This window comes from Streptomyces sp. MA5143a (assembly GCF_900290235.1).
GTDB lineage: Bacteria > Actinomycetota > Actinomycetes > Streptomycetales > Streptomycetaceae > Streptomyces.
This window is the reverse complement of sequence record NZ_OLMK01000028.1, coordinates 1-55,632: the sequence shown is the minus strand read 5'-3', so window position 1 is coordinate 55,632 and position 55,632 is coordinate 1. Positions and strand designations below refer to the sequence as shown.

The 55,632-nt window shown below is 70.8% G+C and carries 54 protein-coding genes, 2 tRNA genes, 1 pseudogene and 1 riboswitch (1 of these 58 only partly in view); of the genes and pseudogenes, 31 read left to right on the top strand and 26 right to left on the bottom strand.

Annotated elements, in window-relative coordinates:
* The 4 genes from SMA5143A_RS13895 to SMA5143A_RS13880 form a co-directional block, all read left to right on the top strand.
* Positions 1-1,067 carry the final stretch of a UPF0182 family membrane protein gene (locus SMA5143A_RS13895; protein WP_107463230.1) on the top strand. 1,897 nt of this gene lie to the left of the window's left edge, so the window shows 1,067 of its 2,964 coding nt (coding positions 1,898-2,964); its start codon lies beyond the left edge, outside the window; the stop codon is at positions 1,065-1,067.
* Between the two features lie 44 nt (positions 1,068-1,111).
* A tRNA-Met gene (locus tag SMA5143A_RS13890) sits at positions 1,112-1,185 on the top strand.
* Positions 1,186-1,356: 171 nt separating this feature from the next.
* Positions 1,357-3,510 carry a tetratricopeptide repeat protein gene (locus tag SMA5143A_RS13885; protein ID WP_181361841.1) on the top strand — a complete coding sequence of 718 codons (2,154 nt, stop codon included), beginning with the start codon at positions 1,357-1,359 and terminating at the stop codon, positions 3,508-3,510.
* 122 nt (positions 3,511-3,632) lie between these two features.
* Positions 3,633-3,706: transfer RNA gene (locus SMA5143A_RS13880), tRNA-Met, on the top strand.
* Positions 3,707-3,870: 164 nt separating this feature from the next.
* Here SMA5143A_RS13880 and SMA5143A_RS13875 read toward each other — a convergent pair.
* From SMA5143A_RS13875 to hisN, 3 genes are all read right to left on the bottom strand, one after another.
* Positions 3,871-4,287, bottom strand: coding sequence for a Fur family transcriptional regulator (locus SMA5143A_RS13875; protein ID WP_107463229.1), 417 nt, complete (start codon positions 4,285-4,287; stop codon positions 3,871-3,873).
* A gap of 268 nt (positions 4,288-4,555) precedes the next feature.
* A complete protein-coding gene (locus SMA5143A_RS13870; RefSeq protein ID WP_055515600.1) occupies positions 4,556-4,948 on the bottom strand; it encodes a CBS domain-containing protein in 393 nt (130 codons plus the stop codon).
* A gap of 192 nt (positions 4,949-5,140) precedes the next feature.
* Positions 5,141-5,941 (bottom strand): histidinol-phosphatase, encoded by an 801-nt coding sequence (gene hisN, locus SMA5143A_RS13865; protein WP_055539793.1) that lies wholly within the window; start codon positions 5,939-5,941, stop codon positions 5,141-5,143.
* A 261-nt stretch (positions 5,942-6,202) separates the two neighbouring features.
* Between hisN and SMA5143A_RS13860 the strand changes: the two genes are divergently transcribed.
* The gene (locus tag SMA5143A_RS13860) at positions 6,203-6,820 is read left to right on the top strand and encodes a TetR/AcrR family transcriptional regulator (RefSeq protein ID WP_107463362.1); all 618 of its coding nucleotides are present in this window, start codon (positions 6,203-6,205) and stop codon (positions 6,818-6,820) included.
* Here the strand turns inward: SMA5143A_RS13860 and SMA5143A_RS13855 are convergent.
* From SMA5143A_RS13855 to SMA5143A_RS13840, 4 genes are all read right to left on the bottom strand, one after another.
* On the bottom strand, positions 6,817-7,140 hold the full coding sequence (locus SMA5143A_RS13855; RefSeq protein WP_099967389.1) for a DMT family transporter: 324 nt from the start codon (positions 7,138-7,140) through the stop codon (positions 6,817-6,819). The genes SMA5143A_RS13860 and SMA5143A_RS13855 overlap by 4 nt on opposite strands.
* Positions 7,141-7,315: 175 nt before the next feature.
* On the bottom strand, positions 7,316-8,329 hold the full coding sequence (gene rsgA, locus SMA5143A_RS13850) for a ribosome small subunit-dependent GTPase A (protein WP_107463228.1): 1,014 nt from the start codon (positions 8,327-8,329) through the stop codon (positions 7,316-7,318).
* A 16-nt stretch (positions 8,330-8,345) separates the two neighbouring features.
* Complete coding sequence (aroA, locus tag SMA5143A_RS13845; RefSeq protein WP_107463227.1) at positions 8,346-9,683, bottom strand: 3-phosphoshikimate 1-carboxyvinyltransferase; 1,338 nt, start codon at positions 9,681-9,683, stop codon at positions 8,346-8,348.
* Positions 9,684-9,817: 134 nt separating this feature from the next.
* Entirely contained in the window at positions 9,818-10,540 is a 723-nt protein-coding gene (locus SMA5143A_RS13840; RefSeq protein ID WP_055717791.1) for a M50 family metallopeptidase, read from the bottom strand.
* A gap of 448 nt (positions 10,541-10,988) precedes the next feature.
* Here SMA5143A_RS13840 and SMA5143A_RS13835 point away from each other — a divergent pair, with 448 nt between their 5' ends.
* The 4 genes from SMA5143A_RS13835 to rsrA all read left to right on the top strand — a co-directional run bounded on the left by SMA5143A_RS13835 (position 10,989) and on the right by rsrA (position 13,831).
* A complete protein-coding gene (locus SMA5143A_RS13835) occupies positions 10,989-11,804 on the top strand; it encodes an SOS response-associated peptidase (protein ID WP_107463360.1) in 816 nt (271 codons plus the stop codon).
* 10 nt (positions 11,805-11,814) lie between these two features.
* Entirely contained in the window at positions 11,815-12,450 is a 636-nt protein-coding gene (locus SMA5143A_RS13830; RefSeq protein ID WP_107463361.1) for an alpha/beta hydrolase family protein, read from the top strand.
* A gap of 401 nt (positions 12,451-12,851) precedes the next feature.
* Positions 12,852-13,523, top strand: coding sequence for an RNA polymerase sigma factor SigR (gene sigR / locus SMA5143A_RS13825; protein WP_055523577.1), 672 nt, complete (start codon positions 12,852-12,854; stop codon positions 13,521-13,523).
* Positions 13,520-13,831, top strand: a complete 312-nt coding sequence (rsrA, locus tag SMA5143A_RS13820; protein ID WP_055523575.1) for a mycothiol system anti-sigma-R factor — start codon at positions 13,520-13,522, stop codon at positions 13,829-13,831. Before sigR ends, rsrA begins: the two co-directional genes overlap by 4 nt.
* A 100-nt stretch (positions 13,832-13,931) precedes the next feature.
* Here the strand turns inward: rsrA and SMA5143A_RS13815 are convergent, their stop codons facing one another.
* Positions 13,932-14,297 (bottom strand): hypothetical protein, encoded by a 366-nt coding sequence (locus tag SMA5143A_RS13815; protein ID WP_107463226.1) that lies wholly within the window; start codon positions 14,295-14,297, stop codon positions 13,932-13,934.
* A gap of 154 nt (positions 14,298-14,451) precedes the next feature.
* Here SMA5143A_RS13815 and SMA5143A_RS13810 point away from each other — a divergent pair, with 154 nt between their 5' ends.
* The 7 genes from SMA5143A_RS13810 (at position 14,452) to def (ending at position 21,425) form a co-directional block, all read left to right on the top strand.
* Complete coding sequence (locus SMA5143A_RS13810) at positions 14,452-14,826, top strand: hypothetical protein (RefSeq protein WP_258193514.1); 375 nt, start codon at positions 14,452-14,454, stop codon at positions 14,824-14,826.
* Positions 14,823-15,665 carry a DUF4388 domain-containing protein gene (locus tag SMA5143A_RS13805; protein ID WP_107463225.1) on the top strand — a complete coding sequence of 281 codons (843 nt, stop codon included), beginning with the start codon at positions 14,823-14,825 and terminating at the stop codon, positions 15,663-15,665. Before SMA5143A_RS13810 ends, SMA5143A_RS13805 begins: the two co-directional genes overlap by 4 nt.
* 556 nt (positions 15,666-16,221) lie before the next feature.
* Complete coding sequence (locus SMA5143A_RS13795; protein WP_099967396.1) at positions 16,222-16,611, top strand: roadblock/LC7 domain-containing protein; 390 nt, start codon at positions 16,222-16,224, stop codon at positions 16,609-16,611.
* Between the two features lie 185 nt (positions 16,612-16,796).
* Positions 16,797-18,107, top strand: a complete 1,311-nt coding sequence (locus SMA5143A_RS13790) for an HD-GYP domain-containing protein (RefSeq protein ID WP_107463223.1) — start codon at positions 16,797-16,799, stop codon at positions 18,105-18,107.
* 141 nt (positions 18,108-18,248) lie between these two features.
* A complete protein-coding gene (locus SMA5143A_RS13785; RefSeq protein ID WP_107463222.1) occupies positions 18,249-19,505 on the top strand; it encodes an HD-GYP domain-containing protein in 1,257 nt (418 codons plus the stop codon).
* A gap of 126 nt (positions 19,506-19,631) precedes the next feature.
* Positions 19,632-20,639, top strand: a complete 1,008-nt coding sequence (locus SMA5143A_RS13780; protein ID WP_055518996.1) for a tetratricopeptide repeat protein — start codon at positions 19,632-19,634, stop codon at positions 20,637-20,639.
* Positions 20,640-20,774: 135 nt separating this feature from the next.
* The gene (gene def / locus SMA5143A_RS13775; RefSeq protein WP_107463221.1) at positions 20,775-21,425 is read left to right on the top strand and encodes a peptide deformylase; all 651 of its coding nucleotides are present in this window, start codon (positions 20,775-20,777) and stop codon (positions 21,423-21,425) included.
* 73 nt (positions 21,426-21,498) lie between these two features.
* On the opposite strand, the gene SMA5143A_RS13770 is transcribed toward def, so the two are convergent.
* Entirely contained in the window at positions 21,499-22,464 is a 966-nt protein-coding gene (locus tag SMA5143A_RS13770; RefSeq protein ID WP_107463220.1) for a GlxA family transcriptional regulator, read from the bottom strand.
* Positions 22,465-22,557: 93 nt separating this feature from the next.
* On the opposite strand from SMA5143A_RS13770, the gene SMA5143A_RS13765 reads away from it, so the two are divergent.
* Positions 22,558-22,773 (top strand): hypothetical protein, encoded by a 216-nt coding sequence (locus SMA5143A_RS13765; RefSeq protein ID WP_107463358.1) that lies wholly within the window; start codon positions 22,558-22,560, stop codon positions 22,771-22,773.
* A 66-nt stretch (positions 22,774-22,839) separates the two neighbouring features.
* Positions 22,840-23,640, top strand: coding sequence for a hypothetical protein (locus tag SMA5143A_RS13760; protein WP_107463219.1), 801 nt, complete (start codon positions 22,840-22,842; stop codon positions 23,638-23,640).
* 59 nt (positions 23,641-23,699) lie between these two features.
* Here SMA5143A_RS13760 and SMA5143A_RS13755 read toward each other — a convergent pair whose 3' ends face one another.
* The 6 genes from SMA5143A_RS13755 to SMA5143A_RS13730 form a co-directional block, all read right to left on the bottom strand.
* Positions 23,700-24,710 (bottom strand): ribonucleotide-diphosphate reductase subunit beta, encoded by a 1,011-nt coding sequence (locus tag SMA5143A_RS13755; protein ID WP_107463218.1) that lies wholly within the window; start codon positions 24,708-24,710, stop codon positions 23,700-23,702.
* Positions 24,710-27,142: a ribonucleoside-diphosphate reductase subunit alpha gene (locus tag SMA5143A_RS13750; RefSeq protein WP_107463217.1), complete on the bottom strand. Its 2,433-nt coding sequence runs from the start codon at positions 27,140-27,142 to the stop codon at positions 24,710-24,712. Before SMA5143A_RS13750 ends, SMA5143A_RS13755 begins: the two co-directional genes overlap by 1 nt.
* Before the next feature lie 125 nt (positions 27,143-27,267).
* Positions 27,268-27,391: riboswitch (cobalamin riboswitch) on the bottom strand.
* A gap of 164 nt (positions 27,392-27,555) precedes the next feature.
* Entirely contained in the window at positions 27,556-28,545 is a 990-nt protein-coding gene (locus SMA5143A_RS13745; RefSeq protein ID WP_107463216.1) for a nucleoside hydrolase, read from the bottom strand.
* A gap of 248 nt (positions 28,546-28,793) precedes the next feature.
* A complete protein-coding gene (mctP, locus tag SMA5143A_RS13740; RefSeq protein ID WP_055713096.1) occupies positions 28,794-30,422 on the bottom strand; it encodes a monocarboxylate uptake permease MctP in 1,629 nt (542 codons plus the stop codon).
* Complete coding sequence (locus SMA5143A_RS13735; protein WP_107463215.1) at positions 30,419-30,700, bottom strand: DUF3311 domain-containing protein; 282 nt, start codon at positions 30,698-30,700, stop codon at positions 30,419-30,421. Before SMA5143A_RS13735 ends, mctP begins: the two co-directional genes overlap by 4 nt.
* Before the next feature lie 220 nt (positions 30,701-30,920).
* Entirely contained in the window at positions 30,921-31,685 is a 765-nt protein-coding gene (locus SMA5143A_RS13730) for a GntR family transcriptional regulator (protein ID WP_055518975.1), read from the bottom strand.
* Between the two features lie 368 nt (positions 31,686-32,053).
* Between SMA5143A_RS13730 and SMA5143A_RS13725 the strand changes: the two genes are divergently transcribed.
* The 4 genes from SMA5143A_RS13725 to SMA5143A_RS13710 all read left to right on the top strand — a co-directional run bounded on the left by SMA5143A_RS13725 (position 32,054) and on the right by SMA5143A_RS13710 (position 36,966).
* Complete coding sequence (locus SMA5143A_RS13725; RefSeq protein WP_107463214.1) at positions 32,054-33,331, top strand: extracellular solute-binding protein; 1,278 nt, start codon at positions 32,054-32,056, stop codon at positions 33,329-33,331.
* Between the two features lie 260 nt (positions 33,332-33,591).
* Entirely contained in the window at positions 33,592-34,587 is a 996-nt protein-coding gene (locus tag SMA5143A_RS13720) for a carbohydrate ABC transporter permease (protein WP_107463213.1), read from the top strand.
* Positions 34,584-35,426, top strand: a complete 843-nt coding sequence (locus SMA5143A_RS13715; protein ID WP_107463212.1) for a carbohydrate ABC transporter permease — start codon at positions 34,584-34,586, stop codon at positions 35,424-35,426. The genes SMA5143A_RS13720 and SMA5143A_RS13715 overlap by 4 nt, the downstream gene beginning before the upstream one ends.
* 7 nt (positions 35,427-35,433) lie before the next feature.
* Entirely contained in the window at positions 35,434-36,966 is a 1,533-nt protein-coding gene (locus SMA5143A_RS13710) for a glycoside hydrolase family 3 protein (protein WP_107463211.1), read from the top strand.
* A gap of 173 nt (positions 36,967-37,139) precedes the next feature.
* Here the strand turns inward: SMA5143A_RS13710 and nagB are convergent, their stop codons facing one another.
* Positions 37,140-37,925, bottom strand: a complete 786-nt coding sequence (nagB, locus tag SMA5143A_RS13705) for a glucosamine-6-phosphate deaminase (RefSeq protein ID WP_107463210.1) — start codon at positions 37,923-37,925, stop codon at positions 37,140-37,142.
* Between the two features lie 168 nt (positions 37,926-38,093).
* A pseudogene (locus SMA5143A_RS13700) lies at positions 38,094-38,842 on the bottom strand (SDR family oxidoreductase).
* Positions 38,843-38,938: 96 nt separating this feature from the next.
* On the opposite strand from SMA5143A_RS13700, the gene SMA5143A_RS13695 reads away from it, so the two are divergent.
* Entirely contained in the window at positions 38,939-39,571 is a 633-nt protein-coding gene (locus SMA5143A_RS13695; protein WP_107463209.1) for a TetR/AcrR family transcriptional regulator, read from the top strand.
* 575 nt (positions 39,572-40,146) lie between these two features.
* Positions 40,147-41,622 (top strand): sensor histidine kinase, encoded by a 1,476-nt coding sequence (locus SMA5143A_RS13690; RefSeq protein WP_181361840.1) that lies wholly within the window; start codon positions 40,147-40,149, stop codon positions 41,620-41,622.
* Between the two features lie 199 nt (positions 41,623-41,821).
* On the opposite strand, the gene SMA5143A_RS13685 is transcribed toward SMA5143A_RS13690, so the two are convergent.
* Entirely contained in the window at positions 41,822-42,079 is a 258-nt protein-coding gene (locus SMA5143A_RS13685) for a WhiB family transcriptional regulator (protein ID WP_003992873.1), read from the bottom strand.
* Between the two features lie 319 nt (positions 42,080-42,398).
* Positions 42,399-43,370, bottom strand: coding sequence for a diacylglycerol/lipid kinase family protein (locus SMA5143A_RS13680; protein WP_107463207.1), 972 nt, complete (start codon positions 43,368-43,370; stop codon positions 42,399-42,401).
* A 138-nt stretch (positions 43,371-43,508) separates the two neighbouring features.
* On the opposite strand from SMA5143A_RS13680, the gene SMA5143A_RS13675 reads away from it, so the two are divergent.
* A complete protein-coding gene (locus SMA5143A_RS13675) occupies positions 43,509-43,961 on the top strand; it encodes a hypothetical protein (protein ID WP_107463206.1) in 453 nt (150 codons plus the stop codon).
* Between the two features lie 96 nt (positions 43,962-44,057).
* Here SMA5143A_RS13675 and SMA5143A_RS13670 read toward each other — a convergent pair whose 3' ends face one another.
* From SMA5143A_RS13670 to SMA5143A_RS13660, 3 genes are all read right to left on the bottom strand, one after another.
* Positions 44,058-45,209: an RNA polymerase sigma factor SigF gene (locus SMA5143A_RS13670; RefSeq protein ID WP_107463205.1), complete on the bottom strand. Its 1,152-nt coding sequence runs from the start codon at positions 45,207-45,209 to the stop codon at positions 44,058-44,060.
* Positions 45,206-45,619, bottom strand: coding sequence for an anti-sigma regulatory factor (locus SMA5143A_RS13665; protein WP_033525425.1), 414 nt, complete (start codon positions 45,617-45,619; stop codon positions 45,206-45,208). The genes SMA5143A_RS13670 and SMA5143A_RS13665 overlap by 4 nt, the downstream gene beginning before the upstream one ends.
* Positions 45,620-45,962: 343 nt before the next feature.
* The gene (locus SMA5143A_RS13660; protein ID WP_099967418.1) at positions 45,963-46,223 is read right to left on the bottom strand and encodes a UBP-type zinc finger domain-containing protein; all 261 of its coding nucleotides are present in this window, start codon (positions 46,221-46,223) and stop codon (positions 45,963-45,965) included.
* A 61-nt stretch (positions 46,224-46,284) separates the two neighbouring features.
* Here SMA5143A_RS13660 and SMA5143A_RS13655 point away from each other — a divergent pair, with 61 nt between their 5' ends.
* Entirely contained in the window at positions 46,285-47,880 is a 1,596-nt protein-coding gene (locus tag SMA5143A_RS13655) for a Na+/H+ antiporter (RefSeq protein ID WP_107463204.1), read from the top strand.
* 31 nt (positions 47,881-47,911) lie between these two features.
* Here SMA5143A_RS13655 and SMA5143A_RS13650 read toward each other — a convergent pair whose 3' ends face one another.
* Together SMA5143A_RS13650 and SMA5143A_RS13645 are read right to left on the bottom strand one after the other, a co-directional pair.
* Positions 47,912-48,835, bottom strand: coding sequence for a 1-aminocyclopropane-1-carboxylate deaminase/D-cysteine desulfhydrase (locus tag SMA5143A_RS13650; protein WP_107463203.1), 924 nt, complete (start codon positions 48,833-48,835; stop codon positions 47,912-47,914).
* Between the two features lie 82 nt (positions 48,836-48,917).
* Positions 48,918-49,508, bottom strand: a complete 591-nt coding sequence (locus tag SMA5143A_RS13645; protein ID WP_107463202.1) for an N-acetylmuramoyl-L-alanine amidase — start codon at positions 49,506-49,508, stop codon at positions 48,918-48,920.
* Between the two features lie 283 nt (positions 49,509-49,791).
* Here SMA5143A_RS13645 and SMA5143A_RS13640 point away from each other — a divergent pair, with 283 nt between their 5' ends.
* The 5 genes from SMA5143A_RS13640 to SMA5143A_RS13620 all read left to right on the top strand — a co-directional run bounded on the left by SMA5143A_RS13640 (position 49,792) and on the right by SMA5143A_RS13620 (position 54,200).
* A complete protein-coding gene (locus tag SMA5143A_RS13640) occupies positions 49,792-51,198 on the top strand; it encodes a family 2B encapsulin nanocompartment shell protein (RefSeq protein ID WP_107463201.1) in 1,407 nt (468 codons plus the stop codon).
* A gap of 46 nt (positions 51,199-51,244) precedes the next feature.
* Positions 51,245-52,459 carry a family 2 encapsulin nanocompartment cargo protein polyprenyl transferase gene (locus tag SMA5143A_RS13635; protein ID WP_107463200.1) on the top strand — a complete coding sequence of 405 codons (1,215 nt, stop codon included), beginning with the start codon at positions 51,245-51,247 and terminating at the stop codon, positions 52,457-52,459.
* Positions 52,460-52,645: 186 nt separating this feature from the next.
* On the top strand, positions 52,646-53,230 hold the full coding sequence (locus tag SMA5143A_RS13630) for a dihydrofolate reductase family protein (protein WP_107463199.1): 585 nt from the start codon (positions 52,646-52,648) through the stop codon (positions 53,228-53,230).
* Positions 53,231-53,292: 62 nt separating this feature from the next.
* Positions 53,293-53,586 carry a hypothetical protein gene (locus SMA5143A_RS13625; RefSeq protein WP_107463198.1) on the top strand — a complete coding sequence of 98 codons (294 nt, stop codon included), beginning with the start codon at positions 53,293-53,295 and terminating at the stop codon, positions 53,584-53,586.
* 200 nt (positions 53,587-53,786) lie between these two features.
* Positions 53,787-54,200: a YciI family protein gene (locus SMA5143A_RS13620; protein ID WP_107463197.1), complete on the top strand. Its 414-nt coding sequence runs from the start codon at positions 53,787-53,789 to the stop codon at positions 54,198-54,200.
* A gap of 32 nt (positions 54,201-54,232) precedes the next feature.
* On the opposite strand, the gene SMA5143A_RS13615 is transcribed toward SMA5143A_RS13620, so the two are convergent.
* Both SMA5143A_RS13615 and SMA5143A_RS13610 read right to left on the bottom strand, forming a co-directional pair.
* Positions 54,233-55,015: a VOC family protein gene (locus tag SMA5143A_RS13615; protein WP_181361839.1), complete on the bottom strand. Its 783-nt coding sequence runs from the start codon at positions 55,013-55,015 to the stop codon at positions 54,233-54,235.
* A gap of 81 nt (positions 55,016-55,096) precedes the next feature.
* Entirely contained in the window at positions 55,097-55,573 is a 477-nt protein-coding gene (locus SMA5143A_RS13610; protein WP_107463195.1) for a VOC family protein, read from the bottom strand.
* Positions 55,574-55,632 lie beyond the last annotated feature (59 nt).

Genomic DNA, 55,632 nt, shown 5'->3' with positions numbered 1-55,632 from the left:
ACATCCGCAACTCGGTGAAGGCGACCGTCGACGCGTACACGGGCGAAGTCAAGCTCTACCAGTGGGACACCAAGGACCCGGTCCTGAAGACCTGGATGAAGGCGTTCCCGGACACGGTGGAGCCGAAGACGGCGATCTCCAAGGCGCTGGAGGCCCATCTGCGTTATCCGCAGGACCTGTTCAAGGTCCAGCGCGAGTTGCTGACCCGCTACCACGTCAAGGACGCCGACACCTTCCTCAGCGGTAGTGAGGTGTGGCAGGTGCCGGACGACCCGACCAACACCTCGGGCAGCGCGGTGCCGCCGTACTACCTGAGCATGAAGATGCCGGGGCAGCAGGAACAGGCTTTCTCGCTGACCACGACGTTCACGCCGAACGGCCGGGACAACCTCAGCGGCTTCATGGCGGTCAACGCCGAGGCGGGCACCAAGGATTACGGCAAGATCAGAATCCTGAAGGTGCCGACGAGTGAGGCGATCGACGGCCCCAAGCAGGTCCAGAGTCAGTTCAACTCCCAACAGGACATCGCCGAGACCATCAGCCTGCTCAAGCGCGGTGACTCGGAGGTCGAGTACGGCAACCTCCTGACGGTCCCGCTCGACGGCGGACTGCTCTACGTGGAACCCGTCTACGTGCGAGGCGGCGGCCTCAAGTACCCGCTGCTGCGCAAGGTTCTCGTCACCTACGGCGGCAACACGGCCTTCGAGGACACCCTCGACGCCGCGCTCAACAAGGTGTTCGATACGTCGGGTCCGACGCCCAAGCCCCCGGTGGACGACGGCGACGAAGGCACCGACGAGCCGCCGACGTCCGGGGACCCGACGGTCCAACAGGCGCTGCAGGACGCCCAGAAGGCGTTCGACGAGGGTCAGAAGGCCCTCAAGGACGGCGACTGGGAGGCGTACGGCCGCGCCCAGCAGGACCTCGAGGACGCGCTGAAGCGGGCCGAGGACGCGCAGTCCAAGGCCGACGGGGCCGGCGGCACCGGAGGCAGCGAGAACAACGACAAGGGCGACCAGGCCGACAAGAGCGACAAGGACGCCGACAAGGGCTCTGGGAGCGGGTGATTCAAGGCTCCACCCCGCGCCGTGATACGGTTGCCGAGCAACGGCGCGGGGTGGAGCAGCTCGGTAGCTCGCTGGGCTCATAACCCAGAGGTCGCAGGTTCAAATCCTGTCCCCGCTACTGAAGTTGAAGGCCCGGATCCTCCAAAGGATCCGGGCCTTCGACGTGTTGCCTGGGGACATGAGGGGATCTGTGTTTGACTTGTCGCTCTGTGGGCATGTCGACAAAACGCTGTAGTGACCTCAATGGCTGCGGTATACCAGGTGTACCCAGGTTGCAGGTGGTGCGACGATGGACGTTATGGGGGACAAGGCAACTCTGTTGGAGACAGGGCGGTTTGCGCAGTCTGTCGACTTTGCGCTGTCTGCCGACCTTGTGCTGCCCGCGGAGTCCGAGCCGTCGGGGGAGTCCGTCCTGACCACCGAGCCCGAGATGACCATCGGTCGTCCCCGTCCCGCGGGTGACTCCGCGCAGGCCGCGGACCCGGACGACGCCGGGGAAGCCGTCGAGGAGGCGCGTCAGCGGCTCGCCGCCGAAGCCGGTGACTCCGAGGCCATGAGCGTCCTCGGAGCGATGCTGCTGCGCCGCGGCGACCTCGACGGGGCCGAGCCGTACCTGCGCGCCGCCACCGCCGCCGGGGACCGGGCGGCCGCCAACAACCTGGGCGTCCTGCTCCACCAGAGGGGATACCCCGACGACGCCGCCGGATGGTGGCGGATCGCCGCCGTCGCCGGTTCCGCGGCCGCCGCCCACGCGCTCGGACGGCACCACCGTGAGCGCGGCGACGAGCCGGCCGCCGAGTACTGGCTGCGCCAGTCCGCCGAGCAGGGCCACGCGCTCGGCGCGTACGCCCTCGCCGACCTGCTGGAGCACCGCAGCGACGCCGCCTCCGAGAGGTGGATGCGCGTCGCCGCCGAACGCGGCCACCGCGAGGCCGCGTACCGTCTCGCCCGGACGCTCGACCATCGCGCCGAGCGCGAGGAGCGCGCGGCCGTCCGGGAGGGGCGCAGGATCGCCCGCGCCGCCCTGGAGATCGGCGGCGCGAGCCGCGAGGTCGTCCGGGACGCGCGGGACGGACGGGCCGCTCGGGACGCCAGGGAGGCCGTGCGGGACGGTCGCGACGGCGGACGGGGCGGCCGCGGCACCGCGGTCCGGGAAGGGCGGGACGGCGTACGAGAAGGTCGTGCTGCCGTGCGAGCGGGGGAGCCGGGGGCTGACAACGGTGTCGCGCCGACCGCCGCCGAGGAGGCCGAGCAGTGGTACCGCCAGGCCGCCGCGCGCGGCCACCGGCGGGCCGCGCTGCACCTCGGCGCGATCCTGGAGCGGCGCGGCGAGCTCAAGGAGGCCGGGCGCTGGTACCTGACCTCCGCCAAGGACGGCGAGCCCCGGGCCGCGTGCGCGCTGGGGTTCCTGCTGCGCGACGCGGGGGACACCGAGAGCGCGGCCGTGTGGTGGCTGCGGGCCGCCCAGGACGGCGACGGCAACGCCGCGAACGCCCTGGGGGCGCTGCACGCCGAGCGTGGCGAGACCCAGACCGCCGAGCGGTGGTACCGGGCCGCCATGGACGCCGGTGACGTGAACGGCGCGTACAACCTGGGGCTGCTCTGCGCCGAGCAGGGGCGGACCGCGCAGGCCGAGCAGTGGTACCGGCAGGCCGCCTACGCCGGGCACCGGGAGGCGGCCAACGCGCTGGCCATCCTGCTGCTTCAGGTCGGCGACGCGGCCGGTGCCGAACCGTGGTTCTCCAAGGCCGCGGAGGCCGGCAGTGTGGACGCCGCGTTCAACCTCGGGATCCTGCACGCCGGACGGGGCGACGACGTGACCGCGCTCGTCTGGTACGAGCGGGCGGCCGCCGCCGGGCACACCGAGGCGGCGCTCCAGGTCGCCATCGCGCGGCTGCGGGAAGGGGACGAGCGGGCCGCCGAGCGGCATCTGCGGTGTGCTGCCGGAGGGGGTAGCGCGGAGGCCGCGTACCGGCTCGCCGCCGTGCTGGACGCGCGCCGGCCGCCCGCGCCCGCGCATGAGCTGGGGGAGCCGGTGCGGGAGAAGAACGAGTGCGAGGAGTGGTACGAGAGGGCCGCGTCGCAGGGGCACCGGCGGGCGCAGGTGCGCGTCGGGATGCTGGCCGCGGGGCGGGGCGACGTCGTCGAGGCGGCGCGGTGGTACCGCATCGCCGCCGAGGCCGGTTCGCGGAACGGCGCGTTCAACCTGGGGCTGCTGCTGGCGCGTGAGGGGAGTGAGCCGGAGGCCGCCGTGTGGTGGGCCCGGGCCGCGGACGCGGGGCACGGGCGGGCGGCGCTGCGGCTCGCCCTCGTCTACGCGCGTCGGGGTGAGCTGGTCGAAGGGAAGCGGTGGGCCGACCGTGCGGTGGCGCTCGGGCCGGCCGAGGTCACGGAGCGGGCGGCGCGGCTGCGGGACGCACTGCGGCAGGAGCTGTCGGCGTAGGAGCCGGTGGTGGGGGCGGGGCACGGGCCGGACGCCGGAAGGGCGTGACGCCCGTGCCTCCGGTCTCGGCCCTCAAGCGATTTGCGCTGGTCGACGGGGCCACGTAAGGTTGCGTTTACCGACGCGGGGTGGAGCAGCTCGGTAGCTCGCTGGGCTCATAACCCAGAGGTCGCAGGTTCAAATCCTGTCCCCGCTACTGAAGGCCGAAGGCCCGGGACCGATGAGGTTCCGGGCCTTCGGTGTGTGTGGCCGGCCGAGCGCGAGGATCCCGCGGCCGAAGAACAGCGAAGCCCCCGGCAGGAGATCCCGCCCGGGGGCTGTCGTGTGGTGAGGCGTGCTGTGCGGGGGAGGGAGCGGGTCCTAGGCCGTCGCGCAGTTCGGGCAGACGCCTCGGTAGGTCACCTCGACGTCGGAGACGGTGAAGCCGAAGCGCTCCGTGGAAGGCAGGTCCGCGAGCGGGTTGCCGGTGGGGTGGACGTCACGGATCGTCCCGCACCGGGCGCACACCAGGTGGTGGTGCGGGCGGTGCGCGTTCGGGTCGTACCGCTTCGCGCGCTTGTCCGTGGCGACTTCGAGCACCTCACCCAGGGACACCAGCTCACCCAGCGTGTTGTAGACGGTCGCCCGGGAGATCTCCGGCAGCTTGGCCACAGCGCGCGCGTGTACCTCGTCGGCCGTCAGATGGACATGCTCGCCGTCGAGGACCTCGGCCACGACACGACGCTGCGCGGTCATACGCCATCCGCGTCCGCGCAGCCGTTCCAGAAGGTCACTCATACAGGTCAGCGTAACAGCAAGGGGGACAGATTCCGAACAGGTGTGACTTTGGAACAGGCATTGACTTGGACTTTGTCCAATGTAAGATTTGGCGCGTAAAGCGGTGCTGTCGGGCCGTGGGATTTCGGTCGGAGAGCGGCGGACGGCGCCGCCCGGACCTCGGCAAGCGCCTGGTGGGCCGCTGTCCAGGCTCTGTGCGGTCGACCAGGGTTGGACCGCTTGCCGTCGGGACGGGCCGGGACTTGTTCGGGTCCCGGCCCGATCGGGATCATGCTGGCGCGTGCTGTCGCGCCGGGGCCCAGCAGCGGATGATGTCGCGGACGGAGACGATGCCGACGGGTGCGGCCTCGTCGAGCACGATCAGATGCCGGAAGCCGCCGTGCGCCATGGCGCGGGCTGCGTCCTCCAGCGTCCAGGACGGCGCGGCGAACACGACGTCGTTGGTGGTGTGGGCGTGGGCGCGCTCGATGTCCGGGCTCTGGCCCAGACCGACGGAGTTGAGGACGTCGCGTTCGGTGAGGATGCCGAGTCCGCCGGCGTCGGGGTCGAGAACCACGGCCGCGCCCACGCGGCGGGCGGACATCAGGGCGGCGGCCTGGCGGAGCGTGTGATCGGGGCCGATGGTGAGAACCACCGTGCTCATGGCGTCGCGGACGAGCATGGAGTGCGGTCACCTCCTGGAGAACCACGGCAGTCGTCATGGCGGCGCACGACGCGCCTGTCGAGCACTGCACAAGTTCACAAGTGGGGGGACTGCCAGCTTCCCAGGCAAAGAGAGGGTCAACAAGGGGGCGCGCGTGGTCAGTTCAGGGGCGCCTCGGGATCACTCCGCAGCCGCACGCGCACCAGCGATTCAGTAGCGCTGGTTCAGGTATCCCAGAAGTTCGTCGTGGAGCAGGCCGTTCGAGGCTGCCGCGTTGCCGCTGTGCGGGCCGGGGCGGCCGTCGAGTCCGGTGAAGGTGCCGCCGGCCTCGGTGACGATGATCGCGTTGGCGGCCATGTCCCACAGCGACAGCTCGGGTTCGGCGCACAGGTCGATCGCGCCCTCGGCCACCAGCATGTACGGCCAGAAGTCGCCGTACGCGCGCGTGCGCCACACCTCGCGGGTCAGGTCCAGGAAGCCGTTCAGGCTGCCGCGGTCCTCCCAGCCGCTGAGCGAGGAGTACGCGAAGGACGCGTCCGACAGCTTCGAGACACGGGAGACGTGGAGGCGGGAGGACGAGCTGAGGCTGCGGCCGGTGAACGCGCCGTGGCCCTTCGCCGCCCACCAGCGGCGGCCGAGGGCGGGCGCGGACACCACGCCGACGACGGGCTGATAGCCACCCTCGCCCGCCTCCATCAGCGAGATCAGGGTGGCCCATACGGGCACGCCACGGACGTAGTTCTTGGTGCCGTCGATCGGGTCGACGACCCAGCGGCGGGGGCCGGTGCCCTCGACGCCGTACTCCTCGCCGAGGATCGCGTCCCGGGGGCGGGAGCGCTGGAGATGGCCGCGGATGAGTTCCTCGGCGGCCTTGTCGGCCTCACTCACCGGAGTCATGTCGGGCTTCGTCTCCACCTTGAGGTCGAGGGCCTTGAAGCGGGACATGGTGCTCGCGTCGGCGGCGTCCGCGAGGACGTGGGCGAAGCGGAGGTCGTCGAGGTAGTCGGCCATGGTGCGAACGGTATCCGCCGAGGTCGGTGCGGGGCCATAGGGGGCCCGGGGCAAGGGCGCCCGGGGGAGTTCGGGGCGCCCTTGGGGGTGCGGAGTGGCGCCCTGCGGGTACCTGACGCCGACGGGATCCTCCGGGCGTTCCGCCGGCCCGCGCATGTTGGCCGGAGTGCGCCCGTAGGCGCTCTCGCGAACCCTTGACAGGGGGTTGATGCGCGTCAAATCTGAGGGCCAGAGCCGCCCGCTCGTATCAGGGAGGCGATGATGCCTGCAGCGCGGGAATCCTTGTTGGACGCCGCTTACACGGCGCTGGTGCGCCGCCCGTGGTCCACCGTGCGGATGGTGGACGTGGCGGCGGTGGCCGGAGTGTCACGCCAGACGCTGTACAACGAGTTCGGCAGCAAGGAAGGGCTCGCCCGGGCCCTGGTCCGCAGGGAGGCCGACGGCTATCTCGCGGGGGTCGAACGGGCGTTGGCCACCCCCGTGGACAGCCGGGAGCGGCTCGCCGCGACCGCCGAGTGGACCGTGGCGGTCTCCCGGAGCAACCTGCTCGTACGGGCCATGCTGACCGGCTGCTGGAGCGAGCGCCTGCCGGCGCTCACGCTCTCGGCGGTGCCCTCGTCCTCCCTGGTGCCCGCGCAGCGCCGCGCGGACGGGCCGCTGCCCGCGCCCTCCGACTTCGTGGCGCTGGTGCGCGACCGGGCCGTCGCCGCACTGTCGCCGCCCGGCACCGCCAGGGCGGACACGGCGGAGCTGGCCCGTTCCTGCGAACTCGCCGTCCGGCTCGCCCTGTCCTGCGTCGCGGCGCCCCCGCGCGAGGGCGGGGTCACCGATCTGGTGCGGACCGCACTGCCACGGCAGCTGAGCAGGCCCCTTGTCTAGTGCGCCGAGCCCGAGAGCTGGAGCCCCACGACGCCCGCGATGACGAGGGTGATCGAGACGATCTTCAGAGTGGACACCACGTCGCCGAGGAAGATCATCCCGTAGATCGCCGTGCCGGCCGCGCCGATGCCCGTCCAGACCGCGTAGGCCGGGCCGACGTCGAGCTTCTTCAGGGAGAGGGTCAGCAGGCCGAAGCTGCCGAGGGCGAAGACGCAGAAGGCGACGGTGGGCCAGAGTCTGGTGAATCCGTGCGAGAGCTTCAGGCAGACGGCGAAGCCGGTCTCCAGCAGACCTGCCACGACCACCAGCAGCCACGCCATGTCTCGTCCTCCCGTGTCCCGACGTTCCGTGACCGCTTCGTCCGATCTCGCCTGATCTCTTCAGGTCTCATCTGGTCTGGATCAGACTTGGTGCGATTATGCACTTACCGGGTGGAGGGGGGCGCAAACAACGCGGAGGTCGGTCGCCTTCCCGACGGCGGGGTCAACGGCGGGGTCAGTCGCCCTCCCGGCGTTCGCGGGTCGAGAGCAGTCGGCGCAGGGAGTACAGCCGCGCCGGGTCCGCGTGCCCGTCGGCGACCCACTGGTCCAGCGCGCAGTCCTGCTCGTCGTGGCTGCACGCGCGCGGACAACCCTCGGTGCCCGCCTCCAGGTCGGGGAAGGCGTGGATGACCCGCGTCGGGTCGATGTGGGCGAGACCGAAGGAGCGGACGCCGGGGGTGTCCACCACCCAGCCGCCGTCGGAGTCCGCGAGGGGCAGCGCCAGCGCCGAGGTCGTGGTGTGCCGGCCGCGGCCCGTCACCGCGTTGACATGGCCGGTCGTCCGGCGCCGGTCCTCGGGGACGAGTGCGTTGACCAGGGTCGTCTTGCCCACGCCCGAGTGGCCCACGAACGCCGTGACCTTGCCGTCGAGGTGCGCGCGCACCCGGTCGGCCGCGGCACCCTGCTCCAGCTCCTCACGGCTCGTCACCACGAACGGGATGTCGAGGTCCCCGTACAGCTCCAGGAGCTTGTCGGGTGAGGCGAGGTCCGACTTGGTCAGGACGAGGAGGGGTTCGAGGCCGCCGTCGTACGCCGCGACCAGGCAGCGGTCGATCAGCCGGGGGCGGGGCTCGGGGTCGGCGAGGGCGGTGACGATGGCGAGCTGGTCGGCGTTGGCGACGACGACGCGCTCGTACGGATCGTCGTCGTCGGCGGTGCGGCGCAGCACCGACGAGCGGTCGGCGATGCGGACGATGCGGGCGAGGGTGTCCTTCTTGCCGGAGAGGTCCCCGACGAGGGCGACGGTGTCGCCGACGACCGCGGCCTTGCGACCCAGTTCACGGGCCTTCATCGCGATCACGATCCGGTCCTCGACGAGGCAGGTCAGCCGGCCCCGGTCGACGGTGAGGACCATGCCGTCGGCGGCGTCCTCGTGCTTCGGACGGATGTTCGTCCGGGGGCGGTTGCCCTTGCGGTTGGGACGGGTCCGGATGTCGTCCTCGTCGGTGTGCTTGCCGTAGCGGCGCATGATCGTCGTCCGCCCGTCAGTTCCCGAGCATCCCGGCCCACAGTTCGGGGAAGTCCGGCAGTGTCTTGGCTGTCGTCGCCACGTTCTCGATCCGCACGTCCTTCACCGCCAGGCCGATGATCGCACCGGCGGTGGCCATGCGGTGGTCGTCGTAGGTGTGGAAGACACCGCCGTGCAGGGGACGCGGGCGGATGTGGAGGCCGTCGGCGGTCTCGGTGACGTCGCCGCCGAGTTCGTTGATCTCCTTGGTGAGCGCGGCCAGCCGGTCCGTCTCGTGGAGGCGGAGGTGGGCGACGCCGCGCAGGGTCGACGGGGAGTCGGCGAGGGCGGCGACCGCCGCGATACCGGGGGTCAGCTCGCCCACCTCGCCGAGGTCCACGTCGATGCCGTGGATCGCTCCGGAGCCGGTGAACACCAGCCCGTACTCGGTGAGTTCGCAGGAACCGCCCATCTCGGTGAAGATCTCGCGGAGCTGGTCACCGGGCTGGGTGGTGCGCGTGGGCCAGTCGGGGACGACGACCTTGCCGCCGGTCACCAGGGCCGCCGCCAGGAACGGCTGGGCGTTGGAGAGGTCCGGCTCGATCGTCAGATCACGGCCGAGCAGCGCGCCCGGCGTGACCCGCCAGACGTTGGGCTCGCCGCCCGACTCCGGGGTGTCCACCTGGGCGCCCACCGAGCGCAGCATGTCGACCGTCATCCGGATGTGCGGCATGGAGGGCAGTGTCGAGCCGATGTGCCGGACCTCCACGCCCTGGTTGAAGCGCGGCGCGGACAGCAGGAGCGCGCTCACGAACTGCGAGGAGGAGGAGGCGTCGATCTCCACCGGGCCACCGTCGAGGGCCCCGCTGCCGTGGACGGTCAGCGGCAGGGCGCCGCGGCCGTCGTCGTCGATCCGGGCACCGAGGGCGCGCAGCCCGTCGATCACGCCGTTCAGGGGGCGCTCGTACGACCTGGGGTCGCCCTCGAAGCGGATGGGACCGTCGGCGAGGGCGGCCACCGGGGGCAGGAAGCGCATGACCGTGCCGGCGTTGCCGACGTCGACGGTGGCCGGGCCGCGCAGCCCCGCGGGCAGGACGCGCCACGCCTCGCCGGAGACGGCGGAGCCGCTCGTGGCCGAGGAACTGGACGACACCGTCTCCTCGATGCCGACGCCCATCGCCCGCAGGGCGGCCGCCATCAGGAGGGTGTCACGGGAGCGGAGGGGACGGCGCAGCCAGCCCGGCTCGCTGGCGAGGGAGGCCAGGACCAGGGCGCGGTTGGTGACGGACTTGGACCCGGGCACGTGGACCGTCGCGTCGACGGCTCCGCTCGCGTGCGGGGCGGGCCAGAGGGCGGGCTGTGCGTTCAGGGCCATGGGCCCACTTTAGTGGGGGTTCGCTCCGCCGGGCTCAGCCGGTTGACGTGCGTCGCTCGTCGCGTACGCGCCCGTTCGGGGCAGTTCGTGGCCGATCGTGCGGTGCCGGGTGGCACGGCCGTCGCAACTCACGGTCACAGCCTCAGGAGCCACCTTCCGCCGCCCAGCAGCGCGCATACGGACACCACGTGGAACATCAGCAGCCATACCGTCGCCGGCACATGGGTCAGACGGGAGAGCTGGTCCGCGTCGGAGTCGCCGGCTCCGCCCCGGCGGCGCTTGGCCTGGAGTTCGAAGGCGGGGCGCACACCGCCGAGGAGGAGGAACCACACCACCGCGTACGCGAAGGCCGCCTGGACCTGGGGGCCGGCGAGCCAGGAGACGACGACGAAGGTGCCGCCGGTGAGTACGACGGTGAGGGCGCCGTACGCGTTGCGGATCATGATCAGCATGGCCACCAGGAGGATCGTGGAGAGCCACAGGAGCAGCGTGATGCGGCCGGAGCCGAGGAGGGCGGCGCCGCCGAGGCCGAGCAGCGGGGGAGCGGTGTAGCCGGCGGCCGCGGTGAGGATCATGCCGAGGCCGGTGGGCTTGCCGCGGCTGACGGTGAGGCCGCTGGTGTCGGAGTGCAGGCGTATGCCGGTCAGGGTGCGGCCGGTGAGCAGGGCGACCAGGCCGTGGCCGCCCTCGTGCGCGATGGTGATCGCGTTGCGCGAGAGCCGCCAGACGCCGTGCGGGACGACCGCGGCGAGCGCGGCCACCGCGGTGGCGATGACGACCCAGGTGTCGGGGTCGGGCTGGGTGCCGAAGACCTCGTCCCACAGGCTGGCCAGCGAGGTGGCTGCGGTGCTTTCCATGGTCGGCGGTAGCTCCTCCGGGTCGCGTCGGATCTGGAAGTGTGGCACTCGGGGGCGGACGGTATGTGAGACGCCGGGGTGCCGGGGATCGTTCCTGCGGGGAAACCGGCTGGTCGGAGCGGTCGGAGCGGTCGGAGCGGTCGGAGTGGTCGGAGCGGTCGGAGCGGGGGTGCGGTCCGGGGATCGGCCCGACCGCGACGGACGTCGTGGCCCTACGCGGACGTCGTGGCCCTACGCGGACAACGGGGACGTCGGTGGCCGTACGCGGACGAGGACGGCAGCGGCGGGCGCGGACGAGAGAGGGGCTGGTGGGCGCACGCGGACGACGGGAGCACCGGCAGGGGCACCGGCGGACAGCTGTGCGCGCCGCCCTCCGTCGGCGGTCTGCCACCCTTGGACGTGTCCGGGTGGAGGACCCGGTGTGCGCGGGTCGGAGGGGTGGTTCGAGATGTGCGGGCGGTATGCGTCCAGTCGCAGGCCGGAGGATCTCGCGGGAGTCTTCGAGATCGAGAAGTGGGAGCCGGAGGAGACCCTGGAGCCCGACTACAACGTGGCCCCCACCAAGGAGGTCTACGCGGTTCTCGACCGCCCCCTCAAGGACACCGACGACAAGAGGCCGGTCCGCCAGCTGCGCAAGCTGAAGTGGGGGCTCGTCCCCTCCTGGTCCAAGAACCCCGAGGGCGCCGCCCGGATGATCAACGCCCGCGCGGAGACCGTCCACGAGAAGCCCTCGTACCGTCGCGCCTTCACGTCCCGGCGCTGCATCCTGCCCGCCGACGGCTACTACGAGTGGGTCACCGGCAAGCACGAGCGGGACCTGGAGGTCGAGGGCAGGAAGAAGCGGCCGCGCAAGCAGCCGTACTTCGTGCTCCCCGCCGACGGATCCGTGTTCGCCATGGCCGGGCTGTACGAGTTCTGGCGGGACAAGACCCTGCCGGACGACCATCCGCAGGCCTGGTGGGTCACCTGCTCGGTGATCACGACGGAGGCGGAGACGACCCCGCTGGCCGTGGCGCCCGCGGACGGCCCGTTCACGCTGGCCGAGATTCACCCCCGGATGCCGTTGATGCTGACGCCCGACCGGTGGGACAGCTGGCTTGACCCGGCCCGGACGGACCCCGACGAGCTGCGCGGTCTGCTGGAGCCGCCGCCCGCCGGCCTGATGCGCGCCTATCCCGTCTCCACGGCCGTCAGCAACGTCCGCAACAACGCCCCGGAGCTGCTGAAGGAGCTGGAGGGCCCCGAGGAGGGCACACTCTTCTGACGTGAACGGGATCAGAGAAGAGATCGACACCGAGGCGGGCACGGCCCGGGTCACCTGGCACGAGGCGCGGGACGCCCGCTGGGTGCTCGCCGTGAGCCATGGCGCGGGCGGCGGCGTCGAGGCACGCGATCTCCAGGCCCTCGCCGCCGTCCTCCCCGCGCACGGGGTGACCGTCGCGCTCGTCGAGCAGCCCTGGCGGGTGGCCGGCAAGAAGCTCGCACCCGCGCCGAAGACCCTGGACGTCGGCTGGCGGGGTCTGTGGCCCGCGCTGACAGGACCGGGGCTGCCTGTGGTCGCGGGCGGGCGCAGCGCCGGGGCCCGGGTGGCCTGCCGTACCGCGCGGGAACTGGGCGCGGCGGCCGTACTCGCGCTGAGCTTCCCGCTGCATCCGCCGGGCAAGCCGGAGAAGTCCCGCGCCGACGAACTGCTCGGCGCCGGGGTACCGACACTGGTCGTGCAGGGCGGGAACGACACGTTCGGGAGGCCGGAGGAGTTCCCGGAGGGCCCCCACGCGCTCGTGGAGGTGCCGTACGGAGACCACGGGTTCGCCGTGCCGAAGCGAGCGCCCCTCGATCAGGAGGCGGCGCTCAAGGTGATCACCGACGGTGTCGTGGAGTGGATCGCGTCGCTCGGCCGCCCGCGCTGAGGACGCCCGCCGGGCCGCGACGCCGAGGTCGTCCGCCGGGACGAGCGGAAGTCGTTCGCCGGGACGAGCGGAAGTCGTTCGCCGGGACGAGCGCAAGTCGGTTCGCCGGGACGAGTGGAATGAATCACTCGGTAAGGAGTCGGTGGGAAGGCGGGAATGTTGCGTGACGGTCCCCTGTTGTGCGGATCAGACAGCGCGAGACCGTGCTGACCGTCGTAGGAGAGGAAGTCCGCCGCATGGGTTCGACCATCTGCCCGACCCGCAGCAGCCGCGCTGACCTGGACTGGACGGTGCTGCACGCGGCGAAGAGCGCCCCTATTCGGGCGGCGGCGGGTGCGGATCGTCGTCTATCCTCCGAATCTGGTGGTACCGGTTTCGGTGCCGCACAGACACTGGAGGAGGTGGGTCCGGTCACTGGGACCGACGCAGGGACCGAACGGGGCCAGGCGGAGCAGCCCGAGGGCACGGAGACCGCCGCGGACCGCAACGCTCGTTTCGAGCGGGACGCGCTGGAGTTCCTCGACCAGATGTACTCGGCCGCGCTGCGCATGACGCGCAACCCCGCCGACGCCGAGGACCTGGTGCAGGAGACGTATGCCAAGGCGTACGCGTCCTTCCACCAGTTCCGCGAGGGCACCAACCTGAAGGCCTGGCTGTACCGCATCCTCACGAACACCTTCATCAACTCGTACCGCAAGAAGCAGCGCGAGCCCCAGCGCAGTGCGGCCGAAGAGATCGAGGACTGGCAGCTGGCGCGCGCCGAGTCGCACATGTCGACGGGTCTGCGCTCGGCCGAGTCGCAGGCGCTCGATCACCTGCCCGACTCGGACGTGAAGGAAGCGCTGCAGGCGATCCCCGAGGAATTCCGCATCGCCGTCTACCTCGCCGATGTCGAGGGCTTTGCGTACAAGGAGATCGCCGACATCATGGGGACACCCATCGGTACGGTGATGTCCCGGCTGCACCGGGGCCGCCGTCAACTGCGCGGCATGCTCGAGGACTACGCCCGTGACCGCGGGTTGGTCCCGGCCGGCGCCGGAGAGTCGAACGAAGCGAAAGGCTCGGGCTCATGAGCTGCGGAGAGCCGCACGAGACGGATTGCAGCGAGATCCTCGATCATCTCTACGAGTTCCTCGACCGTGAGATGCCCGACGCCGACTGCACCAAGTTCGAGCACCACTTCGAGGAGTGCTCGCCGTGCCTGGAGAAGTACGGTCTCGAACAGGCCGTCAAGAAGCTGGTCAAGCGGTGCTGCGGGCAGGACGACGTGCCGACCGACCTGCGGGCCAAGGTCATGGGGCGGATCGATCTGATCCGCTCCGGGCAGGCGGTCCCCGAGCACGAGGTGACGGCCTCGCCGGCGACACCGCAGGAGACCTGAGCACCCGCCCACCAGCGGTATGCCTGTACTGAGCCCGTTCCGGGCACGGCCGTCCGGCCGCCCTCGGAACGGGCTCAGTCGTGTCCGGTGCCGGAGGGGATCAGACCTCCAGGCCGGTCTCCACGCGCTTCAGGCTGTGGCGGGCCAGGGCCAGATTGCCGCGGGAGCGGTCGAGCGCCAGGTAGAGGAAGAGCGAGCCCTTGCTGCTGCTCAGCGGGCGGATCAGGTGGTACTGCGCGCCCAGCGTGATCAGGATGTCCTCGATCACGTCGTTCATGTCGAGCGAGGCCAGGGTGCGCATCTTGGAGCGCACGACCTCGGTGTTCCCGGCGGCCGCCAGTTCGAGGTCGAGGTGTTGTCCGCCGCCGAGGGTGCCGAGCGACATACCGCTCTCGTAGTCGACCAGCGCCACGCCGATCGCACCGTCGACCGTCATGGCTTCCTTGAGCGCGGTCTCGATGTTCATCTTGCTGCCCCAATTCCTCAGTGCTGCTGACCGGTCACTGTCCGGCCATCTACGATCGAACGCGAGCGATCCTTGGGTCGCAAACGTCAACTTTTTTGCGTGTTACGGAAGTTGATGCTCAAAGTACTGTGCGGCGCGTGAACGTGGAGGGCGAATGGGGGAAAGGGCGACCGCCCTCCAGGATTCCCTGGACCGGCTTCTCGACTCTCCGGGCGTCACCGGCGTCGCCCTGATCGACGCCGTCACCGGACTCACCTACGCAACCGCGGGCGACGCCGCCCTGGCCGGGACGGGGACGGAGATCTCCGACCTCGCCGCCCTCATCTCCGAGCGGCTCGGCGAGGCGGGGGCCGTGGGGGAGCTGGAGAGCGTGGTCATGACCAGCAGGAGACGCCATCAGGTGCTGCTCTCCGTGCCCCGGTCGGCCGGCGATCCGCTGCTGCTCGCGGCCGGCCTCGACCGGGACCGGGCCAATATGGCCCTGGCGCTGCGCAGCCTCGGTGACCGGGCCCGAGAGGTGCTGGCGTGAAGACACCCTCGGCACGCAATGTGCCGGCTCTGCTCCAGGCACTGCACCAGGAGGGCTTCACCGGTACGGTACGGGTCTCCGGCGCCCCTGGTGGCACGATTCATCTCCGTGACGGCCGGGTCGGCGCGATCGAAACACCGGGCGCGCCGACCGCGACGTCCACACTGCTCGCCTCCGGCCGGATCGACGACGACGCCTGGCTCGCCGCGTGCGCGGCCGAGCCCGACGCGGACCTGCTGGGCCGCCACCTGGAGGCCGCGGGTCTGATCGGTGCCGCCGAACTGGAGGTCGTCTGCGCGGCGGCCGTCTACGACGGGGCGTTCGCCATGGCGCTGAGCCCGCCGGGGGACTGGGAACTGACCGACCGTGAGCCCACCCTCCTGGCCCGGCCCGGAGTCGAACCCCGCCCGCTGGCCGAGGAGACGACTCGCCGTATCGCGCTGCTGTCCCGGCTCCGCGGACCCGCGGGCGATCTGGCCCGGGGCCGGCCCGCCCCGGTCGTCGACCACGCGCACCCCGCTTCCGGCGGCGGACTGACGCCACGTCATCGCGAACTCCTCAAGAGCGCCAACGGGCGTCGCACCCCGCGCGACATCGCCTTCGCCCGTGGGCGCGGACTCTACGCGGTGATGCTGGACCTGATCCGGCTGGAGGCGCTCGGCGCCGTCCACTGGGAGACCATGACCGTGCCCGAGGGGCGGCCCAGCACCGCACCCCGGGTGCCCCAGCGGGCCGCGACCTGGGCCGACGAACCGTCACCGAGGGCCGGTCCTCTGCCCAGACGCAGGCCGGGCGGGGGCTTTCCCGCCGGCGACTTCGGCGCGAAGGACGGGGAGTGAGCGCAGACCAGGACCCGGCCCGCAAGCGCCGCCGACGCACCAAGGCCGCCCGCCTCCGGCGGAGACAGGCCCCCAGAACCCCGCCGGGCCCCGACCACCCGGCCTCCACCACCCGTCCCGCGACTGCCTCCGAGACCGCGTCCAGCCAGGGCGCGTCCAGCCAGGCCACGTCCACCGAGCCCGATCCCGCCGCCCAACCGCCTTCCTCCGCTCACCCCGGCCCCAGCACCCCCACGCAGTCTTCGGCCGCAACGAGGGGCGCACCTGGGGAACCGCCCCCGTTACCCGTGCGCGGAGCCGCGCGCGGCACAGGGTCCGTGCCCGGGGCCGCCGCCGGGGGCGACGCGTCGGAGGCCCCCGTCGCACCGCCGCCCTTACCTCCCCTGTCCCTGCTGTCGCCCGAGGAACTCCTCGCCGACCAGCCTTCCCTCGACATGCTGCGGCGCGTCCGCCGCGGGCTTCGGGCTCTCCCCGAGTCGGACCGGAACCCGTCCGACTGAGCCCCTACGGACCCCCACTCCCCACCGCAGACATCCGGACCAAGGAGCACGTCCCCATGACCGCACACGCCTCGACCGAAACGCTCACCGGCATCCTGACCTCGCTGCGTGACCGGGTCCTGGGCGTCTCCGAGAGCGTCCTGTCCACCGTGGACGGGCTCCTCGTCGTCGCCGACGTCGACAAGGTGCACCCCGAGTCCGTCGCCGCGCTGGCCGCCGCGACGCTCGGTGTCAGCCGCCGCATGGCCGACCAGTCCGGCTCCGGCGCGCTCCGCGAGGTGGTCGTCCGCTGCGGAGCGGGCCACGTCATCGTCGTGGCCGTCGGCGAACGGACCCTGCTGACCGTCATGGGCGACGACGGCCTCGACATCGCCGCGTTCCAACGCGAGTCCCCGGCGACCGTGGAACAACTCACCAAGGCCCTCGCGGCGGACGTGGCGGGGTGAGACGGGCCGACGTGGCCGGTTGTACGCGCCTCCCCTCACACCCTCGCCCCCTCCCCGCCCTCCAGGCACCCATTTCACCCGAATGAGTTAATCCAGCCATCGCGGCTCAGGGGATTCACCCGTAGGCACTCCCACCCGGCCCGTGCCGCCCTACGCTCCGGAAGCTGAATCTCGGGAGGGGCGCCATGAGGTCGGTTCCGGCATGGGCACGGGCGTACGTCGCCTGCACCGTGCTCGCGGCCCTCGGCTGTCTCACCGGCCTTCCGGGCCCGCGGGCCCCCTGGTGGGCGGCGGCCCTGCTCGCCGCGCTGTACGCCGGGTGCGAGCAGATCACCCGGTGCCGTTTCGTCGGCCACCTCGCTCCCCGGGGCATGGGCACCTTCTTCCCGGTTCTTCTCGCCGGCGCCTTCCTGCTGCCGCCCCCCGTCGCCGCGCTGGTCGCGGTGCCGGGCGCGCTGATGTCCCGCGTCGACCAGCGGCCGCGCGGACTGCGGCGGGTCTGGCGTGCGGCACAACTGGTCCTCGCGGTCCGGGCCGCGTCCTGGACGCACGGGGCGCTCGGCGGCCGGGACGCGGTCGCCGGCCCCGACTTCCCCTACGCGCTGCTGCCCGCCGGGGCCGCGGCGCTGGCGTTCTGCGCCGTGCTCACCCTCCTCGACGGCGGCATCCTGGCGCTCGCCGAGCGGGTGCCGTGGCGCACCGCCTGGCGGGGGCTCCTCCTTCGGGCGTCGGCGCCGGTCGCCGCGCACGGACTCGCCGGGCTGATGATGGCCGTGCTCTGGCGCAGCCCGTACGGGCCCGTCGCCGCACTGCTGGTCCTGCTGCCGATGTACGTGTCCTGCTGGGTCTTCGCGCAGTACCACCGCGAGCGGGCGGCGCACCGGGCGACCATCCGGGCGCTCGTGCAGGCCGTCGACATCAAGGACGCCTATACGCGCGGCCACAGCGAACGGGTCGGGCACGCGTCCTTGATGATCGCCCGCGAGCTGGGCATGGACGACGAGCGCGCCGAGGTGCTGCGCTTCGCCGGGATCCTGCACGACGTGGGGAAACTGGGGGTGCCGACGCGGCTGCTGCGCAAGGACGGGCCGCTCACCCCCGAGGAGCGGCGGATCGTCGAACTGCATCCCGAGTACGGGCACGAGATGGTGCGCGGGATCTCCTTCCTCGGCGAGGCGCGGGCGGCGGTCCTGCACCACCACGAGCGGATGGACGGGAGCGGATACCCCTACGGGCTGGTCGGGAGCGAGATCCCGGAGTTCGCGCGGCTGGTGGCGGTGGCCGACGCGTTCGACGCGATGACCTCGACCCGGTCCTACCGGCGGGGCCGCCCGGTCGCCGCCGCGCTGGCGGAGCTGGAGCGCTGCGCCGGCACGCAGTTCGACCCCGTGATGGTGGGAGCGCTGGGCCGGGCACTGTCCCGCAGCGGCTGGGAGCCCCTGGTGACCACCGCCCCCCCGCGGAGACGTACCGGCGCCGGGGACACCTGCTGGTGAGCGTGGCGCGGGGGCAGCGGCTGCTCGGGGAGCGGCGGAACAGCGGGCGCACGAGCAGCGGGCGTCCGAGCGGGGAGTGGATGAGCGGGGAGTGGACGATCGGGGAGCTGTCGAGCGCGATGCCGCCGGGAGGCGGGGCCGGTGAGTTCCGCGCGGGTGCCTCCGGTTCCGCCCCTCCCCGTCCTTCTCCGCTGCCTCGCCGCCCTGCTCGTGCTCGCCGGGGTCGGGCACACCCTCCGGTACGGCCTCGACGAGCCCCTGATCGCACTCGTGTTCGGTGTGCTGGTGGGTGTGGGGGAGCTGTCCCGCTGGCGCGGGGCGGAGGGCAGGGAGCAGGCGCCGCTGGGCGCGGCCGGAGGGCTCGCGTACGCCCTGCTGGGGGAGTGCGCGGGGCGTTCGACGGCGCACGGCGTGCCGCAGGCCGTGGCCGTCGTCGCCGTAGGCGCGCTGTTCGGGTGCGCGCCCCACGCCGCGAGAGCGCGCGGGGCCACCGCCGACCACCTCACCCGGCGCGTCCTCACCGTCGCCTTCGCCGCCGTCTGCTTCCAGCCCCTGCACGACAGCGGACGGCTGCTGGGCTGGAGCGGGCACGCGCGCGTGCTGCTGCTCGTCGGGTTGCTCGTGGTGACCGCCCTGTGCGACGCCGTCCTGGCGGCTGCCCTGGCACGGGCCCGGACCCGATGGCCGTACGGGCCGCTGCTGCGGGACGAACTGCGGGGTCTCCTCGGGATCGGCTCGGCGGTGTGCGCGACCGGGGTCGTCATGGCCGTGGCGGTCGGGGTCGCCGGGCTGTGGGCGCTGCCGGTGTTCTCGCTTCCGCTGCTGCTCACCCAGGTGTCGTTCCGGCGGTACGCGGCCGTGCGGACCACGTACCGGCAGACCATCGCCTCGCTGGCCAGGGCCACGGAGATCGCCGGGTACACCCCGCCGGGCCATGCCCGCAGGGTCGCCGCCCTCAGCCGTGAGGTGGGGCGGGAGCTGGGGCTCGGCGAGCGGGAGCTGACCGTCCTGGAGTACGCGGCCCTCATGCACGACATCGGGCAGCTCAGCCTGGTCGACCCGGTGCCCGCCGGTGCCACCGCCGGCCTGCCGACGGCGGAGCAGCGCCGGATCGCGCTGCTGGGCGGCGCTGTCGTCCGGCAGACCGGGGTGGACACGGAGGTCGCCGTGGTGGTGGAGCGCCAGGCCGATCCCTACCGTGAGCAGCCGGTCGGCGCGCGGATCGTCCGGGCGGTGAACGCATACGAGGAGAAGACCCGGGAAGCAGGGCCCTCAGGGCCGCTCAGGGCACTGGAGGAACTGCGGCTCGCGACAGCACACGACTATCAGCCAGAGGTGGTCGAATCGCTTGCCAGGGTGGTCGCACGAGACGGTCTGACCTTGCGCGTGGTGGGGTAACCCATGGGTAATGAGCGGCTCTCCTTCCGTCCGTGGTTGGATGCGAGGGAGAGGGTGTACCGGGGGCGACGGCCGGCCCACTCCACGGAAACGGCAGGCGGGAACCGTAACTGGCAGGCGGGAATCGTGAGGATCTTCGGCAAGGGACGGCATCGGCCCTCCGCCTCGTGGCGGCAGGCCACCGACCGGGCGTTCACGCTCATCGGCGACGGTCGTTACGAGGACGCGGGGGCACTGCTGACCCGTGCCGCGGACCTGGAGCCGTGGCTGTCCGAGTCCTGGTTCAACCTCGCCCTGCTGCACAAGTTCCGGCACGACTGGGAGCAGGCCAGAGCGGCCGGGCTGAGGGCCGTCGCGCTGCTCGACCGGGAGACCGGGGCGCCCGACTGGTGGAACGTGGGCATCGCCGCGACCGCCCTGCAGGACTGGCCGTTGGCGCGTCGCGCCTGGCAGGCGTACGGGCTGCGGGTACCCGGCGGAGCTGCCCGGCCGAAGCCCGGGGGCGGCGTCGCGGACACCGGGGAGCCGGTCGGCATGGACCTGGGCAGTGCCGCCGTGCGGCTCTCGCCGGAGGGTGAGGCCGAGGTCGTGTGGGGGCGCAGGCTCGACCCGGCGCGCATAGAGGTGCTCTCCATTCCGCTGCCGTCGTCCGGCCGGCGCTGGGGCGAGGTCGTCCTCCACGACGGGGTCCCGCACGGTGAGCGGACCACGGCCGCCGGCCACGCGTACCCGGTGTTCGACGAGATCGAACTGTGGGCGCCGTCGCCGGTGCCGACCTGGGTGGTGCTGCTGGAGGCCGCCACGGAGTCCGACCGGGACGCACTGGAACGGCTCGCGGCCGACGCGGGCTTCGCCGCCGAGGACTGGTCGTCGTCGGTGCGGCTGCTGTGCCGGCTGTGCTCGGAGTCCCGGATGCCGTCCGACGAGGGCGACGGGGACCACATGGACCCGCACGACCACAGCGAGCCGGGGCATCCCGGGCCGCTCGGGCATGTCACGGACGGGCAGTTGTGGGTGCCCGAGCGGGAGTGCGGCATCGCCGCGCCGGCGTCGTTGGTACGGGGGCTACTCGACGGGTGGGTCGCCGACAGCCCTGACTCCAGGGACTGGCGGGATCTCGAAGAGGTCTGTTAGACGGCCGAGCGGTCGTACGCCGGGGCACGGGCCGCGCCCGGTCGGTCACGCGGTTGCCCGCGCTCCCCTTCGCCGCTGCCCGTACCCTGTATCAGCAACTCAGCCCTTGTTTTGTGAGGAAGGCGTACGTCTGTCATGGCTCAGCAGGACACCGAACAGCAGCACGTGGGCGTGCTCCCCGTCGACGACGAGGGATTCGTCGTCGACACGGAGGACTGCGAGGAGCGCGAGCAGGCGTACCGCGAGCGCGGCACCTCGCGGCCCATCACCGTCGTCGGGAACCCGGTCCTGCACAAGGAGTGCAAGGACGTCACGGAGTTCGGCGACGAACTCGCCGAGCTCGTGGACGACATGTTCGCCAGCCAGCGCACCGCCGAGGGCGTGGGCCTCGCCGCCAACCAGATCGGCGTCGACCTGAAGGTGTTCGTGTACGACTGCCCCGACGACGAGGGCAACCGCCACGTCGGTGTCGTCTGCAATCCCAAGCTCGTCGAACTGCCCGCCGACAAGCGCCGGTTGGACGACAGCAACGAGGGCTGCCTGTCGGTGCCGACCGCGTACATGCCGCTCGCCCGGCCCGACTACGCCGAGGTCACCGGCCAGGACGAGAAGGGCAACCCGATCAAGGTCCGCGGCACCGGGTACTTCGCCCGCTGCCTCCAGCACGAGACCGACCACCTGTACGGCTACCTGTACATCGACCGGCTCTCCAAGCGCGACCGCAAGGACGCGCTGCGGCAGATGGCCGAGAACGAGCCCCGCTACCCCGTCGTCGCGAACGACTGAACCACCGCACGGACACGTCCCGGGCGCGCGTCCGGGCGGCAGTAGACCGCCCGACGCGTGCCCGGCGCCGTTCTCAGGCGGCGGCCTCGGGACCCCGGAAGGTGCGGCGGTAGGCCTGGGGTGTCGTACCGAGGGCCCGGACGAACTGATGGCGCAGGGTGGCCGCCGTGCCGAAGCCGGTGCGCCAGGCGATCGTGTCCATCGTCTCGTCCGTCGCCTCCAGCAACCGCTGCGCCAGCAGCACCCGTTGACGCAGGATCCAGCGGTACGGGGTGGTCCCCGTCTCCTGCTGGAAGCGGCGGGCGAACGTCCGCGGCGACATGTGGGCGCGTGCCGCGAGCTGCTCGACGGTGACCTCCTCGTCGAGGTGGCGCTCCATCCACGCCAGCACCTCGCCGACCGTGTCGCACTGCGAGCGCGGCAGCGGCCGCTCGACGTACTGGGCCTGGCCTCCGTCCCGGTGGGGCGGCACGACCATCCGCCGGGCGATCTTGTTGGCGACCTCCGGTCCCTGCTCCTTGCGGACGATGTGCAGACAGGCGTCGATACCGGCCGCCGTGCCCGCCGAGGTGATCACGGGGTCATCGTCCACGTACAGCACGTCCGGTTCCACCATCGCGCGCGGATACTGCCGGGACAGTTCGTCGGAGTGCCGCCAGTGCACCGCGCAGCGCCGGCCGTCCAGCAGGCCGGCCGCACCGAGCACGAACACCCCCGAGCACACGCTCAGCACCCGGGCACCCCGGTCGGTGGCCCGGCGCAGCGCGTCCAGCAGGTCCGCCGGATAGATCCGCCGCACATAGCTCTCACCCGCCGGGACGACGACCAGGTCGGCCTCGTCCAGCCGGTCCAGACCGTACGACGTCGAGATCGTGAAGCCGGCGTGCGTCCGCAGGGTCGGGCCCTCCGCGGAGGCGACCGCGAAGTCGTACACGGGCAGGCCCTCGTCGCTGCGGTCCAGGCCGAAGACCTCGCAGACGACACCGAGTTCGAAGGGGTGCACGCCGTCCATGAGGACGGTCGCCACATTGGTCAGCATGCCTCCAGTGTGCCTCGGGAGTGGCAGTAATTGGAGGGCGCGCGGCAGTACTGCCACTGTTGGTAAGGAGTGTCCCGCGCGACAGTGGTGTCCATGAACACCACACAGCTGCAAGCACTCACCGGAACACTGGTCGTACTCGGCCTGCTGGCCCTGGTCGCGCTGCCCGCCCTCATCGGCGTCCTCCACGACCGCCGCGTGGACCGGCAGCTCAGGGAGGCGGCGCAGCGCCAGGCCGCCATCGACGGGTCGCGGCCCGAACGGCGTACGTCCGGCGCCGCCTCGCGCCGCTTCGCCCGCACGGTCTGATCGCATATCTGTACGACACCCTTGCTCCTCCGTGTGTAGCCTCTCCCCGACCACAAGGGGAGGATCATGAGACACGGAACGCGCCCCGCGCACGGCCGCACCCTGGCCGTCGTGGGCGGGGCGGCGGCCCTGGTGCTGCTGGCGGCGACGGGCGCCCAGGCCGAGGGGAAGGGCGACGTCCGGGTGACGAAGACGGTCGTCAACGGCGGCGACAACGTCATCGTGGGGACGTCGAAGACCATCAGGTTCCCGGTCGCCATCACCATCCGGGACAACTCCGGCGTCAAGGGACTGACCCGCGTCAGCACCTTCTACGCCTATAACGCCCTGGGCGGCGGTTTCGCCGAATGGACCGGCGCCACCTGCAAGAAGAAGTCGTCCACCACGTCGCTGTGCACAGCCGTGATGGCGATCAACCCGCGCTGGATCCCCGGCTACAGCGATGCCGACAGCAACAAGACGGCCGGGGTCTGGCAGGTCAACGCCACCGTCAAGGCCAACGACGGCGACTACTGGATCTCCGACGACATCGCCCGGTACAAGGTCAAGCGTGCCTCGAAGCTGACCACGGCCATCGCGCCCGACAAGGTCGCCAAGGGCTCGAAGGTCACCGTCACCGGCACGCTGTCCCGCGCCAACTGGGAGACCCTCAAGTACCAGGGGTTCAAGGGGCAGTCGGTCCGCCTCCAGTTCAAGAAGAACGGCGCCGCCCGCTACACCACCGTGAAGACGGTGAAGTCGGGCAGCGCCGGAAGGCTCAGCACCAGGGTGACCGTCGACGCGGCGGGCAGCTGGCGCTGGTACTTCCCCGGCCTGACGTCGACCGCGCGGGTCATCTCGGCCGGGGACACGATCACGCTCAAGTGACCCCGGCGGGCCGGGTCGAGCCGGCCCGCCACTTTCGCGGCGGAGCCGGCTCGCGGGTCCTAGAAGTCCTCGTCCAGGTCGACGGTGCCCTCCACCGCGACCTGGTACGCGGACGGACGCCGCTCGAAGAAGTTCGTCAGCTCCTGGACGCCCTGCAACTCCATGAAGGAGAAGGGGTTCTCCGAGCCGTACACCGGCGCGAAGCCGAGCCGCGTCAGCCGCTGGTCGGCGACGCACTCCAGGTACTGCCGCATGGAGTCGGTGTTCATGCCCGGCAGGCCGTCACCGCACAGGTCGCGGGCGAACTGCAGCTCGGCCTCCACGGCCTCCCGCAGCATGTCCGTCACCTGCTGCTGCAGCTCGTCGTCGAAGAGGTCCGGCTCCTCCTTGCGGACGGTGTCGACCACGTCGAACGCGAAGCTCATGTGCATCGTCTCGTCGCGGAACACCCAGTTGGTGCCCGTCGCCAGACCGTGCAGCAGGCCCCGGCTGCGGAACCAGTAGACGTAGGCGAAGGCACCGTAGAAGAACAGGCCCTCGATGCACGCGGCGAAGCAGATGAGGTTGAGGAGGAAGCGGCGACGGTCCGCCCGTGACTCCAGGCGGTCCAGCTTGTCGACGGAGTCCATCCACTTGAAGCAGAACCCGGCCTTCTCCCGGATGGACGGGATGTTCTCCACGGCCGCGAAGGCCGCCGCCCTGTCCTCCGGGTCGGGGAGGTAGGTGTCCAGCAGCGTCAGGTAGAACTGGACGTGGACGGCCTCCTCGAACAGCTGCCGCGACAGGTACAGCCGCGCCTCGGGGGAGTTGATGTGCTTGTAGAGCGTCAGCACCAGGTTGTTCGCGACGATCGAGTCGCCCGTCGCGAAGAAGGCGACCAGACGGCCGATCAGGTGCTGCTCGGCGGGGCTGAGCTTCGCGAGGTCGGCGACGTCCGAGTGGAGGTCGACCTCCTCCACGGTCCAGGTGTTCTTGATGGCGTCCCGGTAGCGCTCGTAGAAGTCCGGGTAGCGCATGGGGCGCAGAGTCAGCTCGAAGCCGGGGTCGAGAAGGTTCTGATTGCTGGGCATTACTGGCAGGCCTCGCAGGACTCGGGGTTCTCAAGGGAGCAGGCGACGGCATCGGGGTCGGCGGCCTGCTGGACAGGGATGGTCTTCTCGGGCTGGGCGGACAGCTGCGTCTGCGTCTGGCCCTGGCCCTGGGCGGCGCGGGCGATACGGGTCGCCGGGCGTGAGCGCAGGTAGTACGTCGTCTTCAGCCCCGACTTCCAGGCGTACGCGTACATCGAGGAGAGCTTGCCGATGGTCGGTGTCTCCAGGAACAGGTTCAGCGACTGGGCCTGGTCCAGGTACGGGGTGCGGGCGGCCGCCATGTCGATCAGACCGCGCTGGGGAATCTCCCAGGCGGTGCGGTACAGCGCCCGGACGTCCGCCGGGATCCACGCGAAGTCCTGCACGGAGCCGTTCGAGTCGCGCAGCGCCTCACGGGTACGGGCGTCCCAGACGCCGAGCTCCTTGAGGTCCTTCACCAGGTAGGAGTTGACCTGGAGGAACTCACCGGAGAGGGTCTCCCGCTTGAACAGGTTGGACACCTGCGGCTCGATGCACTCGTACACACCGGCGATGGAGGCGATGGTCGCCGTGGGCGCGATGGCGAGGAGCAGCGAGTTGCGCATGCCGACGGCGGCGACGCGCTCGCGCAGGGCCGCCCAGCGCTCCGGCCAGGTGAACTCCACGCCGTAGTGGTCGGGGTGCAGCACACCGCGGGCCGTCCGGGTCTTCTCCCAGGCGGGCAGCGGGCCGTTGCGCTCGGCGAGGTCGGTGGACGCCTCGTACGCGGCGAGCATGACGCGCTCGGCGATCCGGGTGGACAGGGCCTTCGCCTCGGCCGAGTCGAACGGCAGCCGCAGCTTGAAGAAGACGTCCTGCAGGCCCATCGCGCCGAGGCCCACGGGACGCCACTTGGCGTTGGACCGGCCCGCCTGCTCGGTGGGGTAGAAGTTGATGTCGACGACCCGGTCCAGGAAGGTCACGGCCGTGCGGACGGTCTCGTCCAGCCGCTGCCAGTCCAGGTCGCCGGTCGTCAGGTCGACGAAGGCGCCCAGGTTCACCGAGCCCAGGTTGCAGACCGCGGTCTCGCCGTCGTCGGTGACCTCCAGGATCTCCGTGCAGAGGTTGGAGGAGTGGACGACGTGGCCCGGCTCGGCCGTCTGGTTGGCGGTGCGGTTGGCGGCGTCCTTGAACGTCATCCAGCCGTTGCCGGTCTGCGCGAGCGTCCGCATCATACGGCCGTACAGGTCACGGGCCGGGATGGTCTTGCGCGCCAGCCCGTCCGCCTCCGCCTTGCGGTACGCGGCGTCGAACTCCGCGCCCCACAGGTCGACCAGCTCGGGCACGTCCGCCGGGGAGAACAGCGACCACTGCTCGTCCCCGTTGACCCGGCGCATGAACTCGTCCGGGATCCAGTGCGCCAGGTTCAGGTTGTGCGTACGGCGGGCGTCCTCACCGGTGTTGTCGCGCAGCTCCAGGAACTCCTCGATGTCGGAGTGCCAGGTCTCCAAGTACACCGCGGCCGCGCCCTTGCGCCGGCCGCCCTGGTTCACGGCGGCGACCGAGGCGTCCAGCGTCTTCAGGAACGGCACGATGCCGTTGGAGTGCCCGTTGGTGCCGCGGATCAGCGAACCGCGCGAACGGACGCGGGAGTACGACAGCCCGATGCCGCCGGCGTGCTTCGAGAGTCGGGCCACCTGGTGGTAGCGGTCGTAGATGGAGTCCAGCTCGTCCAGCGGTGAGTCGAGGAGATAGCAGGACGACATCTGGGGGTGCCGCGTACCGGAGTTGAAGAGGGTGGGGGAGGAGGGCAGGTAGTCGAGGCGGCTCATGAGCCGGTACAGAGCGGCGACCTCGTCCACGGACCGCGCCGTGTCGTCCTCGGCGAGACCGCCGGCCACGCGCAGCATGAAGTGCTGCGGCGTCTCCACGACCTTGCGGGTGATCGGGTGCCTGAGGAGGTAGCGGCTGTGGAGCGTGCGCAGCCCGAAGTAACCGAACCGGTCGTCGGCGGCCGGGTCGACGAGCGCGTCGAGCCGCTCGGCGTGCAGGCGCGTGAACTCCGCCGTGCGGTCGGCGACGAGCCCTTCCCGGTGGCCCACGGCGACGGACTCCGTGAACGTCGTGACGCCCTGGGAGGCGGCCTCGGCGCGGATGGAGATCGTCAGCAGGCGGGCGGCCAGCTTCGAGTAGGCGGGGTCCTCGGAGATGAGGCCGGCGGCCGCCTCCGTGGCCAGCTCGCGCAGCTCCGTCTCGTCCGCCCGAGCGGACCGGCCGCGCAGTGCTGCGGCGGCGACCCGGCCGGGGTCGGCGTCGGGCAGGTCGGCGGTCAGCTCGGTCAGGGTCCGCAGCAACGCGGCACCGGGACCGTCGGTCTCCGTCGCCGGGGTGGCGGAAGCCGGTCCGGCGGGGGCCGGGGTGGCTGAAACCGGGTCGGCTGGCGCGATGGTCACGTGGGGGCTCTCCCTCGCTCGGCACGGGGCCTTGAGGAGGGCAGGCAGCAGCACACGAGCGCACGGGGGCGTCGCGTCCACCGGCCCACTCCACGAGGCCCGGACGTCAGGGCACCCGGACCGGACGGCCGGGCGCACTGTCGGCAGGTCCTCGGACTGGACTCGCGTGCGAAAACACGCAAGTACACCGTTGCGGGACAGTTCCGGATTCGCACCGGATTCCCCTGCGGCGACAGCGAGCATGAGCATACATCTTGTGTTGGGTCGCCGGTCCACCCCCAGATGTTGTGTCGCGGTGACTTCGGAGCGTGTCATGGCGTCAACTCATGGGTGAGCGGCGTCAGGTCAGGGAGGTGCGGGACGGGGCGCCCGTCGCGTGCCGGCGTTCGAACAGGCAGCCGGTGGTGGGTCGGTCAGGGGAGTGCCGGCCAGTGCGGCAGCGTCGTCACGAAGTGCTCGCTGAAGTCGCGGGGGCCGGGGCCGAGGGCGACACGGCCGGTGACGCGGAGGCGGGCCGTCAGGGAGGGGGACTCGGAGTAGTAGATCCGCCGGGCGTCGGCCGGCACGAACACGGTCTGGCCGCGCGTGAGTTCGCTCGCGCACTCCACGATCACGGCCCCCTCGGCCGCCGTCACGAACGCCTCGTCCCCGCACACCCCCACCGCCAGCGGGTCGTGCAGCGGACACGTGCCGTCGCCGCCGTGGCGGGTGTAGGCCCGCACGTACGTCCGCATCAGCCGCGCGGCGAGCGCCGTGCCCGGGCCCGCCGCCTCCAGCGCCGCGAGGTCCGCGGGGCGGAACAGCCACCGGTGGGAGGCGTCCAGGTCGACCATCGTGAACGGGATGCCGGAGGCGAGCACGACCTCGGCGGCGTCCGGGTCGGACCAGATGTTGAACTCGGCGACCGGGGTGAAGTTCCCCGGCACCTGCGCGGCGCCGCCCATGAACACGAACTTCGCGACACGACGGGCGAAACCGGGATCCTCCAGCAGGGCGATCGCGACGTTCGTGAGCGGGCCGGTGGCGCACACCGTCAGCTCGCCCTCGTGCTCGCGGGACAGGCGCAGCAGGGCCTGCGCGGAGGACTCCGTGGGGTGCGGGGCGGTGGAGTCGGGCAGGGACTCCTCGCCGAGGCCGGCCCGGCCGTGGAAGGCGGATGCCTCGCGGTAGGGGAGGCGGGACAGGGGGCGGCCCGCGCCCCGGTGGACGGGGACATCGGTGTCGATGCGGAGGGCTCGGGCCAGGGCGCGGGCGTTGCGGTAGGTGGCGTCGGCGGGGAGGTTCCCGCCCACCGAGGTGTAGGCCTTGAGGTCCCAGAGGCCTGTGCCGAGGAGGTACTGAAGGGCTACGGCGTCGTCGATACCGGGGTCGCTGTCCAGGACGATCGGTGTGGGGACGGTCACGGGGTCAGGGTAGCCGGGGGCGCGCCTGCTGCCGTTGCCCTTCTGCCATCGGGGGCTGTGCCCCTTCGGACCCCTTGGGCGCCTATGAACGCGGGCGGTTCGCTTTGTCGGCGGGTGCGGGGTTCGTCGTGGTTGCTCGCGCAGTTCCCCGCGCCCCTTTTGGGCCTTCGGCCCATCGAGGGGCCTTCGGCCCGGCGGAAAGGGCCCGCCCCTTCCGCCGGGGGCGCGGGGAACCGCGTGTCAGGGGATCAGTGGCTCGAACCCGCCGTCGCCGGAGGCAGTTCCACCTGGACTCCCGCGTCGCCCGCGTCGGCCGTGTAGTCGCTCGGTTTGGTCTCGTCGATGCCGTCGGGGGCCTTGGCCGCCCGGAGGACGAAGGTGAGGACCACGGTGACGGCGACGTTGAGGACGAACGCCGTGAGACCGATGTAGCCGATCTCGCCGATGCCGGGGATCTCCGCGGAGGAACCGCCGAAGTGCTTCTGGGTCGGCGAGGAGACGTTCCACGCGGCGACCGTCCCGTAGATCATGCCGACCGCCCAGCCGGCGAGCAGGGCCCAGCGGTGGCACCAGCGGGTGAAGAGGCCGCCGACCAGGGCCGGGAAGGTCTGGAGGATCCAGATGCCGCCGAGGAGCTGGAAGTTGATGGCGACCGTCTTGTCCATCGTCAGGACGAAGACCAGCGCGCCGACCTTCACCAGCAGCGACACCAGCTTGGAGACCTTGGTCTCCTGCGCGGGCGTGGCGTCCGGCTTGATGAAGTCCTTGTAGATGTTGCGGGTGAAAAGGTTCGCCGCGGCGATGGACATGATCGCCGCCGGCACCAGCGCGCCGATGCCGATCGCCGCGAAGGCCACGCCCGCGAACCAGTCCGGGAACATGGTCTCGAACAGCTGCGGGATCGCCAGCTGGCCGTTCTGCACCTTGACTCCGGCCGCGATCGCCATGAAGCCCAGCAGCGCCAGCAGGCCCAGCATCAGCGAGTACAGCGGCAGGATCGTGGTGTTGCGGCGGATCACCTCGCGGCTCTTGGAGGACAGCGTCGCGGTGATCGAGTGCGGGTACATGAAGAGCGCGAGCGCCGAGCCGAGGGCCAGGGTCGCGTACGTCCACTGGTTGGCGTCGCCCGGGACCAGGGCCCCGCGCGGCGCGCCCGTCGCCGGGTTGGTCTGGCCGTACGCCTCGCTCGCCTTGGCGAAGATGTCGTCGAAGCCGCCGAGCTTGATCGGGATGTAGATGATCGCCACCGCGATGACGATGTAGATCAGCGTGTCCTTCACGAACGCGATCAGCGCGGGGGCGCGGAGGCCGGAGGAGTAGGTGTACGCGGCCAGGACTCCGAAGGCGATCAGCAGCGGCAGGTCCTTGATGAACCAGTTGGTGTTCTCGCCGCCGCCGACGCCCATCACGTCCAGCACGGCCTGGATGCCGACGAGCTGGAGGGCGATGTAGGGCATCGTTGCCAGAATGCCGGTCAGCGCCACCGCGAGCGACAGGCCCTTCGAGCCGAAGCGGCCCCGGACGAAGTCCGACGTGGTCACGTACCCGTGCCGGTGCGACACCGACCACAGGCGGGGCAGGAACGTGAAGATGAGCGGGTACACCAGGATCGTGTAGGGCACGGCGAAGAAGCCGGCCGCGCCCGCCGCGTAGATCGCCGCCGGTACGGCGACGAAGGTGTACGCCGTGTAGAGGTCGCCGCCGAGCAGGAACCAGGTGATCCAGGTGCCGAACGACCGTCCGCCCAGGCCCCATTCGTCGAGGCTGTGTTCGTTCTCGGCCTTGCGCCAGCGGGCGGCCATGAAGCCCATCACCGTGACGGCCAGGAAGAAGAAGATGAAGACGGCGAGTGCCACGCCGTTCACGCCGTCCTTCACCGCGCGACACCCCCGTCCTCGGACCGCGCGGACCTGCGGGCTCGCTGGTCACGCTGCCACAGCACATAGGCGGCGGCCGTGAGCGCGGTGGAGATCAGCACCCAGGCCATCTGGTACCAGTAGAAGAACGGGATGCCGATGAACGCGGGGTCCGTCTTGGCGTACGAACCGACCCAGAGCATCGCCACGAACGGCGCGAACAGGAACAGGGCGATGACCACTCTGACAGGTGTCACCGCCGGTGTCTCCGGTGATTTCACGTCGGGCGCATTGGACATACCAGGGCTCCGTCCCCTCACTGATCACCTGAGTAATGCGCAGGAAATCTAAGGGACTGCTCCGCCGCGCGTAACCCCTGTTCGCATAACGGATTTGCGGAGGTACTGCGTCCCGACGGTGACCCGACGGTGTCCCGATTGCGCCTCGACCGCGTCCCGTGCGCCGGAGATCACGCACGGGACGGCTGCCGCCGCCGGGGATCGGTCGCCGTGGGACCGGTCAGTCCTGCGGGCGCTTCAGGCGCGCCACGAACTTGTAGCGGTCGCCCCGGTAGACGGACCGCACCCACTCCACCGGCTGGCCCTCCTTGTCCACGGAGTGGCGGGAGAGCATCAGCATCGGCAGGCCCACGTCCGTGCCGAGCAGGCCGGCCTCGCGCGGGGTGGCGAGCGAGGTCTCGATGGTCTCCTCGGCCTCGGCGAGGTGGACGTCGTACACCTCGGCGAGCGCGGTGTAGAGGGACGTGTACTTGACCAGTGACCTGCGCAGGGCGGGGAAGCGCTTGGCGGACAGATGGGTCGTCTCGATGGCCATCGGCTCGCCGTTCGCCATACGGAGCCGCTCGATCCGCAAGACCCGTCCGCCCGCCGTGATGTCCAGCAGCCCGGCGAGGGTGTCGTCCGCGGTGACGTAGCCGATGTCCAGCAGTTGGGACGTCGGTTCCAGACCCTGGGCGCGCATGTCCTCGGTGTACGAGGTGAGTTGCAGGGCCTGGGAGACCTTCGGCTTGGCGACGAAGGTGCCCTTGCCCTGGATGCGCTCCAGGCGCCCCTCGACCACCAGTTCCTGGAGCGCCTGCCGCACGGTCGTGCGGGAGGTGTCGAACTCGGCGGCGAGTGTCCGCTCCGGGGGGACCGGCGTGCCCGGCGGCAGGGTTTCGGTCATGTCGAGCAGGTGCTTCTTCAGGCGGTAGTACTTGGGCACACGCGCGGTACGGACGTTCGCCCCGTTCTCGTTCTCCGCACTGCTGACGTCGGTGCTCATGCTCCGCCTTCCCGGCTCCTAGTGGCGTGATCCTTCTGTATACCCGCACAGCCCCCGCTGGTCTAGTCCATGGAGGGGGCTCCGCTGGTCCACTCCGGGAAGGTGCAATGGTCTACCCGACGAGTGTGACTCAAGCGCTCGGTTTTCGCTGCCTTCTTACATAAAGGTTCTTGCATATGTAGGTCGCATAACGGCTGGTGAGAGCCGGTTCGCACACCCTTGACACACCGATTGGTCTGAGCCAAGCTCCGGCGTACTGGTCTACACCATTGGTCCAGGTCCCGGCCCCATGGGCGGTACGTCTGTCACCGCGGGGAGCAGGGGGGTTTGTGGCATCCCTGAGGAATGGCATCCCTGAGGAGGGTGGCGTGAAGCGCAAGCTGACAACCGCGATCTGTGTCGCGGGCATGATGGTCTCCATCGCGGCGTGCGGGGGCGAGAGCGGGGGCTCGGACAAGGCGGCCGACACCAAGGAACTGACCGTCTGGCTCACGGTCGACGCGCAGAACAACTGGCCGGAACTGGTCAAGGCCGCCGACGCCGCGGTCACGAAGAAGCACCCCGGCATCAAGATCAAGCACGAGTACTACGGCTGGCCCGACAAGAACGCCAAGCTCGACGCCGTCCTCGCCACCGACAAGGCCCCCGACGTCGTCGAGATGGGCAACACCGAGATGCTCGCCTACATGGTCAAGGGCGCCTTCGCCCCCGTGGACCCGGCGAAGTTCGACAACTCCGGTGCCTGGCTCGACGGCCTCAAGGCCTCCGTGACCTACGACGGCAAGACCTACGGCGTCCCGTACTACGCCGGCGGCCGCGTCGCCAACTGGCGCAAGGACGTCTTCGCCGCCGTGGGCGTCACGTCCCCGCCGAAGACGTACGACGAGCTGACCGCCGCCCTCGACAAGGTGCAGAAGAAGAAGGGCGACAAGTTCAGCGCCTGGTACCAGCCCACCCGCGACTGGTACGCGGCCATGTCCTTCGTCTACGACGCCGGCGGCTCCATAGCCGTCGAGTCGGGCGGCCAGTGGAAGGCCAACCTCTCCTCCCCGGAGTCCGTCAAGGGCCTCAAGGAGTTCCAGAACGTCGTCGGCAGGTACATGCACGGCGACAAGACCAAGGACGAGTCCGACCGGTACATCGTCTACGGCCAGGGCAAGTCCGGCATGATCTTCTCCCCCGCATGGGAGGGCGCGACCGCCGCGGCCAAGGAGAACGACAAGACCGGCAAGCTCGCCGGCCACGTCGAGAACTTCGTGATGCCCGGCCCGTCCGGCAAGAACCTGCCCGTCTTCCTCGGCGGCTCCGACCTCGCCGTCCCCGTGAAGTCCGACGCGCAGGGTGTCGCCGCCGAATGGATCAACGCCTTCACCGGCCCCGCCGGCCAGAAGGGGCTGATGGAGAAGGGCAACCTGCCCAACAACAAGACCGACCTCGCCACCCTCAAGGACGACCCGGCGACGGCGGTCCCGGCCACCGCGGCCGAGTCCAACTGGTTCGTCCCGATGGCGCCCGGCTGGGGCCAGGTCGAGAAGGCCCAGATCCTCCAGACCATGCTCCAGAACATCGGTACCGGCAAGAAGACGGTCGAGGAGGCCGCGAAGGACGCGGACGCCGCGATCGACAAGGTCATCAACACCAAGTGACGGTCGACCCCCGGTCGGGCCCGGCGTCGTGGGCCGGGCCCGACCGGGGGTGCCACAGCGCCGACCGGTGGGTGCCATGAGCCGAACCGGCGGGTGCATCACGACAGTGCCGCGACGGGGCGCGGGGGGCGCCGGCCGTGCGTCGGGCCGGTCGCGCGGCTCCCCGCGCCCCCTTCGGGTGCTTCACCGCCCGGCTCCTGACAGGGCGAGGCGGGCGGGGCGCTGATCGACCCCCTCTTCATTTGCTTTAGGAGCGCGCGATGAGTGCCGCAGATACGACCACTCCGACCAAGGTGCCGCCACCGCGGCAGGTACCACCGGCGCCGCCCGTCGCCGCCGCGGGCCGGGCCTCCGGCACGAAGCGTTCCGGTGGCGCCGCCGTCCCTTGGGCGCTCCTCGCCCCCTGCCTGCTGATCCTCGCAGTCGTCCTCGGCTATCCGCTGGTCCGTCTGGTCACCCTGTCCTTCCAGAAGTTCGGCCAGTCCCAGCTGTGGGGCTTCCAGCCGGCGGAGTCGGTCGGCTTCGACAACTTCGCCAAGGTGCTCGGGGACGGAGAGTTCTGGACGGTCGTCGTACGGACCGTCGTCTTCGCCGCCGCCTGCGTGGTGTTCACCATGGTCATCGGCATGCTGATCGCGCTCCTGCTCCAGCGGGTCTCCGGCTGGGTGAAGACCCTCATCAACATCGCGCTCGTGGCGAGTTGGGGCATGCCGATCATCGTGGCCACCACCGTCTTCAAGTGGCTCTTCGACTCCGACTACGGCATCTTCAACGCGCTCCTCAGCAAGCTCCCGGGCGTCGACATGATCGGTCACAACTGGTTCGCGAGCGGCCCCGAAGGACTCGCCGTCATCACCCTGCTGGTGGTGTGGGGTGCCGTGCCGTTCGTGGTCATCACCCTCAGCGCCGGACTCACCCAGGTGCCGAAGGAGATGGAGGAGGCCGCCCGTCTGGACGGCGCCGGCGCGTGGGGCGTCTTCCGCTACGTCACCCTCCCCATCCTGAAGCCGATCGTCGTGATGCTCACGACGCTCTCGGTCATCTGGGACATGGGTGTCTTCCCGCAGGTCTTCGTGATGCGCAACGGCCACCCGGAGGCCGAGTTCCAACTGCTCACCACCTACTCGTACGACAGGGCCTTCGTGGTCAACGACTACGCCCAGGGCTCCGCGATCGCACTCCTCACCGTGCTGTTGCTGCTCGGCGTGATCGGCGTCTACATGCGCCAGATGCTGAAGATCGGAGAGGTCGAATGAGCACAGCCCCTGTCTCCGGTCGCCGAGGGTCCCGGCTCGGCTGGAACCTCCTCGGCCTCCTCGTCTTCGTCACCGCCGGCTTCCCGGTCTACTGGATGCTGAACACCGCGTTCAAACCGGCCAAGGACGCCATCGACCCCGACCCGAGCCTCCTGCCGACGTCCGTCACCTTCTCCAACTTCAGCCGCGCGCTGGACATCGCCGACTTCTGGGGCCCCGTGGGCCGCAGCCTCGTGGTGTCCCTCACGGTCGTGGTGATCGGCATCGTCGTCGGCATGCTGGCGGCCCTCGCCATCTCCCGCTTCGCCTTCCGCGGCCGGAAGGTGGTGATCGTCGGCATCCTGGCCGTGCAGATGGTCCCGCTGGTCGCGATGATCATCCCGGTCTTCCTGCTCCTGAACGACCTGGGCCAGTACGACCGCCTCACCGGCCTCATCATCACCTATCTGACGTTCATCCTCCCGTTCACGGTGTGGACCCTGCGCGGCTTCATCGTCAACATCCCGCGTGAGCTGGAGGAGGCCGCCATGGTCGACGGCTGCTCCCGCACCACCGCCTTCCTCCGCGTGGTCTTCCCCCTGCTCGCGCCCGGCATGGTGGCGACCTCGGTCTACGGCTTCATCCAGGCGTGGAACGAGTACCTGTACGCCCTGATGCTGATGAGCCAGCAGAACCAGACCGCCACCGTCTGGCTCGGCAACTTCACCACCAAACACGGCACCGAATACGCCCCGATGATGGCCGGCTCCACCATGATGGCCGTGCCGATCGTCGTCCTCTTCCTCCTCGTCCAGCGCAAGATGGCCGCGGGCCTCACCGCGGGCGCCGTGAAGGGATAACCGCCCGATGACGACATTCGCCACCGGCTCGACCGGCTCCCACCCGGGACAGGACGCCCTCACCCGGGACGCGCTGACGGTCCTCCAGCCAGGATTCACGGGCACCACCGCCCCCGACTGGCTGCTGCGCCGCCTCGGCGAGGGCCTCGCCTCCGTCGGCCTCTTCGGCCGCAACATCACCTCCCCCGAACAGCTCTCCGCTCTCACCGCCCAGTTGCGTGCCGAGCATGAGGACGTCCTGGTCGCGATCGACGAGGAGGGCGGCGACGTCACCCGCCTGGAGGTCCGCACCGGCTCCTCCGTCCCCGGCAACCACGCCCTGGGCGCCGTCGACGACGTCGACCTCACACGGGACGTGGCCTTCTCCCTCGGCCGCCGCCTCGCCGAATGCGGCGTCAACTTCAACTGGGCCCCCTCCGCCGACGTGAACTCCAACCCCGCCAACCCCGTCATCGGCGTGCGCTCCTTCGGCGCCGATCCCGACCTGGTCGCCCGCCACACGGCCGCCTATGTCACCGGCCTCCAGGCCGCCGGGGTCGCCGCCTGCACCAAGCACTTCCCGGGCCACGGCGACACCGCCGTCGACTCCCACCTGGCCCTGCCCCGCATCGACGCCGACCGTCCCCTGGTCCAGGCCCGCGAACTGGCGCCCTTCCACGCCGCCATCACCGCCGGCACCCGCGCCATCATGAGCGCCCACATCCTCGTCCCGGCCCTCGACCCCGACCGCCCGGCCACCCTGTCCCACGGCATCCTCACCGACCTGCTCCGCGGCGAGCTGGGATATGAGGGCCTCATCGTCACCGACGGCATGGAGATGCGCGCCATCGCCGGTACGTACGGCATCGAGCACGGCAGCGTCCTCGCGCTGGCCGCCGGTGCCGACGCGATCTGCGTCGGCGGCGGCCTCGCCGACGACGACACCGTACGGCGCCTGCGGGACGCCCTGGTCGCCGCCGTACGGTCGGGCACCCTTGCCGAGGAGCGCCTGGCGGACGCGGCGAACCGGGTCCGTGCCCTGGCCGAGTGGACCCGCCGGGCGACCGGGGGAGCGGACGCCGGGGCAGCGGACAGCGGGCGCTCCGCCCTGGGCGAGGTCGGCCTTGTGGCCGCCCGACGCGCGCTGAGGGCGACCTTCGCCCCGCTGCCGTACGAGCCCCCCGTCCAGCCTCTGTATGTCGCGGCCTTCACCCCGGTGGCGAACATCGCCGTCGGCGACGAGACCCCGTGGGGCGTGGGCGCGGAACTCGCACGTCTCCTTCCCGGCACCGAGACCGGCACCTTCGCGGGCGACAGCGCCGGCGCCTCCGCCCTCGCGGTGGCCGGCACCCGGCGTATCGTCGCCGTGGTCCGCGACGAGCACCGCCATCCCTGGATGACCGACGCCCTCGACGTCCTCCTCACCACCCGCCCCGACACCATCGTCGTCGAGATGGGCGTCCCCCAGTCACCGCCCCGCGGCGCCCTCCATGTCGCCACCCACGGAGCGGCGCGGGTCTGCGGACGAGCGGCGGCCGAGGTCATCATGACCGCCACGTAGCGCCCCCCACCGGCGGACGGCCCCGAAGCGGCGGCCGGGGGAGACATGCCCCGGCCCCGGCCCGGCCCCGGCACTGGCACCGAAGGCGGGGCATACGAGCCCCAGCCGCACGACACGAAGGCGCCACGGCCCCTCCTCCCCGGGCCGTGGCGCCTTCGCGCATATCGGCCTCGTCAGATCCCCTGCCAGTCGGGCTTGTTGTCGTAGGTGTGCCGGAAGTAGTCGGCGTGCTTGAGCTTCGACGCGGCCGAGTCGTCCACCACCACCGTGGCGTGCGGGTGGAGTTGCAGTGCCGACGCCGGGCACACCGCCGCCACCGGTCCCTCCACGGTCGCCGCGACGGCGTCCGCCTTGCCCTCGCCGGTCGCGAGCAGCACCAGGTGGCGTGCCTCCAGGATCGTGCCTATGCCCTGGGTGATGACGTGGTGCGGCACCTGCTCGATGTCCCCGCCGAAGAACCGCGCGTTGTCGATCCGCGTCTGCTCGGTCAGCGTCTTGATGCGGGTCCGGGAGGCCAGGGACGAGCACGGCTCGTTGAACCCGATGTGCCCGTCGGTCCCGATCCCGAGCAACTGCAGATCCACACCGCCGGCCTCGGCCAACGCCTTGTCGTACGCCTCGCAGGCCCCCGGTATGTCCTCGGCGGTGCCGTCCGGCCCCATGAACGCCTCCATACCGAGCCCCAGCGGCTCCAGCACCTCCCGGCGCAGCACCGAGCGGTACGACTCGGGGTGGTCGGCCGGCAGCCCCACGTACTCGTCGAGCTGGGCGATCCGTGCCCGAGAGGCGTCCACGGCGCCGGAACGCGCCTTCGCGGTCAGTGCCCGGTAGATGGGCAGCGGGGTCGATCCCGTGGCGACACCGAGCAGCGCGTCGGGCTTCCGCCGGAGCAACCGCGCCATCGCCTCGGCTATGAGTTCGCCACCCGCCTTGGCATCCGGAACGATGACAACTTCCACGCTGGCCCTGCCGATCTGGAGAGGGGGACTCCACTGAGAGAGGGGGACTCCACTGGGAGTGGGGGAGATACTGTGTGGTTTAGACCAATCTAGCAGCAGAGCGGGCTGCGCACGGATGTGTCCCGCGTCACGTGGATGCGGCCGTCTTCCCCGGTCGTGGGCCCGGCCCTACGTCAGGGAGCCACCCGTGGCGTCCACCCAGCTCCCCGTCACCCACCTGCTCTCGTCCGACGCCAGGAACGCGACCACGTCCGCGATGTCGTCCACCGCCCCGACCCGGCCCAGCGCCGATATCCCCTCGGCCATCGCGCGGCCCGCCTCGGTACTCAGGAACGCGGCGGTGTTGTCGGTCGTGGTCAGGCCCGGTGCCACCGAGTTCACCGTGATGCCCCGCGGGCCGAGCACCTTCGACAGGTCGCGGGAGAAGACGTCCAGCGCCGCCTTCGTCATCGCGTAGGCCATGTTGTGCGGCATCGCCGCGGTCCGTGCGAGCCCCGACGAGATGTTGATGACACGGCCGTCGTCGCGCAGTCGGGTCATGCCGTGCTTGACCAGGAAAAACGGCGCCTTCACGTTCACCGCGAAGAGTCGGTCGTGCTCCTCCTCGTCGATCTCCTCGATCGGCCGGGAGTTGCCGATCGCCGCGTTGTTCACCAGGATGTCCAGCCCGTCCGCGTGCCGGTCGAATCCTCCCACAGGGCCTCGGCGGCCCCCGATGGACCCAGCTCGACCCCCAGGGTGAACGCCGAGCCGCCGACGGCCTCGATCGCGGCCACCGTCTCCTTCGCCGCGGCCTCGTCCCTCCCGTAGTGCACCGCGACCCGTGCGCCGTCGCGTCCCAGCCGCTCGGCGATGCCTCGCCCGATGCCCCTGCTCGCCCCGGTGACGAGCGCCGTCCTGCCTGCGAGCACGCCCATGTCGGCTCCCCTTCCACATTTCCTAGCGGTCGCTACAAAAATCACCGTAGGTCAGGCCGCTGACGTTTGTCTAGTGCCCGCTATAAAATCCGTTCCATGGTGACCAAGGAGAGCAAGCAGCGCGGCCGCCCCCGCTCCTTCGACCGCGCGACCGCCCTGGAGAAGGCGATCCTGGCGTTCTGGGAGAACGGCTACGAGGCCACCTCGGTCGCCGATCTGACCCGCGTCATGGGGATCGGCGCACCGAGCCTGTACTCGGCGTTCGGCGACAAGCAGTCCCTCTTCGAAGAGGTCGTCCGCGAGTACGGCGCCCGCTACGGCTCGTTCACCGACCGGGCCCTGGAGGAGGAGCCCACCGCGCGGGCCGCCGTCGAGCGGATACTGCGCGAGGCCGCCGTCGAGTACACGGACCTCGCCCACCCCCATGGCTGTCTGGTCGTCCACGCGGCCACCAACTGCACCAGCCGTGAGGTCGAGGAATCCCTCCGCGCCCGGCGCAACGCGTGGATCACCGCCTTCGAGAGCCGTATAAGAGCGGACATCGCGGCGGGCGAACTGCCCGCCGACACGGACGCCCCCGCACTCGCCCGCCACACGGGCGTGATCATCCAAGGCATGTCCCAACAGGCACGGGACGGCGCGACCAGGCAGGAACTGGAGGCGGTCGCCGACCTGGCGATGGCGATCTGGCCCCGTCCGGCCCGCACGGATGCACCCCACCACGCCTGACGCGCCTCGGCCCACGCCGCAAGGCCATCCACCCCTGACCCGCCCCGCACCCCACCCCGAGGTCGGCTCGCCCCGGAGTCGGTGTGCGAAATCCATCGGGCCGACCCATTCCGGTCCGGCGGCCCGCCGAACCGGGCTACGCTGCGTATAAGCCCTCGCCCTGCCCACGACGGACGGTCCGGCAAGGGAACAACAACAAACATCCGCCAACGCATGGACACGCGCAGTGGTCTAGTCAAGAATGGCGTGATAGGCCATCTGATCGATCAGCGCTCCGATGTTGGCGATCAGTTGTGTACACCACAGGCCTCCGTCTTCCCCGCACAGGAAGGCGGACCGAGGAACCGGCGCTCTCTGCCCTGACTGCTCCGGCTCCTCATCCTTCGGTCGCGGGACCGCACACCCCACGGCCGATGTTGCTCCGGGCTGCGGTGCCGGGAGGGTTGAGGGTCCCTCTCAGGCGCCGCGGCCCGCGGGTGCTTCCGGGGCCGGGGCGTCAGCCCCCGGGCCGGGGTCCAGCGGGGCTCAGCCCGCCGTTTCCAGGCATGTCCGTACCGCCAGGTACGCTCGCACACGTGCCCTCCATGAACGAACTCGTCCGCCAGCACACCGCACTCAGCGACTCCGACCTGGAGTGGCTGCATCTGCTGGTGTCGGAGTGGCAGCTCCTCTCCGACCTCTCCTTCGCCGACCTCGTCCTCTGGGTCCCCACCCGCGACGGCACGCGCTACGTCTCCGTGGCCCAGATGCGCCCCAACACCGGCCCCACCTCGTACCAGGACGACATGGTCGGCCACCTGGTCCCGCGCGGCCGCCGCCCCCTCCTCGACGTCGCGCTCGACGAGGGCCGCATCGTGCGCGAGGGCGACCCGGAGTGGCGTGAGGAGGTGCCCGTACGGGTCGAGTCCATTCCCGTCCGCCGGGAGGGCCGGGTCCTCGGCGTCATCGCGCGCAACACCAACCTGCTGACCGTGCGGACCCCCAGCCGGCTGGAGCTCACCTACCTCCAGAGCGCCTCCGACCTGGCCCAGATGATCGCGGTCGGCGCGTTCCCGTTCCCCGACCAGCAGGTCGACATGGACGCCTCGCCGCGCGTCGGGGACGGCCTGATCAGGCTCGACGCGGACGGCATCGTCCAGTACGCCTCGCCGAACGCCCTGTCCGCCTACCACCGCCTGGGTCTCGCCGCCGACCTCGTGGGTTGTCACCTCGGCCGTACCACCGCCGAACTCGCCCCGTCCCGCGGGCCGGTGGACGAGGCGCTGGCGAAGGTGGCGAGCGGATGGGCGCCGCGTGAGTTCGAGATCGAGTCGAATGACGGCGTGATCCAGTTCCGGGCGATCCCCCTCAAGCCCAAGGGCCCACGCATCGGTTCGCTCGTGCTGCTGCGCGACGTCACCGAACTGCGCCGTCGCGAACGCGAGTTGATCACCAAGGATGCGACCATCCGGGAGATCCACCACCGGGTGAAGAACAACCTCCAGACGGTCGCCGCGCTGCTGCGGCTCCAGGCCCGGCGTATCGAGTCCGAGCGCGGCCGTGAGGCCCTGGAGGAGGCCGTACGGCGGGTCGGGTCGATCGCGATCGTGCATGAGACGCTGTCCCAGAATCTGGACGAGCGGGTGGAGTTCGACGAGATCGCCGACCGGGTGCTCGCCATGGTCGCCGAGATCTCACCGGGCAAGGTCACCGGCCGGCGCACCGGACGCTTCGGCATCCTCGACGCGGAGGTGGCCACCCCGCTGTCCATGGTCCTCACCGAGATCCTGCAGAACGCCCTCGAGCACGGTTTCCGCGAGGGGGAGACCGGCACCGTGGAGGTGTCGGCCGTGCGCGGCGGGACCACCAAGGAGAGCCGTCTCCTCGTCACCGTCCAGGACGACGGCGTGGGCCTGCCCGAGGGCTTCGACCCGCACCGTTCCGGCAACCTCGGCCTGCAGATCGTGCGGACGTTGGTGGAGGGCGAGTTGGGCGGCACCTTCGACATGGTCCCGGCTCCGGAGCAGGGAACGCAGGTCATCCTCGACCTCCCGGTCCGCGCCCAGAAGTAGAACCGGCGGCCTACGAGCGACCCCTGCACGGATGCCGGTCCACGGCGAACAGCACTGAGCCCCGGACCATCATGTGGTCCGGGGCTCAGTCTCGTCGCTGATTAGGCGCACCGGGGGCACTGCGCGCTGCGGCTCGGGGGCGGGAGATGCGTACTCGCTGTACGCGCCGCCAAGCTCAGGCTATTGCTGGGTGGGATTGTCAGGCGGAGGCCTGACGGGCCCGGTTGCGGGCGGCGCGGCGCTTCATGGCGCGGCGCTCGTCCTCGCTGAGACCACCCCAGACGCCGGAGTCCTGGCCGGACTCAAGCGCCCACTGCAGACACTGCTCGATAACCGGGCAGCGACGGCAGACAGCCTTGGCTTCCTCGATCTGCAGCAGCGCAGGACCGGTGTTGCCGATGGGGAAGAAGAGCTCGGGGTCTTCCTCGCGGCAAACGGCGTTGTGACGCCAGTCCATGGCTGCTACCTCTCCTTGGTATTACATGCACGTTGCTTGTGAATGTGAACGCTTTCACGAATCCCTCAACAAGTGAAGGGCCGATCACCAGACGGACTGGTGTGGTCCTGTGATTTTGAGGAGGGGTTCTGGCGCTTGCTTGAGCCGGTGTTGCGGGCTGTCCCGAGCGCCACGTAGAGACTCGCAAACCTCAGCGGCGGATACAACCCCTTCCGGAAAGTTTTTTTTGATTCCTCGGTGTCGACTGTGTCACAGCCGTACTTCCATGGGGTGGACCCTGGCCTAAACGTTCGAGTGGAAGGACTTTTGCCCGTTCCGCTCACACAATCACACGCAGTGCACGGCGTACGCCTGTGAACGTCACGCTCGTACGCAGTCCGAGGTGGTCGCCGTCCATCTGGAGGGGGAGGGGCACCTTCGAATGCAAGGTGAAGTCGGTCAGGTCGTGCACGGTGGTGGCGTGCTTGCCGTGGGGTCCCCGCTCGGGGGACGAAGTGAGCAACTGTGTGGCATAACGGGCAAGCGCGGGCGTCGACATGCGGCTGAGGCCGAGCACGTCGAGCCCTTTATCGAACGATGCCTTAGGTGACGCGTACACCGGGCGATTGCCGAGAAACGTCCACGGGGACGTGTTGCAGACTATGGACAGCACAAGATCGGAAATCGGCTCCTCGCCGGCCCGCTCCAGAGTGATCGTGCCGTTCCTGCGGTGAGGCTCTTCCAGGAACTGCCGGAATGCCTGACGCAGGTAAAGAGCGTGTGTGGATTTCCTTCCACGCTCGCGCTGTTGCTCGACCCGGCCGATCACACCGGCGTCGAATCCGAGGCCGGCGCAGAACGTGAACCAGCGGGACGGGACCGCCTCGTCCCCCGTGCCCGGCGTACCCGAGGCCATGCCGAGTCCGACCGTGCGCTCGCGGTTCTCGCGGAGAGCGTCCAACAGGGCGCCGGTGGCCTCCACGGCGTCGTTGGGCAGACCCAGGGCGCGGGCGAAGACATTGGTGGAGCCGCCGGGGACCACGGCGAGGCGGGGGAGACGGTCCGGGTCAGGGCCGTGGTGCAGCAGGCCGTTGACGACCTCGTTGACCGTGCCGTCACCGCCGAGCGCCACGACCAGCTCGATGTCGTCCTTGCCTTCGGCGGCCTGGCGGGCGAGGTCCTTGGCGTGGCCGCGGTACTCGGTGGTGACCACCTCGAGCTTCATCTCGCTCGCCAGCGCGTGGATCAGGACATCGCGCGTACGTGCGCTTGTGGTGGTTGCCGCCGGATTGACCACGAGAAGTGCACGCATGAGTTGCAGCGTACCTACTGAGCGGTACCCGTCCCATACCGAGGTGCGGATCAAGGGGGAGATCGTGTAGTGACGATGAGCACGTGGGGGCGTACGGGGCGTCGGTGTGCGGGCGGACGCCGGGGCTACCCTTCAGGGGTGAGCCCTGAGCAGACCCCCACGCCGGACACCTCCGATGCCGAGCCCCGTCCCGGGCGGCTGACCGCCGCGGCGGGACTGGCCGCGCTGGAGGGGATCGCCCTGCTGGTCGGCGGCGGCGCCATGCTCGTCGTGGGCTTCACCGGCGACTCCGGTGACCTCAGTACCGGCGTCACCGGGGGACTCACGCTGATCGCGCTGGCCCTGCTGCCGCTGATCGCCGCGCGCGGACTGCTGCTGCGACGCGGCTGGAGCCGGGGGCCCGCCGTCATCACGCAGATCATGGCGCTGCCGGTGGCGTACAACCTGTTGCGGGCGGACAGTGTCGCGATCCCCGCGGGAATCGTCCTGGCCGTGGTCGCGATCACGGCGCTGGTGCTGCTGCTCAACCCGGCGACGACTCAGGCCCTCGGAATCCAAGGGCCTGGTCGGACGGAGGAGAGCAAGCGCTAGGGGGGCGTCCGGCGCGTCCCACCGCCCCGCCGGAGCCCGCCCGAGGACCACCGAGGCCGAGAGCGGTTCCGCCTCTGGCTCCACAGGGGCGGGGTGTCACTCCTCTACGAGCAGCTTCTCCCGCAGCTGGGCCAGGGTCCGGGCCAGCAGACGCGAGACGTGCATCTGCGAGATGCCCACCTCCTGGGCGATCTGCGACTGGGTCATGTTGCCGAAGAACCGCAGCAGCAGGATTCGCTTCTCGCGCGGAGGCAGGTCCTCCAGCAGCGGCTTCAGGGACTCCCGGTACTCGACGCCCTCCAGCGCCTCGTCCTCGGCGCCCAGGGTGTCGGCGACGGCCGGCGACTCGTCGTCGGTGTCGGGGACGTCGAGCGACAGCGTGGAGTACGCGTTGGCCGACTCCAGGCCCTCCAGGACCTCCTCCTCCGAGATGGCCAGCTTCTCGGCCAGCTCGTGCACCGTCGGGGAGCGGCCGTGCTGCTGGGACAGCTCGGCCGTGGCCGTGGTCAGCGCCAGGCGCAACTCCTGCAGACGGCGCGGCACCCGCACCGCCCAGCCCTTGTCGCGGAAGTGCCGCTTGATCTCGCCGACGACCGTCGGGGTCGCGTACGTGGAGAACTCCACCCCGCGGTCCGGGTCGAACCGGTCGACCGACTTGATCAGGCCGATGGTCGCGACCTGCGTCAGGTCGTCCAGCGGCTCACCGCGGTTGCGGAACCGGCGTGCGAGGTGCTCCACGAGCGGCAGATGCATCCGGACCAGCCGATTGCGCAGCTCCGCGTACTCCGCACTGCCCTCCCGCAGGGAGCGCAGCTGGACGAACAGGGCGCGCGCCCCGCTGCGGTCGTGTGGATCGTGCTGCGTGCTGCGCACGATCCGCGCGTCCAGTTCGTCGTGTCGCTCGTGCTCGCTCATAGTCCCGCCCGCCGTCACCGTTCCCCCAGCTCTCGACTGTGCTCGAGCGGGGGAGGCCCCAGTCCGCCCTCGTGAGGACGTGGTGCTCCGTGCGGCATCCTCCGGCTCCCGTCGCCCGTCGGAGGACGCCTCGCCCTCTGCGTCGGCCGGCTCCGTCCACCGCGAGGGTCCGGCCGCCGTCGAGGAGTCGTCCTCCGGGTGCGGCCGGGCCTGCTCGGGAATGCCGTCGACGCCGTCCGTCAGGTGTGCCGGCCCGCCGGGGCCGACCTCCTTCGCGGGAAGTTCCCGTGTGCCGCGTTCTTCGTCCCGCACCGGCCCGTCCCCGTTCCTCACGCCGGCCCGGGTCCCGCGCCGCGCTGTTTGTAGAGGCTGATCGAAACGGTTTTGTCGTCGGCGACCGCGGAGGAGACCTTGCCCGCCAGGGCCGACAGCACGGTCCAGGCGAAGGTGTCGCGCGAGGGCGCGTGACCGTCCGTGGTCGGGGCCGAGACCGTGACCTCCAGCGAATCGTCGACGAGGCGGAAGACACAGCTGAGCACCGAGCCGGGCACGGCCTGCTGGAGCAGGATCGCGCAGGCCTCGTCGACCGCGATGCGCAAATCCTCGATCTCGTCGAGGGTGAAGTCCAAACGGGCCGCGAGGCCGGCCGTCGCCGTACGCAGCACCGACAGGTAGGCACCCGCGGCCGGCAGCCGGACTTCCACGAAGTCCTGGGTCCCGGGCTCGCCTGCGATCTGGGACACCCTCACCTCCAAGGTGGTACAAGCTTTTTCAGGGGCCGAGGGTCGCCCCCCGGGGGTAACGCGCTATGTGGTTCAGCGGTGACGCTATCGCGCTCCCGAGCGCCGTGTCCTTGGGGTCCCGGCGACCCAGCCCCACGCTGTCACTCATAGTAAGCACACGAACACGCTCGGTGGCTAGTGGTCTGCGGGCCTCAAATAGGAAGAGCGCGCGCCGCTTTGACGTACCCAGGCGTCCGGCCGCCGAACCGTGTCACACGAGTACGTCGACGTGTCACGGGGTGACTTGGTTCCGTCGCGCGACGTCGTCGGCGTGTTCACCGGGGGCCTGTTCGTTTTCCCGCCCTCATACGAGCACGTGGTCGACGAAGCACCAGCGCCAGGTCTCGCCCGGCTCGTAGGTGCGCATCACGGGGTGGCCGGTCTCCTTGTGGTGCGCGGTCGCGTGTCTCATGGGCGAGGAGTCGCAGCACCCCACGTGCCCGCACTCCAGGCATTTCCGCAGCTGCACCGGGTGCGTCCCGGCGGCCTCGCACTCGGGACAGGTCTCGGTCAGCGGGGTCGGCTCGGGGTGCGGCAGTGCGTCCGCGTGCGTGCACTGTTTCATGATGGCCAGGTTACGACGGGTGCGCGGAAGCTCGCGCGGAAAACGAAGGCGGCGCCAAGCGATGCACTTCCTGCCCCTGCTGTTGCTGGTCGCCGGTAGTGCGACGGTCGCCGGTGCCGCCCGGCGTACGCCGGTGCCCGCCCCGTTGCTGCTGGTCGCCGTCGGGCTCGCGGTGTCGTACGTGCCCGGTGTGCCGAACTACGAGCTCGACCCGGAGATCGTCCTGCCCCTGGTGCTGCCCCCGCTGCTGTACACGGCCGCCACCGAGAGCTCGTATCTCGATCTGCGGGCCCAACTGCGGCCGGTGGCGCTGCTGTCGGTCGGTTATGTCCTGTTCGCGACCCTCGCCGTCGGCTGGGCCGCCTATCTGATCGTGCCGGGGCTGCCGCTGACGGCCGCCCTGGTGCTCGGCGCGGTGGTGGCGCCCCCGGACGCGGTCGCGGCGACGGCGGTCGCCCGGCGGGTGGGCCTGCCGTCGCGGATCACGACCATCCTCCAGGGCGAGTCCCTGGTGAACGACGCCACCGCGATCACCGCGTACCGGGTGGCTCTCGCCGCCACGCTCGGGGAGGGCGCGAGCTGGGCCGGCGGAATCGTCGAGTTCCTCGTGGCGGCGGTCGGTGGCGTCGCGGTGGGCCTGCTGCTGATGATGCCGATCCACTGGCTGCGCACCCACCTGCGGGAAGCGCTGCTCCAGAACACGCTCTCCCTGCTGATCCCCTTCGTCGCGTACGGGCTGGCCGAGTGGGTGCACGCCTCCGGAGTGCTCGCCGTGGTCGTGGTCGGCCTTTACCTCGGCTACCGCAACTGGCAGGTCGACTTCGCGACCCGCCTCCAGGAGGAGGCCGTGTGGAAGATGGTCGCCTTCCTGCTCGAATCGGCGGTCTTCGCGCTCATCGGACTACAGCTGCCGGTCGTGCTGGAGGGGCTCGGCGAGAACGAGGGGCTGCGCGCCACCTGGTACGCCGTGGCCGTCTTCCTGATCGTGGTCGTGACCCGGTTCGTCTGGGTGTACCCGGCGACCTTCCTGCCCCGGATGCTGTCCGCGCGGATCCGTGAACGCGAGGAGAACCCGACCTGGAAGGGGCCCTTCGTCATCGCGTGGGCCGGTATGCGGGGCGTCGTCTCGCTCGCGATCGCGTTCTCCATCCCGCTCACCGTGCACGGCGGGGACGACTTCCCGAAGCGGAACCTGATCCTTTTCCTGACCTTCACCACGGTGATCGGGACGCTCGTCATCCAGGGGTTGACGCTGCCGCCGCTGATCCGGGTCCTGCGGCTGCCGGGGCGCGACGCGCAGGCCGAGACCCTCGCCGAGGCCAACGCCCAGGCCCAGGCGTCCCGGATCGCCGAGGCGCGGCTCGACGAACTCCTGGAGGACGAGCGCAACACACTGCCGCCGCCACTGGTCGACCGGCTTCGCACGGTCCTGGAGCGGCGCCGCAACGCCGTGTGGGAGCGCCTCGGTGCCGTCAACCCGGTGACCGGGGAGACCATCGACGACACTTACAGCCGGCTGTCCCGCGAGATGATCGGCGCCGAGCGCGAGGTGTTCGTCAAGCTGCGGGACGGCCGCTACATCGACGACGAGATGCTGCGGACACTGCTGCGCAGACTCGACCTGGAGGAGGCCGCGGCCTACCGGGAGGTCTCCTAGTGCCGGGGCGTGGGCCAGGTGGTTTCGAGAGCTACGGGGGGAGCGGGCTTCCCGTGATCACCGCGGTGAGCGAGGTCCCGCGCGGGAAGGCGCCTTCCTCCGTCAGGGAGACAAGTCCGTAGAGCAACTTGGCGACATACAGACGCTCCACGGGCAGTCCGTGGCGGGTCTCGAAGTCGTCGGCGAAGGCGTCCAGGCCGGGCGTGGTGCGGGCGTAGCCGCCGAAGTGGAAGCGGTCGTCGAGGTCCCAGTGGCCGCGGCGGCCGCCGAAGGCGCTCTCCTGCAGCCGCCGTATCTCCTCCGCCAGGAAGCCGCCCTTGAGGACGGGTATCCCGAGGGCACGCTGGTCGGGGGCCAGTCCGGCGGCCAGCCCGGCGAGGGTGCCGCCGGTGCCGCAGGCGACGGCCACGACCTCGGCGCGGTCGCGCAGTTCCGTGCCGAGTTGTCGGCAACCCCGCACGGCGAGGGCGTTGCTGCCGCCCTCGGGGACGACGTAGGCGCCCTCGGCGTCGGCGGCGCGGAGGACGGCCGCCAGCGTGGTCGGGTCGGTCTTGTGGCGATACGTCGATCTGTCGACGAAGTGCAGGCGCATGCCGTCCGCCGCGCAACGGGCCAGGGAGGGGTTGAGGGGACGGTCCGCCAGCTCCTGGCCGCGGACCACGCCGACGGTGGACAGGCCGAGCAGGCGGCCGGCGGCGGCGGTGGCACGGAGGTGGTTCGAGTACGCGCCCCCGAACGTGAGGAGCGAACGCCCCGCCGACGCGCTCAGATTGGGCACGAGCTTGCGCCACTTGTTGCCGATGAGCTGCGGGTGGATCAGGTCGTCACGCTTCAGGAGCAGCCGGACGCCGTGCCGGGCGAAGCGGTCGTCCTCGATCTCCTGAAGAGGGGACGGCAGCCGGGGGCGCAGGGCGGTGGTGGGGTCGGGGCTGCTCACGCGGCCATTGTCGGACATCTGTCCGGGAACGGCCGCCCGCCCAGCCCCGACCCTCGTGCGCGCCCGCCGTGGCGGGGCCACACGCGCGCGTGGGGAGGGGCTACCGGAGGCGGTCGCGGATACGGCTCCTCATGGAGGCCATGGTGAAGCCGCGGGGGTCGACCTTGCCGGGCTGCCATTCGAGGTGGCCGATGACGGAACGTTCCGTCCAGCCGTGGTGGCGGCAGACGGCGGCGGAGACCCGCTCGATCGCTTCGAGCTGGAGCTCGGGCCACGGGTCGAGGCCGTCGCCGAGGTTCTCGCACTCGAAGCCGTAGAAGTGGCGGTTGCCGTCGGTGTTCGCCTCGTTGTCCGGGGGGAGCGCCGTCTCGGCGATCACGGCCCGCAGGACGTCGTCGTCACCGCTGCCGGCGTGGTTGGCGCGGCCGTAGCCGACGAGATGGACACGGCCGTCCTTGGTGATCACGCCGTGGCACAGCGGGCCCGGCAGCCCCGAGTAGCCGTCGCGGCAGATACGGACGGTGCGTTCACTGCCGGAGGTGACCGTGTGGTGGATCATCACGCCGTGGACGGGGCCCCACGGCCCCTTGTGGTTGCGGTTGTGATGCTCCCAGTCGCCGACCTCGACGACCGTGACGCCCTCGTTCTTGAGGATGCTGAGAAATCTGGCCGCGGACATGGGTGGGGCCATGACCGACTCCTTCGAACGGTGCGACGGCCGCTGGTCCGGCCGCCTCGTACGCAGGCTTGTACCCACCTCCGCGCGCGGAGGCCGGGTGTCGGTGTTGCGTGCGAGCCGATCCGGTCATCTCCCGGAAGGCATCGAGAGGGTGGACAAAGTCCCTCGATATGCCCAGTGTTCCGGAGATCCATTCCCGCTCTTTCGGGTAATAGCACCGGCACGCTCCGTGATGCCAGGCTGGTGGCGAGATCGGTGACCGCGATATCAGTGCACACCCGGAGGGGAAATCCGTATGTCGGTAGGCGAAGAGGTCCGTACGCAGCAGGATCGGCCGCAGCAGAGTCTCGGCACGGCCGCTGCCCGGAACCTGGCCACCACCACGAAGTCCGCGCCCCAGATGCAGGAGATCAGCTCGCGCTGGCTGCTGCGCATGTTGCCATGGGTGAACGTGCAGGGTGGCACGTACCGGGTGAACCGGCGGCTCACCTACGCGGTCGGGGACGGCCGCATCACTTTTGTGAAGACGGGCGACCAGGTCGCCGTCATCCCCGCGGAGCTCGGCGAACTGCCGGCCCTGCGCACCTACGAGGACGTGGACGTCCTGGGCGAGCTGGCCCAGCGGTGCGAGCAGCGGGAGTTCGCGGCGGGCGCGGTGCTCGCCGAGTTCGGCAGCCAGGCGGAGGAGGTCTTCCTCCTCGCGCACGGCAAGGTCGAGAAGATCGGCACGGGCCCCTACGGCGACGACGCCGTGCTCGGAGTGCTGGCCGACGGGGCGTACTTCGGCGAGCAGGCGCTGCTCGACGCCGACGCGATCTGGGAGTACACGGCCCGCGCGGTCACCGCGTGCACGGTGCTCGTCCTGCCACGCCAGGCCGTCGACCAGGTCGCGGAGCGCGCCGAGAGCCTCGGCGAGCATCTGCAGCAGCTGCGCGCCATCCCGGAGCAGCGCACCAACAAGTACGGCGAGAAGGAGATCGACCTCGCCGCCGGCCACAGCGGTGAGCCGGACATCCCGCACACGTTCGTCGACTACGAGGCCGCGCCCCGCGAGTACGAACTGAGCGTCGCCCAGACCGTCCTGCGCATCCACACGCGTGTGGCGGACCTCTACAACCAGCCGATGAACCAGACCGAGCAGCAGGTCCGGCTCACCGTGGAGGCGTTGAAGGAGCGTCAGGAGCACGAGCTCATCAACAACCGGGACTTCGGCCTCCTCCACAACTGCGAGTACGACCAGCGGCTCCAGCCGCACGACGGAGTGCCCAGCCCGGACGACCTGGACGAGCTGCTCAGCCGCCGCCGGGGCACCAAGCTGTTGCTCGCCCACCCGCGCGCGATCTCCGCGTTCGGCCGCGAGCTCAACAAGCGCGGACTCGTGCCGGAGACCCTCGACATCGCCGGCAACCGCATCCCCACCTGGCGCGGCGTGCCGATCTACCCGTGCAACAAGATCCCGGTGACCGAGGCCAGGACCACCTCGATCATCGCCATGCGTACCGGGGAGGAGGACCAGGGCGTCATCGGCCTGCGCGCCGCGAGCATCCCCGACGAGATCGAGCCCAGCCTGTCGGTGCGCTTCATGGGCATCAACGAACAGGCGATCATCAAGTACCTCGTGACGGCCTACTACTCGGCCGCGGTCCTCGTCCCCGACGCGCTCGGCGTGCTGGAGAACGTCGAGATCGGCCGGTGGCGGTGACCTCACCCGAACCGCCGCCGCCCGCGGCCTCCTTGGAGGCGATCCCATGGGTGAGTGCATGACGGAGACGCAGCAGAGCCCGGTCGAGACCGTGGGCGGCGGCACTCCGGACATCGAGATCCCGGAAAGGCGGAGCCACATCACGATCCCTCCGGACCCGACGGGAGCCCCGGATCCCACGGGAGCGGCGACTCCCGCCGGCCACGGGAGCGGGCCCGCGCGACAGGGTGCGTCCAGTCCGTCGGACGGGCAGGAGGCGGCCGAGATCCTGGAGCGGACGCGACTGTCGGTCGACCCCGAACTCCGCGGTGCCGTGCAGTCGTTGCCCAGCTCGATGCGCCGGGTCGCGCGCTACCACTTCGGCTGGGAGCGGGCGGACGGCACCCCGGCGGCGGGCAACGCGGGCAAGGCGATCCGGCCGGCGCTGGTGCTGGCGGCGGTCGAGGCGCTCGGCGGCCGCGAGTCCGCCGCCGTCCGGGCCGCCGCCGCGGTGGAACTGGTGCACAACTTCACGCTGCTGCATGACGACGTGATGGACCGGGACACCACACGCAGGCACCGGCCCACCGCGTGGACCGTGTTCGGGGTGCCCGACGCGATCCTTGCCGGGGACGCGTTGCAGGCCCTGGCGTTGCGGCTGCTCGCGCAGGACCCGCACCCGGCGTCGGCCGCGGCGTCCGCGCGGCTCGCCTCCTGTGTCGTCGAGCTGTGCGCGGGCCAGCACACGGACACGGCGATGGAGGAGCGGCGGCCGGAGGAGGTCACCCTCCCCGAGGTGCTCGCCATGGCCGAGGCGAAGACGGGCGCGCTGCTCGGCTGCGCCTGTGCGCTCGGGGCGCTGTACGCGGGGGCCGGAGAGGAGGAGGTCGAGGCCCTCGACGCGTTCGGGCGGGAGGCCGGTCTCGCCTTCCAGCTCATCGACGACGTGATCGGCATCTGGGGTGATCCGAGCCGTACCGGCAAGCCGGCCGGCGCGGATCTCATCGCCCGCAAGAAGTCCCTTCCGGTGGTCGCCGCGCTCGCCTCGGGCACACCGGAGGCGGAGGAACTCGCCGCGCTGTACGGGGAGCCGTACGAGGAGGGCGAGCTGGAGCGGACGGCGCTCGTGGTCGAGCGGGCCGGCGGGCGTGACTGGGCGCAGGTCCAGGCGGCCGACCGTATGGCCCGGGCCATGCAGGAGCTGTCCCGGGCGGTCCCGGACCCGGAGGCGGCGGGAGGTCTGCTCGCGCTGGCCGAGTTCGTGACGCGTCGCAGCAGTTGAGAAGAGGCCCCGGAGGTACCGGCATCGCGCCGACCTGACCCCGCTCGGTGTCGGTGTCTCCGGTCGGACGCGGGTCCCGCACATCCCCACGGTGTGCGGGGCCCGCTCATGTCTTGCAATCACTACAACTGAAGTACTATAAATGGAGTGGTCAACGGGACGAGAGAATCAGAGAAAGAGGCTGGTTTGCGCAAGCTCACGTATGTCATCGCTTGTTCGATCGACGGGTTCATCGGGGGCCCGGACGGCGACGCGTCCTTCATGTACCCGCACGTGGTGGGCGAGTACGCCGAATACCTCAGGACGGAACACCCCGACATCAACCCCACCCATGTGCGCCGGCTCATCGGGACCGACGACGTCCCGAACCGGGCGTACGACACGATCGTCCAGGGGCGCCGCAGCTACGACGAGGCGCTGAAGGGGGGCATCACCAGCCCGTTCGGGCATCTGCGGGAGTACGTCGTCTCGCGCACGCTGACGGAGTCGCCCCACCCGAACGTCGAGATCATCTCGACGGACCCGGTCGGCAGGGTCCGGGAGCTGAAGGCCGAGGACGGCCCTCTCGACATCTATCTCTGCGGGGGCTCCGTCCTGGCGGGGGAGCTGCTCGACGAGATCGACGAGCTGATCATCAAGACGTACCCCATCGTGCTGGGGACGGGGATGCCGATGTTCGGCTCCGGCTTCGACATCACCGAGTTCACGCTGGGTGAGGTGCGAGCCTTCGACAACGGGGCCGTGGTGCGGACGTACACCAGGAAGCGGTGACCCCGTGGATCGGGGGCGTACGGCGGGGAGCGCCCGGAGGCCGTCGGTCCTACCCTGAGGGCATGGGCACCGACGAACAAGTCTGCCCGGCCTGCGGACAACCTGTGGCCACGATCGTGCGGCGGCACAAGACGCTCGGCGCGTTCGTACCCGTGTGGGGTCCGGGTCCGTGCAGGAACCCGAAGTGTGACGCGTACGTCGACAGCGCCGCCGAGGGGGGCGCCGCGGAGCGGACGCGGGCCGTGGGCCCAAGGGCCCATGGCGCGCACGGTCCGGCCGGTACGCGGGACGTGCGCACGGCGAAGACCGCCGACCGCGAGGCCGTGGAGCAGGTCGAGGACACCGCCGACGGGTGACAGGGCCGCGACGGTCCGAGAACCGCCATCCCTGCCTCGGCACGAGAGGGCCGCTCACGGCCGGACACCACCGTGCGGATCCGTGGCGCCGGAAGTACTTCACGCGGGTGTGCCGATGAGTTCCGCACGCCTTCGACGTCTCCAATGAGAGGGCCGCCCGCCGAGGGTGGTCCGAACCGAGGAGGACGAGGAGCGGACTCATGAAGTATCTGATGATGATCCAGGGCACGCAGGCGGACTACGCGGCCATGGGTGGCGACGCGTCCGAGGGGTCCCCGGCCTGGACGCAGGAGGACGTGCGGGCGATGTTCGCCCATATGACCGCCATCAACAAGGACCTCACCGAGAGCGGCGAGATGATCGACGGGCAGGGGCTGGCCGAACCCGCCCGGACCCGGTTCGTCACGCTCGGCGACGACGGCAGGCCCGTCGTCGCGGACGGGCCGTACGCGACGACCGAGGAAGTGCTCGCCGGCTACTGGCTCCTGGACTGCGCGAGCCTCGACCGCGTCACGGAGATCGCGGCGCGCGTCGCCCAGTGCCCCCAGCCGGCCGGGGCCAAGGAGTACCCGGTGGTGATCCGGCCGGTGATGGACGGGGGCGCGGATCTTTGATGTTCGACCCCGCGTGGCCCCTCCCCAGCGGCTCACACAACCGGTAGGCCCCCGGATTCCGGGTCGCGGGCGGTGAGGCAGTACGTGCCACCCGCCGGGTCCCGCATCACCGTCCAGTGGGGGTGGTCGGCCACGAAGGTGGCGCCCAGGCGCTCATGGCGGACGCGAGTGGTGCGCCGGTCGGCGCAGGCCAGGTCGAGGTGGGCCGACGCGGGGGCAGGGGTGTCCAGGCGCTGCATCAGGATGCGCAGGGGGAGACCCGCGGGCGGGCGCAGGACGTGGAACTCCGGGAGCGAGCCGGCGTACGACTCCCAGCCCGTCAGGGCGGCCCAGAACATGACCTCCGCTTCGAACGCGTCCGGCGCGATGTCCAGGCACACCTGGTCCAGACGGCACCCGTCGACCACCGGAGGCCGGACGCTCTCCCCGTGCCACCGCACCGCGCAGAAGGGCAGCCCGGCGGGGGAGCGGAGCACCGCCCAGCCGGTGGGCGGGGCGACGACCTCGGCACCGAGGCCGACGGCACGGTCGACGAACGCGGGTACGTCCTCCACGGAGAAGTCGAGATGGGCACCGCCGCCGCCCGCGTCCACCGCCTGGGCCTTCACCCACCCGTCGCCCCGCTCGGGGAGCAGCGTCACGAACTCGTCCCGCTCACCCCGTGGCGCCGACAGCTCCGTCGCCGTCACCGCCGTCCAGAACGCGCACGCCTGCTCGAACCCGGACTCCGGCCGGTCGATGAAGGCGTACGCCCACCGGACCGCCCCACGCGTCACGCCACTGCCCGTCATGCCACTGCCCGTCACGCCACCCATGCCTTTCACCCCACCGTTGCCCGTCACGCCAGCCCTGCCCCTCCTGTCACCCCTGCCTGTCCTGCCCCCATGCCCCTCCTGTCACGGAGCCCCGTACTTCGAGGCCTTGCCCGCTTCCCCCGACTTCCGCGGCTCCATGAAGCGCAGCATGTTGCCCGCCGGGTCGCGGAACGCGCAGTCCCGTACGCCGTAGGGCTGGTCCATGGGCTCCTGGAGGACATCCGCCCCGGAGGCCTCGACGCGGGAGTAGAGCGCGTCGCAGTCGTCGGTGGTGAAGTTGACGCCACGCAGGACGCCTTTGGCGAGGAGCTGGGCGATGGCCTCGCGGTCGGCGGGGGAGATGTCGGGGTCGGCGCCCGGAGGCTCCAGGACGATCTCGACATCGGGCTGGAGCGGGGAGCCGACGGTCACCCAGCGCATGCCCTCGAAGCCGACGTCGCCGCGGACCTCCATGCCGAGGACGTCACGGTAGAAGGCGAGCGCCTTGTCGTGGTCGTCGACCGCGAGGAAACACTGGGAGAGCTTGATGTCCGGGCCGTGGGCTCTGTTCGTATCCATGGACCCACGCTAGTGCGGTGACCGGAAAGGTTCACCGGCTCGCGACGCCCGGCACGGCA

Excerpts from the sequence above, each read along its gene's own strand:
- SMA5143A_RS13885 (WP_181361841.1), top strand. The coding sequence starts at position 1,357 with ATGGACGTTATGGGGGACAAGGCAACTCTGTTGGAGACAGGGCGGTTT.
- SMA5143A_RS13875 (WP_107463229.1), bottom strand. The coding sequence starts at position 4,287 with ATGAGTGACCTTCTGGAACGGCTGCGCGGACGCGGATGGCGTATGACC.
- SMA5143A_RS13870 (WP_055515600.1), bottom strand. The coding sequence starts at position 4,948 with ATGCTCGTCCGCGACGCCATGAGCACGGTGGTTCTCACCATCGGCCCC.
- hisN (WP_055539793.1), bottom strand. The coding sequence starts at position 5,941 with ATGGCCGACTACCTCGACGACCTCCGCTTCGCCCACGTCCTCGCGGAC.
- SMA5143A_RS13860 (WP_107463362.1), top strand. The coding sequence starts at position 6,203 with ATGCCTGCAGCGCGGGAATCCTTGTTGGACGCCGCTTACACGGCGCTG.
- SMA5143A_RS13855 (WP_099967389.1), bottom strand. The coding sequence starts at position 7,140 with ATGGCGTGGCTGCTGGTGGTCGTGGCAGGTCTGCTGGAGACCGGCTTC.
- rsgA (WP_107463228.1), bottom strand. The coding sequence starts at position 8,329 with ATGCGCCGCTACGGCAAGCACACCGACGAGGACGACATCCGGACCCGT.
- aroA (WP_107463227.1), bottom strand. The coding sequence starts at position 9,683 with ATGGCCCTGAACGCACAGCCCGCCCTCTGGCCCGCCCCGCACGCGAGC.
- SMA5143A_RS13840 (WP_055717791.1), bottom strand. The coding sequence starts at position 10,540 with ATGGAAAGCACCGCAGCCACCTCGCTGGCCAGCCTGTGGGACGAGGTC.
- SMA5143A_RS13835 (WP_107463360.1), top strand. The coding sequence starts at position 10,989 with ATGTGCGGGCGGTATGCGTCCAGTCGCAGGCCGGAGGATCTCGCGGGA.
- rsrA (WP_055523575.1), top strand. The coding sequence starts at position 13,520 with ATGAGCTGCGGAGAGCCGCACGAGACGGATTGCAGCGAGATCCTCGAT.
- SMA5143A_RS13815 (WP_107463226.1), bottom strand. The coding sequence starts at position 14,297 with ATGAACATCGAGACCGCGCTCAAGGAAGCCATGACGGTCGACGGTGCG.
- SMA5143A_RS13810 (WP_258193514.1), top strand. The coding sequence starts at position 14,452 with ATGGGGGAAAGGGCGACCGCCCTCCAGGATTCCCTGGACCGGCTTCTC.
- SMA5143A_RS13795 (WP_099967396.1), top strand. The coding sequence starts at position 16,222 with ATGACCGCACACGCCTCGACCGAAACGCTCACCGGCATCCTGACCTCG.
- SMA5143A_RS13790 (WP_107463223.1), top strand. The coding sequence starts at position 16,797 with ATGAGGTCGGTTCCGGCATGGGCACGGGCGTACGTCGCCTGCACCGTG.
- def (WP_107463221.1), top strand. The coding sequence starts at position 20,775 with ATGGCTCAGCAGGACACCGAACAGCAGCACGTGGGCGTGCTCCCCGTC.
- SMA5143A_RS13770 (WP_107463220.1), bottom strand. The coding sequence starts at position 22,464 with ATGCTGACCAATGTGGCGACCGTCCTCATGGACGGCGTGCACCCCTTC.
- SMA5143A_RS13765 (WP_107463358.1), top strand. The coding sequence starts at position 22,558 with ATGAACACCACACAGCTGCAAGCACTCACCGGAACACTGGTCGTACTC.
- SMA5143A_RS13760 (WP_107463219.1), top strand. The coding sequence starts at position 22,840 with ATGAGACACGGAACGCGCCCCGCGCACGGCCGCACCCTGGCCGTCGTG.
- SMA5143A_RS13755 (WP_107463218.1), bottom strand. The coding sequence starts at position 24,710 with ATGCCCAGCAATCAGAACCTTCTCGACCCCGGCTTCGAGCTGACTCTG.
- SMA5143A_RS13735 (WP_107463215.1), bottom strand. The coding sequence starts at position 30,700 with ATGTCCAATGCGCCCGACGTGAAATCACCGGAGACACCGGCGGTGACA.
- SMA5143A_RS13730 (WP_055518975.1), bottom strand. The coding sequence starts at position 31,685 with ATGAGCACCGACGTCAGCAGTGCGGAGAACGAGAACGGGGCGAACGTC.
- SMA5143A_RS13720 (WP_107463213.1), top strand. The coding sequence starts at position 33,592 with ATGAGTGCCGCAGATACGACCACTCCGACCAAGGTGCCGCCACCGCGG.
- SMA5143A_RS13715 (WP_107463212.1), top strand. The coding sequence starts at position 34,584 with ATGAGCACAGCCCCTGTCTCCGGTCGCCGAGGGTCCCGGCTCGGCTGG.
- SMA5143A_RS13710 (WP_107463211.1), top strand. The coding sequence starts at position 35,434 with ATGACGACATTCGCCACCGGCTCGACCGGCTCCCACCCGGGACAGGAC.
- SMA5143A_RS13695 (WP_107463209.1), top strand. The coding sequence starts at position 38,939 with ATGGTGACCAAGGAGAGCAAGCAGCGCGGCCGCCCCCGCTCCTTCGAC.
- SMA5143A_RS13685 (WP_003992873.1), bottom strand. The coding sequence starts at position 42,079 with ATGGACTGGCGTCACAACGCCGTTTGCCGCGAGGAAGACCCCGAGCTC.
- SMA5143A_RS13680 (WP_107463207.1), bottom strand. The coding sequence starts at position 43,370 with ATGCGTGCACTTCTCGTGGTCAATCCGGCGGCAACCACCACAAGCGCA.
- SMA5143A_RS13660 (WP_099967418.1), bottom strand. The coding sequence starts at position 46,223 with ATGAAACAGTGCACGCACGCGGACGCACTGCCGCACCCCGAGCCGACC.
- SMA5143A_RS13655 (WP_107463204.1), top strand. The coding sequence starts at position 46,285 with ATGCACTTCCTGCCCCTGCTGTTGCTGGTCGCCGGTAGTGCGACGGTC.
- SMA5143A_RS13650 (WP_107463203.1), bottom strand. The coding sequence starts at position 48,835 with ATGTCCGACAATGGCCGCGTGAGCAGCCCCGACCCCACCACCGCCCTG.
- SMA5143A_RS13645 (WP_107463202.1), bottom strand. The coding sequence starts at position 49,508 with ATGGCCCCACCCATGTCCGCGGCCAGATTTCTCAGCATCCTCAAGAAC.
- SMA5143A_RS13640 (WP_107463201.1), top strand. The coding sequence starts at position 49,792 with ATGTCGGTAGGCGAAGAGGTCCGTACGCAGCAGGATCGGCCGCAGCAG.
- SMA5143A_RS13635 (WP_107463200.1), top strand. The coding sequence starts at position 51,245 with ATGGGTGAGTGCATGACGGAGACGCAGCAGAGCCCGGTCGAGACCGTG.
- SMA5143A_RS13625 (WP_107463198.1), top strand. The coding sequence starts at position 53,293 with ATGGGCACCGACGAACAAGTCTGCCCGGCCTGCGGACAACCTGTGGCC.
- SMA5143A_RS13620 (WP_107463197.1), top strand. The coding sequence starts at position 53,787 with ATGAAGTATCTGATGATGATCCAGGGCACGCAGGCGGACTACGCGGCC.
- SMA5143A_RS13615 (WP_181361839.1), bottom strand. The coding sequence starts at position 55,015 with ATGGGTGGCGTGACGGGCAGTGGCATGACGGGCAGTGGCGTGACGCGT.
- SMA5143A_RS13610 (WP_107463195.1), bottom strand. The coding sequence starts at position 55,573 with ATGGATACGAACAGAGCCCACGGCCCGGACATCAAGCTCTCCCAGTGT.